Genomic DNA, 57,075 nt, shown 5'->3' with positions numbered 1-57,075 from the left:
TTCCCCGTGCTGACGCCCCTGTCGATCGATCCGGCGCATCCTTTCCCCTTCATTCCCAATCTCGGCTTCACCATGGGGCTGCAGCTGGTCAGCACCGCCGAGCGCGAGCACATGACTGCGCTTCTGCGTCTGCCCGTCGCGCTGGACCGCTTCGTGCGCCTGCCGGATGTGAAGTCGACCATCCGCTACATCACGCTCGAAGACGTGGTGGGCCTGTTCATCGAGCGGCTCTTCCCGGGCTATGAGGTGCGCGGCGCCGGCACCTTCCGCCTGATCCGCGACAGCGATATCGAGCTGGAGGAAGAGGCCGAAGATCTCGTGCGCTTCTTCGAAACCGCATTGAAGCGCCGCCGCCGCGGCTCTGTCATCCGCATCGAGATCGATTCGGAAATGCCGATCGAGCTGCGCCGCTTCGTCATCTCCGAGCTGGCCGTGCCGGAAAACCGCGTGGCCGTTCTGCCGGGCCTGCTGGCGCTGAACACCCTGTCGGAAATCGCCAAGGCCCCGCGCGACGACCTGCGCTTCCCGCCCTACAATGCGCGATTTCCCGAGCGCGTCCGCGAGCATTTCGGCGATTGCTTCGCCGCCATCCGCGAAAAGGACATGGTCGTCCACCACCCCTATGAGAGCTTCGACGTGGTGGTGCAGTTTCTGTACCAGGCTGCCCGCGATCCCGATGTTCTCGCGATCAAGCAGACGCTCTACCGCACGTCGAACGACAGCCCGATCGTCCGCGCGCTGATCGACGCGGCAGAGGCCGGCAAGTCGGTCACCGCGCTGGTGGAGCTCAAGGCCCGCTTCGATGAAGAAGCCAATATCCGCTGGGCCCGCGACCTGGAGCGCGCCGGCGTGCAGGTCGTCTTCGGCTTCATCGAGCTGAAGACCCATGCGAAGATGTCGATGGTGGTGCGCCGCGAGGATGGCCGCCTGCGCACCTATTGCCACCTCGGCACCGGCAATTATCACCCGATCACCGCCAAGATCTACACCGACCTGTCCTTCTTCACCTGCGATCCGGCGATCGGCCATGACATGGCCAACATCTTCAACTTCATCACCGGCTATGGCGAGCCCGAGCCGGACATGAAGATCGGCATCTCGCCCTATACGCTGCGCCCGCGCATCCTCCAGCATATCGAGGAGGAAATCGTCCACGCCCAGGCCGGCCGCCCGGCCGCCGTCTGGATGAAGATGAATTCGCTGGTCGATCCCGACATCATCGACGCGCTCTACCGCGCCAGCCGCGCGGGCGTGGAAGTGGAACTGGTGGTGCGTGGCATCTGCTGCCTGCGCCCGCAGGTGCCCGGCCTGTCCGAGAACATCCGCGTCAAATCGATTGTCGGCCGCTTCCTTGAGCACAGCCGCATCTTCTGCTTCGGCAATGGCCACGGGCTTCCCTCCGAGCATGCGCTGGTCTATATCGGCTCGGCGGATATGATGCCGCGTAATCTGGACCGGCGCGTGGAAACCCTCGTGCCTCTGACCAACCGGACGGTGCACGAACAGGTTCTCTCGCAGATCATGCTGGCCAATCTGATCGATAATCAGCAGAGCTACGAGATCCTTGAGGACGGGACCTCGCGGCGGATCGCGGTGTCGAAGGACTCCGATCCGTTCAATGCGCAGGTTTACTTCATGACCAATCCGAGCCTGTCGGGGCGCGGCGAGGCCCTGAAGTCCAGCGCACCGCGCGTGATCGCCGGCTGGAAGAGCGATCGTAGAAAGTAAATTGAGTCTGCATGGTGGAATCTGAAGCCCAGGGGCGCCTGCCGGGTATTGCCCCTGTCTCCGTTGTCGATATCGGCTCCAACTCGGTTCGACTGGTTGTTTACGAGGGACTGAACCGGAATCCCGCCGTGCTCTTCAACGAGAAGGTCATGTGCGGGCTCGGCAAGGGAATCGACGCGACGGGCCGCATGGACGAAGCAAGCGTGGAGCGCGCCATCGCGGCGCTCCATCGCTTCCGCGCGCTGTCGGTGCAGGCCCGCGCCCGGACCACTTTCGTGCTGGCGACCGCCGCCGCCCGCGATGCCTCCAACGGCCCGGATTTCATCCGCCGGGCAGAGGCGATCCTGCATCACTCCGTGCGGGTGCTGTCAGGCGAGGAAGAGGCCTATTATTCGGCGCTCGGCGTCATCAGCGGCTATCACGATCCTGATGGGATCGTCGGTGATCTCGGGGGCGGCTCGCTGGAACTGGTCGAGGTCAAGGGACCGGCGATCGGCAAGGGTATCACCCTGCCGCTGGGCGGCATCCGCCTGTCGGAACATTCCGGCGGATCGGTGACCAAGGCGCGCAGCTATGCCCGCCGCCACTTCAAGGACGCGGACGTTCTCAAAGTCGGGGAGGGGCGCACCTTCTATGCCGTCGGCGGCACTTGGCGCGCCATTGCCAAGCTGCATATGGAGCTGCGCGGCTACCCGCTGCACATGATGCAGGGCTATGAAATTCCCTTTGCGGAGGCGATGAGCTTCCTGTCGGAGGTGGCCGAGTCCAAGGATTCCAAGGAGCCGGCCTATGCGGCGATCTCCAAGAGCCGCCGCCTTCTGATCCCCTTCGGCGCGGTGACGCTGCAGGAGGCGATTGCGGCGGCCAAGCCCGCCCTCGTCTCCTTCTCCGCGCTCGGCGTGCGCGAGGGCTATCTCTACGCGCTTCTGTCGGAATCGATGCAGAAGGAAGACCCGCTGCTTGCCGCGGCAGAGGAACTGGCGATCCTGCGGGCGCGCTCGCCCGAACATGCCCGCGAGCTTGCGGCCTGGACCGGGCCGGCCATGCAGGCGCTGGGGCTCGACGAGACCGACGAGGAAAGCCGCTATCGCCAGGCTGCCTGCCTGCTGGCCGATATCAGCTGGCGCGCCCATCCGGATTATCGTGGCCTGCAGGCGCTGAATATCATCGCGCATTCGACCTTCAGCGGCATCAGCCATGCCGGCCGTGCCTATATTGCGCTCGCCAACTATTATCGCTTCGAAGGCGTGCGCGACGACGATGCCACCGGGCCGCTGGCCATGATCGCCACGCCGCGCATGATGCAGCGCGCACGGGTGCTCGGCGCCCTCCTGCGCGTTCTCTATCTCTTCTCCGCCTCCATGCCCGGCGTCGTGCGCGAACTGCGCCTCGAACCCTCGGCGAAGGAGGAGGGTGCGGTGGACTGGATCGTGCCCGCCGGCCTGCAGGATTTCGCCGGCGAGCGCCTGGACGGGAGGCTGCAGCAGCTGGCCAAGCTCACCGGCAAGAAGATCACGCTTCAGTTCCAATAGGGCTGTCAGATCCAAAGCAAAAGGCCGATGCGTTTTCCGCATCGGCCTTTTGCCTTGTGGCCGAACCCTCCTTGCGAGGAAGGTCCGGCGTGCCGGCGGCGTCCGGCGCGCCTTACTTGGCGGTCAGGAAATCACCCACGTCGAGCAGCACCATCTCATTGTCGTCGGCCTTGTCGATGAAACGGCCGATGGAGAAGGGCAGGTTGTTGTCGTTGCCGACCACGATGTGGGTCGCATCGACCACATCGACATTCTCGATGGTGACGAAGGGCATGGTGTAGATGCCGTCCTTGGTGCCCTGGCTGGCCTTCTTGTCCGGGTCGGCGATGTTCATCAGGTCGATATAGCCGATCTTGCGCACGGCCTTGCCGGCGTTCTCATCCGTCATCTCGATCTTGTAGACGCGCTTGTGCTTGGCCGGCTTCTCGAAGCAGTCGACCTGCGGCTTGGCCGGATCGGCGCAGGCCTTGTCGGCCGTGCCTTCGCCACCGTCGCGCTCCAGCACCAGGGCCGCGGTGCCGTCGATCATGTTGAAATCGCCGATATTGGTGCCGCCGGCCGAAAGCGGATAGAGCCAGCTGCGGCCGGTCCAGGCCTTGGCCTTGGTGTCGAATTCGGCAATGCGCAGCGCGTTCTGACCGTCCACCTGCTCGAACTTGCCCTCGCCGAGATAGAGTGGGCCTTCGAGAAGCGCGTAGAGCTTGGAGCCGTCCTTCGACATGGCCATGCCCTCGAAGCCGTTGGAGCGGCGCAGGTTGAAGCCGGCCGGCAGCGGCTTGGTCGGGTCGGAGGGCAGGGTCAGCGTCGGATTGTCGGGTGACATCACCGGCTTGCCCTCGATCGTGGTCGGATAGACGGCCTCAAGCTCACCCTTCAGATTGACCTTCATCAGATACGGGCCAAACTCCTCGCCGAGCCAGAAGCCGTCGGCCACCGGCTGGATCGATTCCAGGTCGAAATCGGAACCGGTCAGATAGCGCTTTTCCGCGCCTTCCATGACGATCGGGAAGGGGGCGATCTTGTTGGGGTCGGACAGGAAGATGGTCTCCATCCGGTCGAACTTGCCGCCGGCCCAGTCGAGCTTGACATGATGGAGCATCAGCATGGCGTCGACCGAATTCAGCTTGGTGCCGAAGCCATTGTCCGTCAGCGTCCAGAAGGTGCCGTCGGCCATGGTCTTGATGCCGGACAGGCCCTGAACCGCCTGACCGTCGAACGGCAGAGACAGGCCGGTCGGGTGAACGCCGTCCATGCCCGGAACGGTGCCGATGCCCTGGGCGCGCTTGCGATCCGGCGTCGTGAACTTGCCAGCCGTTTTCAGGGCCTCGGGCGCATCGGCCGGTGCGGGGATGACCGTATTGGCAGGCAGCACCACCTGGGCGGCGAGCTTGGCGGGGAAGGCCTTTTCCTCGGCATGGGCCGCAAGCGGGGCAACGCTCGCGGAAAGGGCGAAAATCAGGGCGGAAAGCAAACGTGCGTTCATGGATGTCACCTGAAACTGGGGAAGGAGCACGCCCCGTTGCTAGGATGGCACCATGACAGAACGGTCATGATCCGTTGACGGAACGATGAAATTCCGCAGAGAGCCGCGCTGGCGAAATGCCGGTTTTTTGTTCGCTTGGCGCGCAGCAGGGAATTCGAGAACCCGCTTTGCGCGATGTCGCCTGCTGCCATCAGGCCGGATCCAGCCGCAATTTTTGCCGCCGCCTCTGGACAGAGGGCGGCGCCCGCGCTCGATATAGGTATTCCCGGGGCGGCCCTGCAGCGCCCCGGCAAGGCCGATTTCCGGGCCGTGACGTAACGACCCGAAAGAGCGGCCAAAGGGAGGAGACGCGGATGAACCACGATCATTACAGCGACGCGCAGCTCGCGCGCATTCTCGGGGACAGCAAGGTGATCGCGCTTGTCGGTGCCTCGCCCAATGCGGCGCGGCCGAGCCATGGTGTCATGGCTTTTCTCCTGTCGCGCGGCTACCGCGTCATTCCCGTCAATCCGGGGCAGGCAGGCAAGACCATCCTCGGCCAGACCGTCGCCGCCCGCCTTGCCGATATTGCCGAGCCGGTGGACATGGTCGATGTCTTCCGCGCGGCCGACCAGCTGGACGGCGTGGTGGAGGAGGCGCTTGCCATGGTGCCGCGTCCGAAGGTGATCTGGGGTCAGCTCTCGGTGCGCGACGATCAGGCCGCGGCCAGGGCGGAGGCGGGCGGCATCGAGGTGGTGATGAACCGCTGCCCGGCCATCGAAATTCCACGTCTCGGGCTTTGAACCCTTCGCCCGACGACGGATGCCGGCCGGGAGAATAATCATCCTCTCGGGCTCGGCCTGCGCGGCGTGCTTTGCGTGCGGCCTGTGGATCGCGGGCAAAAGCCGCTTTGACCGGCGCCTGTCCGCCGGGCCATGATGCCGGGAGAAACAGGCCAAGCAGGAGGAAACATCATGGCAGGCAATCCGGGGTTCAACACGCTGGCCGTCCATGCCGGCGCTCAGCCCGATCCGACCACGGGCGCGCGGGCGACGCCGATCTATCAGACGACCAGCTTCGTCTTCGAGGATACCGATCAGGCCGCCGCGCTCTTCGGCCTGCAGGCCGCCGGCAATATCTATACCCGCATCACCAACCCGACCCAGGCGGTGCTGGAGGAGCGGGTGGCAGCTTTGGAAGGCGGCACGGCCGCGCTTGCCGTGGCGTCGGGCCATGCCGCCCAGTTGCTCGTGTTCCATACGATCCTGCGTCCGGGCGACAATTTCGTTGCCGCCAGAAAGCTTTACGGCGGTTCGATCAACCAGTTCGCCCATTCCTTTAAGTCCTTCGACTGGCAGGTGCGCTGGGCCGATACCGATCACCCGGAGAGCTTCGAGGCCGAGATCGACGACCGCACCCGGGCGATCTTCATCGAGAGTCTCGCCAATCCCGGCGGCACCTTCGTGGATATCGCCGCCATTGCCGAGATCGCCCACCGCCACGGCCTGCCGCTCATCGTCGACAACACCATGGCCACGCCCTATCTCGTGCGCCCGCTGGAGCACGGCGCCGACATCGTCGTGCATTCGCTGACCAAGTTCATGGGCGGCCATGGCAATTCCATGGGCGGAATCCTGGTGGATGGCGGCACCTTCGACTGGGCGGCCTCGGGCAATTATCCGGCACTCAGCGAGCCCCGGCCCGAATATGCCGGCCTCGTGCTGTCGCAGGCCTTCGGCAATGTCTCCTTCGCCATCGCCGCCCGGGTGCTGGGCCTGCGCGATTTCGGCCCGGCGATCTCGCCCTTCAACGCCTTCATGATCCTCACCGGCATCGAGACGCTGCCGCTGCGCATGCAGCGCCATTGCGACAATGCCCGCGAGGTCGCCCGCTGGCTGAAGCAACATCCCAAGGTGGCCTGGGTGCGCTATTCCGGGCTGGAGGACGATGCGAACCATGCGCTGCAGCAGCGTTACGCGCCGCAGGGCGCCGGCGCCGTCTTCACATTCGGGCTCAAGGATGGCTACGACGCCGGCAAGCGCTTCGTCGAAGGGCTGGAAATGCTCTCCCACCTCGCCAATATCGGCGACACCCGGTCGCTGGTCATCCATCCCGCCTCCACCACCCACCGGCAGCTGACGCCGGAGCAGCAGGCGGCGGCGGGCGCCGGCCCGGAAGTGGTGCGCCTGTCGATCGGCATCGAGGATGTCGCCGACATCATCGCCGATCTCCAGCAGGCTTTGGACAAGGCATGAGGCGACGACTGTGAGGAGATTGGCATGAGTATCCCGTCACTCGGCTTCACCTTCGATCCCGGCAGCGTCGCGCCTGATGTCGGCGCGCCGGCGGCCGACCGCATCGTCTCGGGCGACCCGCAATTTCGCACCTGGAACCTGGAGGAGGCCGAAGGCGGCCTCTATGCCGGGATCTGGGAGGCGACGCCGGGCGCCTGGCGGATCGTCTATGAGGAGTGGGAGTATTTCCACATCCTCTCGGGCCATTCCCGCGTGATCTCGGAGGACGGAACCGTCTTCGAGCTGAAGGCTGGCGACAGCATGATCCTGCGCCCCGGGTTCAAGGGGATCTGGGAGGTGATCGAGACCACGCGGAAGGATTATGTGATCCGGATCTGACGACCACCGCTTGCGCGCGAACGGCTTTTTGCTCAGGCTGGGCGCGCGCCTGCAGAACGGACCGAATGCGTGCTTATCGTTCGAGCGGTGGCCGATCCGTCAAGCAGGCAGCTGGCGCTTGCGCAACAGGCGACGGTTGAACAGCCGGATCAACGGCTTTTCGACCAGGAGGTGGACGGCGATGCCGAAAACGATCGATCCGGCGAGGCCCGTTGCCAGGAGGATGATGAACTGGGGCGGCCCCGACAGGGGAAGATGCTGGACCAGCACCACCACGATGCGGATGATCAGAAAATGCGAGAGGTAGATCGCATAGCTCGCATCGCCGATCAGGCGCAGGAGCCGAACCTCGCCCAGGCGCCTGTGGTGTTCTAAGGCGACGAAGCCGAGCGTTAGGCCGATGGCAGGCAACAGATGCAGCATGCTTCCCGAAAGCCAGTCGATGGCCAGCACGGCCGGTGCGCTGATGAAGAGCAGCAGAGCTGCAGCCTTAGGCAGCCGTCCAAGGCGCTCGCCATAGGCGATGAGCAGACCGGCGCCGAACAGCAAAATCAACGGATTGGTATAGGTCAGCGCAAGCGGGGAATGAAGGGGCGACAGGAGAGCGCCGAGCGCGACCAGTAGCACCAGAAGCACGAGCAGAATGCCGAGCCGGTAGGCGCCGAAGGCGGCCGTCACCGCAAACAGCGCGTAAAAGAACATCTCGTAATTCAGGCTCCATCCGGGAATAAGATAGGGCAGGACCTGATCTGTGAGCAGCGGATGAAAATGCGGGATGAACAGGAAGCTCTTCACGATCGTCTCGAGCGATGCCGCCTGATAGGCCACGCCATGCGACACCGCATCGATGGCGATGTAGCCGGCAGTCGCCAGCCAGTAGAGCGGCACCACACGGATGATCCTTCGCCGGACGAATTCACCCACCGGCTCCTGCCGCGCAGCGGTATAGATGACGAAACCACTGATGACGAAGAAGATTTCGACGCCATAGGCGCCGAAGGAAAAATTCTCGAACGGATTATAAAGCCACGGCTTGGGGTCGCGCAGATGGTGGAACACGACCATGAGGGCTGCGATCGCGCGCAGATACTGTATCGACAGATAACGAGGCTTGGCCGTCATCAGCGCATCGCTCCCTGAATGCGAACTTCAAAAAAAGCAGCCGTCGACGAGGCATATGTCGCAAGCCGGAAAAAGCATCAGATTGGACTATTCGGCGATCGGTATGCTTGTCAATTCTAATGTTGCACTGCACATTCTTTGTCGAAAGCTAACCGGCCGCCATTTTCGTGCTGTGGAGGGCGGTTTCAAGGGGGCTTGCTTCGAATGAGGCGCGACCGCTGAGAATGCTGCGGCCGCCTCGGCACTCTCACCAGACCAGCTCGACACGCTCCAGCCCATGGAAATGGAAGCTGTCCTTGACCTCCGGCATGGCCTTCAGACGCAGGTTGGGCAGGTGCTGGAACAGGATCGGCAGGGAAATCTTTAGCTCCAGCCGGGCGAGCGGCGCGCCGATGCAGAAATGGATGCCGGCGCCGAAAGAAAGGTTCGCGCCCTCGTCGCGGGTCGGACGGAAGGCCATGGGGTCGGTGAAGCGGGTCGGATCGACATTGGCCGCACCGAGCAGGAGGCCGATGCGCTCGCCGCGCTTGATCGTGATGCCGCCGTCCAGCGTGACGTCCTCGAGCGCGATGCGCTGGAACAGATGCAAGGGAGCGGCACGGCGCAGACATTCCTCCACCGTCAGCGTGGTCGCCCTGTCATCGGCGAAGAGCGCCGCGGGGTCGGCGCCCTGCGACAGGATCAGCGCGACCGCATTGCCGATCTGGTGCACCGTCGCCTCATGCCCGGCATTGAGCAGCAGCGCAGCGGTGGAGATCAGTTCCTCCTCGCTCAGCGTCTGGCCGTCGCGATCGGCGGTGATCATCTGGGTCAGCAGGTCGTCGGCCGGGTTCTTGCGCTTCCAGTCGATGATGTCGGCCAGATAGGCGCCGAAGTCGGCGGAGGCCTGGTTGGCGTCGTCTTCCGTCTCGCGCGTCGGCCGCGCCATATACATGCGCACCATCCGGTGCGACCAGTCGAGCAGCCTGGGCGCTGCCTCCTGCGGCACGCCGAGCATTTCCGCGATGATGGTGACGGGGATCACTTCGGCATAGGACGTCAGCAGTTCCGTCTCGCCTTTGTCGGCGAAACCGTCGATCAGCGCGTGCGAGAGCGCCGTGATGCGCGGCGTCAGCCTGTCGATCTGGCGCGAGACGAAGGCGCGGTTGACCAGCGTCCTCAGCCGCGTATGTGCCGGCGGCTCCAGTTCCAGGAGCGAGAAGGATTCGATCCGGTCGAAATCGGCCAGATGCGGCTGCGGCTCGGGCAGGCCCAGCTCCTGTCGGCTGGCCACATGCAGGATCTGCCGGCCGAAGCGCCGGTCGCGCAGCAGCGCGTTGACATCGGCATAGGACGCGAAGAACCACTTGCCTTCCTCCTCCCAGAAGAAGCGCGGCGCCTGCGCATGCAGCGCCGCATAGCTTGCCCAGGGGTCGGTGAAGAAGCGGGGATCATGCAGATCGAGCGAAACGGACGGGTGGTCGGCGGCAAGGCGGAAGGGCGGATCGAATGGCATGTGCGCAGGCGCTTTCTCGGCGTGCAGAGATGGAGGCGGAAGGTGGAGAGGCGCAGACGACAGGCAGCCGCTTCCTGAGCAACACCGCCTTGCCTCGCCGCCCGGATGGTCTATCTCTTTGCTGCGTGAATGGAAAGCCGCCGAGCCCGCCGATGCCCTCCGAGCCGAAGACCTCGTCCCTCAAGCGGACGCCGCCCAAGACCCTTCGCCAGGGCCTGATCCAGGCCATCCGCGCGCGGCGTGTCCCGCTGGCCGGGCGGGAGGCCGTGGAAGCCAAGGGCGATCTGGTGATCGCTTCCTACAACATTCACAAATGCGTGGGCGTGGACAAGCGCTTCGATCCCGGCCGCATCATCGACGTGATCTGCGAGCTGGACGCCGATATCATCGCTCTGCAGGAAGCGGACCAGCGCTTCGGCGAGCGGGCCGGCCTGCTCGACATGGAGCGTCTGCGGCGCGACTGCCATCTCGTTCCGGTGCCGATCGCTGCCTTCTCGCCCAAGGGCCACGGCTGGCACGGCAATGTGCTGCTCTTTCGTGAGGGGGTGGTGGGGCGCGTGGAGCAGCTGAAGCTGCCGGGCGTGGAGCCGCGCGGCGCGCTGATGGTCGATCTCGACCTGAAACTCGGCCCCTTGCGCATCATCGCCGCGCATTTCGGCCTGCTACGCCACTCGCGCGGGCAGCAGGCGCGGGCGATCCTGGCGGCGCTCTCGGCGGGGGACGCGCGGCCGACGCTGCTGATCGGCGATCTCAACGAATGGCGGATCGGTTCCAGTTCGGCGCTCAGCATGCTGGACCCGGTCTTCGACCATTCGATCTCGGTGGTGCCAAGCTTTCCGTCGCGCTTTCCGCTGCTGGCGCTCGATCGCGTGATGGGCAGCCCGCATACGCTCGTCACCCATGTCGAGGCGCATCACTCGCCGCTCTCGCGCATCGCCTCCGATCATCTGCCGTTGAAAGCCCATATCGATCTCGCCGCCGCGCTGCACTCGCTCGGCATATCGCCTCTGCCGCAGGTCGGGCCGATTGACGCGGCGGCGCCCGAGGCGGACGCGGCGGAAGAGCGGCAAGAGGCGCGCGGCGGGCAGGCTCCGCAGGCGGGGTCGCGGTGAGGCAGACAGGGGCGCGGCGATGCTGACGATCCTGCTGGTGCTTGGCGGCGCCCTGCTCGCCCTCGTGGCCCTTTCCTCAATCTATGCCTGGGGACGGTTCGGCCGGCGTCCGCAGGGCGCGCCCGCCCGAGCTCTGCCACCGCTTGACGGGCAGACGGAGATCGACCGCCGGGCGGCGCCGATGCGCGCGGCGCATGCCGGGCAGAACGGCGTGGCACTGCTGTCCGACAATATCGACGCCTTCGCTGCCCGCGCGCTCTCGGCCCGGCGCGCCGGGCGCAGCCTCGATCTGCAATATTACTACTGGCGCAAGGATCTCACCGGCCGCCTTCTCGCGGCGGAGGTGCTGGCGGCGGCCGATCGCGGCGTGAAGGTGCGCCTGCTGCTCGACGACATCAATGCCGGCCTGCACGATGCCTTCTGCCTGTCGCTCGATGCGCATGAGAATATCGAGGTGCGGCTGTTCAATCCCAGCCGCGCCCGCACCGACCGGCTGAAGCGCGGCCTGGAAATGATGGCGCGTCCGCTGAGCGCCACCCGACGCATGCACAACAAGGCCTGGATCGCTGACGGGCGCATCGCCATCGCCGGCGGCCGTAACATCGGCGACGCCTATTTCGATGCGGCCGAGCAGTCCAATTTCCGCGATCTCGACATGTGGATGCTGGGCGAGATCGCCGGCCAGGCCTCCGAGATCTTTGACGCCTATTGGAACAGCCCGATGGTGCTGCCGATCGGCGCGCTGCGCACCCCGCGGCGCCACTATCTCCCGCGGCTGCGCCGCAAGCTCGCCCGAATTGCCAATGGCAGCGCGGCCCGGCCCTATCTCGACCATCTCGACCGGCTGGCGGGGGAGGAGGGGCTGTTTCACGGCACCGGTCCGCTGCGCTGGACCGGAGAGCTGCGCATGGTCGCCGATCCCCCGGAAAAGGCGCATATGGGCCGGCGGCAGAACTGGCTGATGGAAGTGCTGATGCCCGTGATCCATGACACTGAGCGGCATCTGCGCATTATCTCGCCCTATTTCATTCCCGGCGCGAACGGGGTGAAGGCGCTTGGCGCGCTCACAGAGCGCGGGGCCGAGGTGGCGGTGCTGACCAATTCGCTGGCCGCCACAGACGTCGCCGCCGTGCATGGCGCCTATGCCAACTATCGACGTCGACTGCTGTCCATCGGGGTGCGGCTCTACGAGCTGAAGGCGGAGCGCGAGCCGAGCGAGACCGCGCGCCTCTCGCTGTTCGGCTCCCGGTCCGCCAGCCTGCACACCAAGGCCTTCACCATAGACGGGCGCACCGGCTTCGTCGGCTCGATGAATTTCGACCCGCGCTCGGCCTCGCTCAACACGGAAATGGGCGTGCTGATCACCTGTCCGGCGCTGATCGCCGATATCGACGCCATCTTCACCGAGGAGACGGCGCCCGCCAACAGCTTCCGCCTGAGCCTTGAGGGGCGTCGGCTTGTGTGGAGCGACGAGCGCGCCCACCATGCCCGCCGGCTCAGGCGAGAGCCGGAAGCGGGCTTCTGGCGCTGGCTCACCGCGACGGTCATCGGCGTGCTGCCGGTCGAATCACAGCTTTGACCGTCGGCGCGGGGACAGGTGGCGCTCCGGTCAAGGGTGGTTAAGGTTATAAGACGGTGGCGTCTTGAAGTGGGCCTATGAGGCCCTTTATGTAGAAGAGGAGACACATTCATGATTCCCGGCGCGTGAACCGGTCGCGCGCATCATTGACAAGGCTAGACATGAGAAATCCCGTTGATACCGCAATGGCCCTGGTGCCGATGGTCGTCGAGCAGACCAACCGCGGCGAACGCTCCTACGACATCTATTCCCGCCTCCTGAAAGAGCGGATCATCTTCCTGACTGGACCGGTGGAAGATCATATGTCGACGCTGGTCTGCGCCCAGCTCCTGTTCCTGGAAGCGGAAAATCCGAAGAAGGAAATCGCGCTCTACATCAATTCGCCCGGCGGCGTCGTCACGGCCGGCATGGCGATCTACGACACCATGCAGTTCATCAAGCCGGCGGTCTCCACGCTGTGCATCGGCCAGGCAGCCTCCATGGGCTCGCTGCTTCTGGCGGCCGGCCACAAGGACATGCGCTTTGCCCTGCCGAGCGCCCGCATCATGGTCCACCAGCCTTCCGGCGGCTTCCAGGGCCAGGCGTCCGACATCGAGCGCCACGCACGCGACATCATCAAGATGAAGCGCCGGCTCAATGACGTTTACGTGAAGCACTGCGGCCGGACCTATGAAGAGGTTGAACAGACGCTCGATCGCGACCACTTCATGACGGCAGACGAAGCACAGGCCTGGGGGCTTGTGGATAAGGTCATCACATCGCGCGAAGCGATGGAAGCGGCGCCGCCGGCGGCCTGATTGCGATGCTTTGTTCGCGGATAGATGCAATTGTGACACAATTGTAAGCCTCAAAGGGCTTTATCCGCGAGCCAAAGCGGCTAATATCCGCCGTTAATGCTATGTTGAATGTCTGTTCCTAGCATTCGGTTTCGGTGGGAGAATCGTTGCCGCCGGACTCGGACCTCGCGTTTGATGCCGGTTCGTACTCCCGAGGCCCTGTTCGCTGATGCCCGGCATTGCGGGCGTCAGTCTTCGGAGCGGTTTGAGTGGTCCGCGGCGCCTCCTTGAGGGCGTCGGGCGTGCTGGAAGGAATTTGAAATGAGCAAGGTCAGCGGCAGCAACGGCGGCGACTCCAAGAATACTCTTTATTGTTCGTTCTGCGGCAAGAGCCAGCATGAAGTGCGCAAGCTCATTGCCGGGCCGACGGTGTTCATCTGCGACGAATGCGTCGAGCTTTGCATGGACATCATCCGCGAGGAGAACAAGACCTCGATGGTGAAATCCCGCGATGGTGTTCCCACGCCGCAGGAGATCATCAAGGTCCTTGACGAATATGTCATCGGCCAGCAGCAGGCCAAGCGCATCCTGTCGGTTGCGGTGCATAACCATTACAAGCGTCTCGCCCATGCCTCCAAGGGCTCCGACGTCGAACTGGCGAAGTCGAACATCATGCTGGTTGGCCCGACCGGCTGCGGCAAGACCTATCTTGCCCAGACGCTCGCCCGCATCATCGACGTTCCCTTCACCATGGCCGACGCGACGACGCTGACCGAGGCCGGCTATGTCGGTGAGGACGTCGAGAATATCATCCTGAAGCTCCTGCAGGCCGCTGACTACAATGTCGAGCGGGCCCAGCGCGGCATCGTCTATATCGACGAGGTCGACAAGATCTCGCGCAAGTCCGACAACCCCTCGATCACCAGGGACGTTTCGGGCGAGGGCGTGCAGCAGGCGCTGCTGAAGATCATGGAAGGCACGGTCGCTTCCGTTCCGCCGCAGGGCGGGCGCAAGCATCCGCAGCAGGAATTCCTGCAGGTTGACACGACCAACATCCTGTTTATCTGCGGCGGCGCCTTTGCCGGCCTCGACAAGATCATCTCCGCCCGTGGCGAAAAGACCTCGATCGGCTTCGGTGCTGCCGTGCGCGCGCCGGAAGATCGCCGCGTCGGCGAAGTCCTGCGCGAGCTGGAGCCGGAAGATCTGGTGAAGTTCGGCCTGATCCCGGAATTCATCGGCCGTCTGCCGGTTCTGGCGACGTTGGAAGACCTGGACGAGGAAGCGCTGATCCAGATCCTGTCCGAGCCGAAGAACGCGCTGATCAAGCAGTATCAGCGCCTGTTCGAGATGGAAGATGTCGAACTGACCTTCCATGAGGACGCCCTGCGCGAGATTGCCCGCAAGGCGATCGTGCGCAAGACCGGCGCCCGCGGCCTGCGCTCGATCATGGAGAAGATCCTGCTCGACACCATGTTCGAGCTGCCGACGCTGGAAGGCGTTCGCGAGGTGGTCATCTCCGACGAAGTCGTCAAGGGCTCTGCCCGCCCGCTCTATATCTATTCGGAGCGGACCGACGAAAAGGCGAATGTTTCGGCCTGATCCTGATATCGCGATCCCGTCGAAAGGCCCGCCCTCGTGCGGGCCTTTTCATTTGGTACGCTGGCAGAAACGAATCGGCGATCGATGCATCTGCCAACTCTGCGATGTCTGCGGCGCCGGATGGCGTGCCCGTGCCGCTCACCGGCGTGCCCCGACCGCCTCTAGACTGCGTCAAGGCAGCGCCCCTAAAATGAATGGTTGCGCAAACGCTTGGGCAGCGCGATGATGTCGCGACCCCTGATGTTATGCGTCTGCGCGGCGGTCTTTGGCGGAACGATTCGACCGAGCGCGCCGGACTGGCAAGCCTGAGGCACGTTCGCTGCCGTCTAATCGGGGCTTGGATCAAAGCCTTGATCGCCAGATGGCGAGGACTGGCGAAGAGCGGGCCCGAGGGTTGAAAGCCAGCTCTCGAAACGCCATTTCTGCTGAGAAAGTCGAGAACCCGGCGCACCTTGAATGCGCTGCGGCAATGGCCCGGAAACGGGTCGGAAAGGAACTGAAATGACGAAAAAGACGTCTCCGGCGACCGATAGCGCGACATACCCGGTGTTGCCGCTGCGCGATATCGTGGTCTTTCCGCATATGATCGTTCCGCTCTTTGTCGGACGCGAGAAGTCGATCCGCGCGCTGGAAGAGGTCATGGGCACGGACAAGCAGATCATGCTCGCCACCCAGATCAATGCCAGTGACGACGATCCGGAACCCTCGGCCATCTATCAGGTCGGCACGATCGCCAATGTCCTGCAACTGCTCAAGCTGCCCGATGGGACGGTGAAGGTGCTGGTCGAAGGCCGCGCCCGCGCCGAGATCGATGGCTATACGCGTCGCGAGGAATTCTACGAGGCGCTGGCCCATGCCCTGGAAGAGCCGGCCGAGGATCCGGTGGAGATCGAAGCGCTCAGCCGCTCGGTCGTCTCCGAATTCGAGAGCTATGTGAAGCTCAACAAGAAGATCTCGCCCGAGGTGGTCGGCGCCGCGAGCCAGATCGAGGACTATTCCAAGCTCGCTGACACGGTCGCGTCCCATCTGTCGATCAAGATCGTCGAAAAGCAGGAAATGCTGGAGACGACCAGCGTCAAGCTGCGCCTTGAAAAGGCGCTCGGCTTCATGGAAGGTGAGATCTCCGTCCTCCAGGTTGAGAAGCGCATCCGCTCGCGCGTCAAGCGCCAGATGGAGAAGACCCAGCGCGAATATTACCTGAACGAGCAGATGAAGGCGATCCAGAAGGAGCTCGGCGACGGCGAGGAAGGCCGCGACGAGATGGCCGAGCTGGAAGATCGCATCAACAAGGCCAAGCTGTCCAAGGAGGCCCGTGAAAAGGCCGAGGGCGAGCTGAAGAAGCTGCGTCAGATGAGCCCGATGTCGGCAGAAGCCACCGTCGTGCGGAATTATCTCGACTGGCTGACCGGCATTCCCTGGGGCAAGAAGTCCAAGGTCAAGACCGATCTCAACAATGCCGAGAAGGTTCTGGACGAGGATCATTTCGGCCTCGACAAGGTCAAGGAACGGATCGTCGAATATCTCGCCGTGCAGGCACGCTCGGCCAAGATCAAGGGTCCGATCCTGTGCCTCGTTGGCCCTCCGGGTGTCGGCAAGACCTCGCTCGCCCGCTCGATCGCCAAGGCCACGGGACGTGAATATGTCCGCATGGCGCTGGGCGGCGTGCGTGACGAGGCCGAGATCCGCGGCCACCGCCGGACCTATATCGGCTCGATGCCCGGCAAGGTCATCCAGTCGATGAAGAAGGCCAAGCGCTCCAATCCGCTCTTCCTGCTCGATGAGATCGACAAGATGGGCCAGGATTTCCGCGGCGATCCGTCTTCCGCTCTGCTTGAGGTGCTGGATCCGGAACAGAACGCCACCTTCATGGACCACTATCTGGAGGTCGAGTACGATCTGTCGAACGTGATGTTCATCACGACGGCGAACACGCTCAACATCCCGGCTCCGCTGATGGACCGCATGGAAGTGATCCGCATCGCAGGCTATACCGAAGAGGAAAAGCTGGAGATCGCCCGACGGCACCTTCTGCCCAAGGCGGTGGCGGACCATGCGCTGCAGGCGAAGGAGTTCGCGGTGACCGACGACGCCCTGCGCGCCGTGATCCAGACCTATACCCGTGAAGCCGGTGTGCGCTCCTTCGAGCGCGAGCTGATGAAGCTCGCCCGCAAGGCCGTCACCGAGATCCTCAAGGGCAAGGCCGAGCGGGTCGAGGTGACGGGCGCCAATATTGCCGACTATCTCGGTGTGCCGCGCTATCGCCATGGCGAGGCCGAGCGCACCGATCAGGTCGGCGTTGTCACGGGTCTGGCCTGGACGGAAGTGGGCGGCGAGCTGCTGACCATCGAAGGCGTGATGATGCCCGGCAAGGGCCGCATGACGGTGACGGGCAATCTGAAGGACGTGATGAAGGAATCGATCTCGGCGGCGGCGTCCTACGTCCGCTCCCGCGCCATCGATTTCGGCATCGAGCCGCCGATGTTCGAGAAGAACGACATCCACGTGCACGTTCCCGAAGGCGCGACCCCGAAGGACGGCCCCTCGGCCGGCGTTGCCATGGCCACCGCCATCGTCTCGATCATGACCGGCATTCCAGTCAACAAGGATGTGGCGATGACCGGCGAGATCACGCTGCGCGGCCGTGTCCTGCCGATCGGCGGCCTGAAGGAAAAGCTCCTGGCGGCCCTGCGCGGCGGGATCAAGAAGGTGCTGATCCCGGAAGAGAACGCCAAGGACCTGGCCGACATTCCGGACAATGTGAAGAACAGCCTGGAAATCGTGCCCGTCTCGATGATCGGCGAGGTGCTGCAGCATGCACTGACGCGCCAGCCGGAAGCCATCGAATGGGATGCGGCCAAGCAGGCGGCCTCGATGAAGCCGGTTGCCGAGGTGGACGAGGCGTCGTCGAGCTTCGCGCACTGATAGAGATCAGGCGGGGCTCTCCCGCCTGATCTCACGGCTTTTTTTGTGAAAGACCGGCCAAAGGCCGGTCTTTTTCACGTTTATGGGCCGCAAACCCTTGCATTCCCGGGCATTCGGAGTGAATGGGTTGCCAAGACGGACGGTTTGCCGATGCGCGCCGCCCGCCTTCGTGACGGTGTCCGGCGTCGTGTCAGCGCCGGGGTCCGCCAAAGGGCGATTGCCCGTGACTGGTGCAGCGGCTGACCGATCTCTTTTAGGATTCGGTCATTTTCGCCGCGCGATCAAAATCGTTTCGAACCGAGTGAAAGGGTGGAAACATGAATAAGAACGAGCTCGTGTCTGCTGTTGCCGACAAGGCCGGCATTTCCAAGAATGATGCAGCGTCGGCGGTCGATGCCCTGTTCGACGTGATCCAGACCGAGCTGAAGAATGGCGGCGACATTCGCCTCGTCGGTTTTGGCAACTTCACCGTTAGCCGCCGCGAAGCCTCCAAGGGCCGCAATCCCTCGACCGGCGCCGAAGTGGACATTCCCGCGCGCAACGTGCCGAAGTTCACGGCCGGCAAGGGCCTGAAGGACGCCGTCAACTAAGACGTTCCATTTGGCCACCGTCCGGCCAAGGCCATCGCGAACTGCGCCGAGTGCGCCTTGTTGCGAGAGGGTCGGTCGGCAGACGGCTGAGACGCGAAGTGAAAGGTCCGGTCTTGCTCCGGACCTTTTTTCGTTTTCGCCCATGGAGGCAGATAACATGGACGCCGATGCCGTGGCGCCCGTCTCGGAGATGGGAATTCGACCGAGCGAAGGGCATGTCCCTGCAAGGCAACGCGATCAGTGCCGCGGAGAAAGGGGCAGGGCGCTCCAGCCCCGCCATCGTCACTCAGCGGCGCTGCTGACCTCTTCCTTGCGCTTGGCGCGCATGTCCTCGGCCTTTTCGACCAGCTTGGCGACGATATCGTGCAGCTGGTCGAGCTCGCTGTCGTCGAGCGTGGCGAAGAGTTCGCCGATCATCTGCTTGCGCGGTCCCTCCGCAGCTTCGAGCGCCTGTCGCCCCATTTCGGTGATGGTGACGATCTTGGCGCGCCGGTCGTCCGGGTCCGGCTGGCGCACGACGAGCTTGTCGCGCTCCAGCCCGTCAATCGCCTCGGTGACGGTGCGCGGGGCGAATTTCAGCGCGTCGGCAATATCGGTCGAACGACAGGGGCCGAGCTTGCAGAGGTAGAAGAGAAACTTGCTGCGGGCCAGCGAGACGCCTTCCTCGGTCATCGACTCGTTGAGAAGCCGATGGACGCGGTGGTAGAGCTCAAACAGCTTGTCGGAAACGTCGAACGCCTTTTTCATATCTTCTCATTGTACACGCAGCTGCCCCTGTCAAATAGCGCCTTATGCGACAACGGCCATTCCCTTTCGCCAAACTGCCTGAAGTTTGACAGAGCAGCCGGAAAACGCTCTAACCGGCGCTTTCGATCCGTCGGTTTGCGTGAGATGAACAAGCGATCGCGGCAGGCCGCCCGTGCCCGGACGCATCGGACGGAAAGCCGCCCACAATCCGATGCTCCGGGTCCTTGTTTGTGCATCGGATGTCTCCGAAGACCGGGGTCCACTTTTCGGTCCGATGCCTAGCAGAACAAGCCCCGCAAGGGAAATGCCGCCATGCCCTTTCGCTTCGTCCATACCGCCGATCTCCATCTCGATTCCCCCCTGTCGAGCCTGGCGCTCAAAAATCCGGATCTGTCCGAACTCGTGCGCGGCGCCACCCGCGCCGCGCTGGCGGCCATCGTCGATCTCTGCCTGGCCGAGCGGGTGGATGCGCTGCTGATCGCCGGTGACCTCTATGACGGCGCACAGACCTCGATGAACACGGCGCTCTATCTGGCAGCCGAGCTTCGCCGGCTCGAAGCGGGCAATGTCCGCGTCTTCATTATCCGCGGCAATCATGACTCCGCCTCGACCATCAAGCGCGAGCTGAGCTTGCCCGACAATGTCTATCTCTTCAGCGGCAAGGTGCGGCCGATGCTGGCGGGTGCGCTCGGCAATGGCCGGCCGGTCTATGTGCATGGCGTCGGCTTCGACAATCCGCATGCGCCCGAGAGCCTGCTGCCGGGTTTCCATCCGCCGATGGCGGACGCGATCAATATCGGCATGCTGCACACCAGCCTTGCCGGCGCGCCGGGGCATGACGCCTATGCGCCCTGCACGCTTGGCGAGCTGATCGCCCACGGCTTCGATTATTGGGCGCTCGGCCATGTGCATCAGCGCCAGGTGCACAGCGAGAAGCCGCTGATCGTCATGCCAGGAATGCCGCAGGGGCGCGACATCAACGAGGCCGGCGCAAAGTCTGTGACGCTGGTCAGCATCGGCGAGGACGGCGCACTTGCCCATGAGGCGCGGGTGATCGGCACGGCTGCTTTCGAGCGCATCGCGGTCGATCTCTCCGCTGTCGAGAGCTGGTCCGGCGCGCTGCAGGCCATCGGCCGCGCGCTCGATGCCGGGCGGCGGCTGCATGGGGCGGGGCAGATCATTGCCCGGCTGGTGCTGACGGGCGCCACGCCGCTCGCCGCGCGTCTGCGCCGCGATCCCGAGCTCATCCTGGCGGAAGCCGCCAATCTCGCCGCCAGCCGGGCCGGCCTGTGGATCGAGGCCATCGACGTCGCCTGCGTGCCGCCGGCGGCAGCCAGCATCAATGCCGCCGATCCGGTGGACGAGCTGGGCCGGCTGCTGCGCGAGGATGTGCTGACCGCGCCGGGCTTCCGCCGCGAGGTGGAGGTTCTGTTCGAGGAGTTCCTCGGCCAGCTGCCGCGCGAGCTGCGCGAACGCTTCGTGCGCGACGAGGAGGCCGCGGCCGTGCTGACGGCCATGCTGGCGCAGGAGGGCGCCGAAGACGTGCTGGCGGCTTTGTCCGGCACGCGCGCGGGAGAGCCTGCCTGATGCGCCTCAACCGTCTCGATCTCGTCCGCTACGGCAAGTTCACCGACCGCCGCCTGGATTTCGGCCCGCGCGGGGAAGGCGCCGACCTGCACATCGTCTACGGTCCGAACGAAGCCGGCAAGTCGACGCTGTTCAACGGTTTCCTCGATCTGCTGTTCGGCATCGAGGCCCGCAGCGCCTATGGCTTCCTCCATCCTTACGCCGCCATGCGCGTCGGCGGCGTCGTGGAGGCGGGCGGCAGCGCGCAGGAGGTGTTCCGCGTCAAGCGTGCGCAGAACACGCTGATCGATGCGGCCGACCGGTCTCTGCCAGACGGTCTCTTTGCCGCCGCGCTTGGCGGGATCGACCGGGCCGGTTACCGCATGATGTTCTCGCTCGATGACGACACCATCGAGCAGGGGGGCGAGGCGATCCTGAAGAGCGAGGGCGAGCTTGGCACGCTGCTGTTTGCCGCAAGCGCCGGCCTGCCGGACACGGCGGCGGCGCTGGAGGCATTGAAGGGCGAGGCCGAGGCCTTCTACAAGCCCCAGGGGCGAAAGCATCAGCTCGGCGAGCTCAAGGATGTGCTGGAGCGGCTGAAGCAGGAGAGGACCGCGCTGGATGTCACCGCACGCGCCTTCAAGGAGCTGCGGCGCGATCGGGATCTGGCGACCGAGACGCATGAGCAGGCGCTTTCGGCCCGCGCCGGCCTTCAGGCCGCGCTCGACCAGTGCCGCGCCGCCATCGACGCCCTGCCAATCCTCGCGCGGCTGCGTGCCGGCCGGGCGGAGCTGGAGGCCTATGGCGACCTGCCGGAGCCGCCGAGCGCCTGGTTTGCCGCCCTGCCGGGGCTGATGCGCGAGGAGGCGGCGCTTTCGTCCCGACAGGTGCAGGCCGAGGCCGCGCGCGCGCGGCTGGATGGCGCGCTGGAAGGGCTCGCCCGCGATCCGCAGGCCCTGGCGCTGGCTCCCGCGCTGTCCGCCCTGCTGCAGGACAATCTCGAGGCGCGCGAACGCGCCGCGATCCAGGATCTGCCGGTGCGCCAGGCGGAACGCCAGCGGCTGATGGCGGAGCTTGCCATGCAGCGCGCCCGTCTGGGCATCGACGACAGCATTCCCCTGACCAAGCTGATCCTGCCGGCCGGCGAGGCCGCCCATCTGCATGCGCTGGTCGTCCAGCACGGCAAACTGACAGAGCGAGCGAGCACTGCCGCGCGCGAGCTGCAGGCGGCCGAGCAGGCTTCCGCGCGGCTGAAGCGGCAGGAACCGGCGGAGGCTGCCGCCCTGCCGCCCCGCGAAATTGCCCCCCCGTCGCCGGATGCCGTCGAAGCCCTGAAGCAGGCGCTTGCTGCTGCGCGTGGCAGCGATGCCGGCCTGCGCCGGCAGGAGGCGGAGCGGCGCAGGGAGCAGGCGGCAGTCGAACTGACAGAAAGGCTGGCCCTTCTCTCGCCCTTTACCGGCGATGCCGATGCCCTGGCGGGGCTGCAGGTTCCCACCAACGAGGAAATTTCCGCCTGGCGCCTTGGGCTTGCCAGCCTCGAGGAGGAGCGTCTGCGCCAGCAGTCCCGGCTCGGCGAGATCGAGACGGAGCTTGCGGCAGATGCCGCCCGGGCTGAGGCGCTGGCGGGCCGTGGCGGGCTTGTCGACGATGCCGCCGCCGCGGCCCTGCGCGCGGCGCGTGAGGCAGCCTGGCAGAGACATGCAAGCGCCCTCGACAGCGAAACCGCACAGAGCTTCCGCGTAGCCCTCATGGCTGATGACGAGGCGGGCGCGAGCCGGCTTGCCCAGGCGTCCGACCTGTCGCGCCTGCGCGATCTGGCCGAGGCGCGGGCAGACCGGCTGGCGCGCCGCGCGGCCCTTGGCGAGCGGCTGGCGGCGATCGCCGAAGACAAGGCTCGGATTCTGGCGGAGGTGGGTTCCGCCTGCGCGACCTGCGCGCTGGAGCCCGCGCTGACACCGGCGCGGCTGGAGGCCTGGCTATCGCGCCGAAGCGAGGCGCTTGCCGCGCGGGCGGCGCTGCAGCTTGCCGAACGGGATCTCGACCGGGCGGCCGGCGACGAGGCCGGACTGCGGGCCGATCTCGCGCAGGGGCTGCTGCCCTGGGAAAGCGCCAGCGGCCCCGGGACGGAGCGGCTGGACGGGCTTGTGCGACGGGCAGAGCGCCTGCTGGCTGAGCTTCAGGAAGCGGCGCATGCCCAGAAGGCCGGCCGCGAGGCGGCCGCCCGGGCGGCCGAGCTGCTGGAAAGCCGGCGGGCGGATGATGCGGCCGTACGGCAGGAGCTTGAAGACTGGGCGCAGGCATGGCAGCGGGCGCTGGCCAAGGCGGCCGTGCTCGACTGGTTGCAGGCGACATCGGGCGGCGCCGGCGATGTGCCCGTGCCGCCCCCCGCCATGGTTCTGCCGCTGATCACGATCCTGCAGGAGGTGGAGGCGCTCGTGATTCGCCTGGCCGATCTGGATCATCGCATCGCCGCCATGGAGGCCGACAGGGCGGCCTTCCGCGCCCGCTTGGCTGACCTGCAGCCTATGGCCGCCGATGCGCCGCCTCTGCCGGTTCTGGAGGCGCTGCGCCGGCGCGTGCAGGCCGCGCAAGAGGCCGAGCGTATCGCCGAGCGCCTTGCGCAGGAGGAGCAGCGGCTCGAGGAGGACGAGGCGCGTCTGGCCGAGGATCTCGGGCGGCACGAGGCCCTGAAACGCGAGATGCTGGCGCTGTTCCAGGCCGACAGCCTCAATGAGGTAGCCGCCGGCCTGGATGCGGTGAAGGCGCGTGCGCAGCTGCGCCAGCGGCTGGCCGATGCCGAGGACGATCTCTGCCGCCGGCTGCAGGCCGACCGGATCGAGACGGCAGAGGCCCAGATCGACGCGCTCGACCGGCATGCTCTGGCGGAGGAGCGCGCGGCGCTGGAGGCGCGGCTGGCTGAGGCCGAGGCGCAGGCGGGCGAGGCGCTGGTGGCACGCCGCGCGGCGGAAAAGGCGCTGGCGGCGGTGGCTGGAAGCGATGCTGCCGCGCATCTGGAAGAGCAGCGCCGCACGGTGCTGGCCGAGATCGAAACCAGGGCGATCCGCTATCTGCGCCTGCGTGCCGGCATTCTGGCGGGTGAAGAGGCGCTGCGGCTCTATCGCGAGCGCCACCGCAGCGCCATGCTGGCCCGCGCTTCCGAGGCCTTCTCCGTCATCAGCGGCGGGGATTATGAGGGGCTCGGCAGCGAGCGGGTGAAGGGGCGCGAGGTGCTCTATGCCCGGCCAGCCGGCGGCGGCACGAAATTCGCCGAGGATCTCTCCAAGGGCACGCGCTTCCAGCTCTATCTGGCGCTGCGCATCGCCGGCTATCACGAGACGGCAGGCTTCCGCGAGCCCTTGCCTTTCATCGCCGACGACATCATGGAAACCTTCGACGACCGGCGCGCGGGCCACGCCTTCCGGCTGATGGGCGATATGGCGCGCAAGGGGCAGGTGATCTATCTGACCCACCACGAGCATCTCTGCGATATCGCCCGCTCCGTCTGCCCGGAGGTGCGGCTGCATCGGCTTTGAGGCATCGGCGGAAACAGGGGGCGGCGCGGATCCTGTGGGACGGGAGCTATTCGCGCTGCCGCGCATGGAGTGCACGCCGCGGGCATCTGGTCTGCGCGAGCGTCAGTCCTTCGCGCGGCGTTCGCGGTTTTCCGTCACCAGAGCCTCGAGCAGAGCCCGGTCGAACAGGCCGGCATCGAAGACATGGAGGGTTCGGCTGAGCTGCGCGCCGTCGTCGCGGCACTCTGTCATCAGCGCGTCGAAGCTGGACGTGTCAGCCCTGTTCTTCTCGTCGCTTTCTCTGCGTGGCATGGCTTCCCCCTTCAATATCGTGCCGGACGCGCGCTCGCGGGAGCGACCGCCGCATCGTGCTGTCGATGTCATGCTGTCTGTGCGCATCGGGCCGCCGGATCCGGCGGCGTCATGGCCGTGCAAGGTTTCCGCGCCCGGCTTTCACGCCCGTCATGGGCCCCGCGCATTCGCCCGTGCCGCCGGCTCCCCTTGCCGTCACAGCACGACCGCCCGATCCAGCATACGGATTCGCGCGAACGTCTAGGAGCCTACGCTGGGCACGGTCTCAAGCCAAACCAATATTCCGTGACTGCGCATGCACCGGCCGAATTGCAGGATTCTCCCGGCATGCCGGCGCTTGCCGCCGCGCAAAAGCGGCGACGCGCCGTTCTAAAAGCCTTGCACGTACCAGCGGCTTCGCAGCGGAACAAAGGGCAGGCACCATCGTTAGCAACACAACATCCCTCAAGCCCTGGCGATCCCGCGCACAGGACCTGTCGAGGGCTTTTGAACATCGCACCGGAGAGCCGGAGCCGTTCGGGGGGATCCGAACGGAGAGGCTATGGCATTGCATACCCTATGAGGTGCAGCGCGATGGTCCCGATCAACCGCTTTCGACAACGCATGGAGTTTCATCTGATGACATCCCCCGCAGCCGCCACCTCTGTTCTTGCCTCCTCCGCCCGTGCGCAAGGATGCGAGGAGGCTATTCGTCCCGCCTTCACGCGTCTGGCCGAGGCGGGCGATCTGGATCTCGCAGCCGCGGTGGGACCGGACCTCCCGGCGCAGTTAGAGCCGCTGATTGCAACGGCGGAAGCCGAAGGCTGGGAACGGGACGAGGTTGAACAGGCTGTGCGCTCCCTGGCGCAGCAGCGCCTCGGCGCACAAGGCGCGGCGATCGACTGACCGAGGCGGACCGTCAGCTCCGCTCCAACGTAAAAATCCCGGGCTGATGTGGAAATGGAGAGAGCAATGTTCAAATCCCTGGTCACCGAAGTTCTCGGGGTCGGCGCTGAGCCGGTCGAAAGCGGCGCGAGCCTGCGTGACTTCGAATGGAAATATCGGGTCCTCGTCATTGTTCAGGACAAGACCGGGATCGAGGCCGCCGCTCAGGCCGACAGCTTCATGGCGCAAGCCGATGCTTTGCGCGAGCGCGATCTGGTGCTGATATCCGTAGCAGAGACGTCGGCGCGTGTGCTTTTCGGCCCCACGGAGGCGCTTACCACAACGCATCTTGATGCAGGTGCTCTGCTGAGCGATCTCGATGCCGCGCCGGGCAGTTTCCATATTGCTCTGATCGGCAAGGACGGAACGGTGAAGTTGACGTCCGACCGTCCGGTCGATCCTTCCTCCATCTTCTCCCGCATCGATCAGATGCCCATGCGCAAGGACGAGATGCGCCACTGAGGCAGGTCAGGCTTGATCGCAAGGAACTGCCCGACAACGCAGCGCCCAGGCTTCTGCCCTCGCAGCTGCGGGGAAGGCCTGATCTGAACAACGCCAAAAGATGAGAACAACGAGCAACAAGGAGCCCGCATGACGGTTACCATCGCGCAGATTCCCGGTGAACCGGTGCCGGCAACACCGCCCACCACGCCGCCAGTCGTTCCCCCGACTCCGCCGATCAACGAACCGGAGCCGGATCGCTTGCCAGACGAGGCGCCAAACCCCAATCCAGACGAAAACGACAAAAAGCCGCTGCAAGTCTAGCAATGGCTGCACAATACATACAAGGGGGAAGAAGAATGGTGGGCGATGAGAGACTCGAACTCCCGACATCCTCGGTGTAAACGAGGCGCTCTACCAACTGAGCTAATCGCCCGCCGCGTTGGTAGGGGTGATCTATTCGGTCCCCGCGAAAACCGCAAGAGCCTTCTTGCGGTTTTTTATCATTTTTTTGACGGCCCTTTGCCAATCCTTTATAAAACAACAGGTTAGGCGAGCGGTCGTAGCCGCTCCTTTCTGTTGATCCGCGTTTTGGCCGAAATTGCACCATTGCTTGTCCGCAAATTGGCCGTCACGGAGGCCTGCACGTGCACCCGTGCGCGAGTTGCATGTGCCGCGTATCGGCGGGGTCGCACGAAAGGCCTTTGGCGGGGGCAGGGGAGGGCGGCCATTGTGGAAAATCAAGCCGTCACGATTTTGTCTTCAAAGTCGCTTGACACTCCCAAGGGAACGCCTTAGACAGCCGCTCATCGGACGCGGCGTTGCTGCCCCGGTCGGGAAATTCGAGGTAACTGCCTGTTTTTCTTGTTATGCGCGGGTGTAGCTCAGTCGGTTAGAGTGCCGGCCTGTCACGCCGGAGGTCGCGGGTTCGAGCCCCGTCACTCGCGCCATTACTCTTCAGGTCTTCGGATCTGATCGGCCCCAAGGCCAGGACATAGATACGCGGGTGTAGCTCAGTCGGTTAGAGTGCCGGCCTGTCACGCCGGAGGTCGCGGGTTCGAGCCCCGTCACTCGCGCCATGTCCCTCTTTTCTCTCTTTCAGAAAAATCGTGTTCACTCGGAAAGCACTGTTCGGTGCGTCAATATGACGCACGCAGGTTTGCGCGTGGGTGGCGCTTGCTCAGGGTGGTTGGCGGTGCGTCGGCCGCTATGAGTCTGCCGGGTTTAAGCCTCGCGCGCCGCGACTGTGCGCCAGCGAACAGGCGCATTTTCGCCCTTGAAGACCGCTCCCGCATTCATGATCTTTTCACCATCGTCGTCGCTATTTTCGGCCGCCGGCCGGAGGATGCCGGACGACACGCATTCCTGCCTATTGATCGGCGTGAAAACCGGTCGCGAGGCTTGCGCAGGGGCAGCGGCTGCGGTAACCACGGGGCGTTGCAACATCATTTTTTCGGCCTTGCGGCTTTCTGAGGAAACGGCGTCCACCCGGCGCCTCCCCCGCGGGCAGGGACACACGGACAATGACAGACCTTCTTGGCTCCTATATCCCGATTGCCATCTTCATTGGCATATCGCTGGTGATCGGTCTCTCGCTGCTGATCGCGCCTTTCGCCGTGGCGTTCAAAGCACCTGACTCGGAAAAGCTTTCCGCCTATGAGTGCGGCTTCAACGCGTTCGACGATGCCCGCATGAAGTTCGACATCCGCTTTTATCTGGTGTCGATCCTCTTCATCATCTTCGACCTCGAAGTCGCCTTCCTGTTTCCCTGGGCCGTGGCCTTCAAGGGCATGGGCTGGTTTGGTTTCTGGTCGATGATGGTTTTCCTCGGGGTCCTCACCGTGGGCTTCATCTATGAATGGAAGAAGGGAGCGCTCGAATGGGAGTAGCAACCGGCAACACGCTCGTCGCGCCGCAGCCGAAGGGGATCATCGATCCCAACACCGGCAAGCCTGTCGGCAGCGATGACGCTTTCTTTGGCGAGATCAACAACGAACTCGCCGACAAGGGTTTTCTCGTCACCTCCACCGACGAGCTGATCAACTGGGCCCGCACGGGCTCGCTGATGTGGATGACCTTCGGTCTCGCCTGCTGCGCGGTCGAGATGATGCAGCTCTCCATGCCGCGCTATGATGTGGAGCGCTTCGGTTTCGCTCCGCGCGCCTCGCCGCGCCAGTCCGATGTCATGATCGTTGCCGGCACGCTGACCAACAAAATGGCGCCGGCTCTGCGCAAGGTCTATGACCAGATGCCGGAGCCGCGTTACGTCATTTCCATGGGCTCCTGCGCCAATGGCGGCGGTTACTATCACTATTCCTACTCGGTGGTGCGCGGCTGCGACCGCGTCGTGCCGGTAGACATTTATGTCCCGGGCTGTCCTCCCACGGCAGAAGCGCTGCTCTATGGCGTGCTTCTGCTGCAGAAGAAGATCCGCCGCACGGGCACGATCGAGCGCTAAGGGGCTGGAACAATGATCGAGGCTTTGAACGATCTGGCCGGCACGATCCGCGAGGCGCTCGGCGAGCGTGTCCTTTCGGCAGGCATCGCTTTCGGCGATCTGACCGTGGTGACGACGCGCGACGCCGTCATTTCCGTGCTGACCTTCCTGCGGGACGATCCGCGCTGCCGCTTCGTCAATCTGATCGATGTCTGCGGCGTTGACTGGCCGCAGCGCGCCGAGCGGTTCGACGTGGTCTACCACCTGCTCTCGCCGACGAAGAACCTGCGCATCCGCGTCAAGGTCGCCACCGGCGAGGACCAGCCGGTTCCCTCGTCGACGGCGGTTTATCCTGGTGCCGACTGGTTCGAGCGCGAGGCCTATGACCTCTACGGCATCCTGTTCACCGGTCATCCCGATCTGCGCCGCATCCTCACGGATTACGGCTTCGAGGGCTATCCGCTGCGCAAGGACTTCCCGATGACGGGCTATGTCGAAGTGCGCTACGACGACGAAGCCAAGCGCGTGGTCTATGAGCCCGTGGTCCTGCGTCAGGAATTCCGCAATTTCGACTTCCTCTCTCCCTGGGAAGGCACGGATTACGTGCTGCCCGGCGACGAAAAGGCCAAGGCCAACTGATGGGCGAAGCGGGCGACAGGCTGGAGCGCTTCGGCGAATGTCTGTGCGGCGCGGTGCGGTTCACGCTCCGGGCCGATGCGGACATGCATGCCTGTCATTGCGGTCTCTGTCGCCGCTGGGCCGGCGGGGCGTTCATGGCTCTTTCCTGCAGCGAGCCGGTTTTCGCCGATTCCGCCGCGCTCAAGGCCTATGGCTCGTCGGACTGGGCCGAGCGGCTTTTCTGCGGCGCCTGCGGCACGAGCCTGTTCTGGCGCCTGCGCGATGGGAGCCACTGGGCGGTCTCCGCCCATGCGCTCGACGATCAAGAGGATGTGCGCTTCCAGGCGCAGCTCTTCACAGACGAAAAGCCTGACTTCTACGCCTTCGCCAACAACACGACGATGATGACCGGAGCCGACGTTTTCGCGGCCTTTTCCGGCGATCAGCAGCCCGAACACCGGGACGGTTCAAGATGAACGAACACAATATCCGCAATTTCAACATCAACTTCGGCCCGCAGCATCCGGCCGCCCACGGCGTTCTGCGCCTGGTGCTGGAGCTCGACGGCGAAATCGTCGAGCGTGTCGATCCGCATATCGGCCTGCTGCATCGCGGCACCGAGAAGCTGATCGAGGCCAAGACCTATCTTCAGGCCGTGCCCTATTTCGACCGGCTCGACTATGTCGCGCCGATGAACCAGGAACATGCCTTCGCGCTCGCCGTCGAGCGCCTGACCGGAACCGAGGTTCCGATCCGCGGCCAGCTGATCCGGGTTCTCTATTCCGAGATTGGCCGTATCCTGTCGCACCTGCTGAACGTGACGACCCAGGCCATGGACGTCGGCGCGCTGACGCCGCCGCTCTGGGGCTTCGAGGAGCGCGAAAAGCTGATGGTGTTCTATGAGCGTGCCTCGGGCGCGCGCATGCATGCCGCCTATTTCCGTCCCGGCGGCGTGCATCAGGATCTGCCGCACCAGCTGGTCGAGGATATCGGCAACTGGCTGGACCCGTTCCTGAAGACGCTCGACGACATCGACACGCTGCTCACCGGCAACCGCATCTTCAAGCAGCGCAACGTCGATATCGGCGTGGTCTCACTGGACGATTGCTGGGCCTGGGGCTTTTCCGGCGTGATGGTGCGCGGCTCGGGCGCGGCCTGGGACCTGCGCAAGTCGCAGCCCTATGAATGCTATGGCGATCTCGACTTCGACATTCCGATCGGCAAGAACGGCGACTGCTACGACCGCTACCTGATCCGCATGATCGAAATGCGCGAATCGGTGAAGATCATGCGCCAGTGCGTGAACCGCCTGCTGGGCGATGCCAAGACCGGACCGGTCTCCTCGCTCGACGGCAAGATGGTTCCGCCCAAGCGTGGCGAGATGAAGCGCTCGATGGAAGCGCTGATCCATCACTTCAAGCTTTACACCGAGGGCTACCACGTGCCGGAAGGTGACGTGTACGCCGCCGTCGAAGCGCCCAAGGGCGAGTTCGGCGTCTATCTGGTCTCGGACGGGACCAACAAGCCCTATCGCTGCAAGATCCGCGCGCCGGGCTATGCGCATCTCCAGGCGATGGATTACATCTGTCGGGGTCACCAGCTCGCCGACGTCTCGGCGATCCTGGGCTCGCTGGATATCGTCTTCGGCGAGGTCGATCGCTGATGCGCCCGCGTGCCGTTGCCGCGCGCCGCTTCGTTCTGCAGGCGCTTGACCGGCTGCTCGCCGAGGCTGCGGAAGGCAGCCAGAATACCGACGCGGCCGCGGGCCGCGCCAGCAACACCGCCGGCACCATCGCGCTCATGAGCGGCGCCATGGCCGGATCGAGAAACTGATGAAGGTGCGGGAAGAATGTCTGTTCGTCGACTAGCCGAGGAAAGCCTCCAGCCGCAGGGCTTCTCCTTCAATGCGGACAATGCCGCCTGGGCCCAAGCCACCATCCGCAAATATCCGGAGGGGCGGCAGCAGTCCGCGGTGATCCCGCTTCTGATGCGCGCGCAGGAACAGGATGGCTGGGTCACCAAGGCCGCCATCGAGCATGTCGCCGACATGCTGGAGATGCCCTATATCCGCGTGCTCGAAGTGGCGACCTTCTACACCCAGTTCCAGCTCAAGCCGATCGGCACCCGCGCCCATGTGCAGGTCTGCGGCACGACGCCCTGCATGCTGCGCGGCTCGGAAGCGCTGATCGATCTGTGTCGGCACCGCATTCATCATGATCCGCTCACGCCCAATGCTGCCGGAACCCTGTCCTGGGAAGAGGTGGAGTGTCAGGGCGCCTGCGTCAATGCCCCGATGGTAATGATCTTCAAGGACTCCTACGAGGATCTGACGGTCGAGCGTCTCGAGGAGATCATCGATCGTTTCGAGGCAGGTGAGGGCGCCTCCGTGCCGACCGGCCCGCAGATCGACCGTGTGTTCTCCGCGCCCGAGGGCGGCCTGACGACGCTGACGAATGAATCCGTCGCCGCCGGCGCCACGCCTTCGAACGGCAGCGCGGCGCCCGGCGCGAGCGTGCCGCCCGCCAATGCCGGCCGGCCGACCACCGATACCCCGGAAACCGATCCGAAGCTGAAGACGCCCGCGACCGACAGCGAAGGCGCCAAGGCAAGCGCTGATGTCTCCGGCGACAATGCCGACAAGGCCAAGGAATAAGCCCATGCTGCAGGATCAGGATCGCATCTTCACGAACCTCTACGGCCTTCACGACAAGTCGCTGAAGGGCGCGATGAGCCGCGGCCACTGGGACGGCACCAAGCAGATCCTGGAAAAGGGTCGCGACTGGATCATCAACGAGATGAAGGCGTCCGGCCTGCGCGGCCGTGGCGGCGCCGGCTTCCCGACCGGCCTGAAATGGTCCTTCATGCCGAAGGAAAGCGATGGCCGTCCGCATTACCTCGTGGTCAATGCCGACGAATCCGAGCCCGGCACCTGCAAGGACCGCGACATCATGCGCCACGATCCGCACACGCTGATCGAGGGTTGCGTCATCGCCAGCTTCGCCATGGGCGCGCATGCCGCCTATATCTATGTGCGCGGCGAATATATGCGCGAGCGCGAGGCGCTGCAGCGCGCGATCGACGAATGCTATGATGCCGGCCTGCTCGGCCGGAACAACAAGCTCGGCTGGGACATGGACGTCTTCGTTCATCACGGCGCCGGCGCCTATATCTGCGGCGAGGAAACCGCGCTGCTCGAAAGCCTCGAAGGCAAGAAGGGCCAGCCGCGCCTGAAGCCGCCGTTCCCGGCCAATATGGGCCTCTATGGCTGCCCGACGACGGTCAACAATGTCGAGTCGATCGCGGTGGCGCCGACCATTCTGCGCCGTGGCGCCGGCTGGTTCTCCTCGATCGGCCGCCCGAACAATGTCGGCACCAAGCTGTTCATGGTCTCCGGCCACGTCAACCGGCCCTGCACGGTCGAGGATGCCATGGGCATTCCGTTCCGCGAACTGATCGAGCGTCATTGCGGCGGCATTCGCGGCGGCTGGGACAATCTGCTCGCCGTCATCCCCGGCGGCTCGTCCTGCCCGGTCGTCAAGGCCGAGCACATCATCGACGCGCCGATGGACTTCGACGGCATGCGGGACGTCAAGTCGTCCTTCGGCACTGCGGCCGTCATCGTGATGGACAAGTCGACCGATATCATCAAGGCGATCTGGCGGCTTGCGGCCTTCTACAAGCATGAGAGCTGCGGCCAGTGCACGCCGTGCCGCGAAGGCACCGGCTGGATGATGCGCGTCATGGAGCGTATGGTTCAGGGCCGGGCGCAGAAGCGCGAAATCGACATGCTGTTCGACGTGACGAAGCAGGTGGAAGGCCACACGATCTGCGCGCTCGGCGACGCTGCCGCCTGGCCGATCCAGGGCCTGATCCGCAACTTCCGTCCCGAGATGGAAAAGCGCATCGACGAATTCACCCGCAACGCCACCCCGCACGGGGCGGTGATGCAAGCCGCGGAGTAAGCAGGATGACGAAGCCTGGCGAGGACAAGGACAAGCAAGCCAATGGGGCCGGCGCTGACTTTGCCCCTGGCCAGACGTCGAAACCGGCCGACATCGGCAAAGACATCTCGGCGCTGAGCGACTGGCTGAACAAGATGCCGATGATGCAGCACCCGGTGGCGGCGTTTGCGGCCGCCACGGCGGTGGGCTTTGGGGTCACCAGCCAGCTCGCCGGCATCATGCTCGGCGCGATGCAGGGGATGTCCGATGCGGCCAGGAAGACCGCGGCGGACCGCGAGACGCCTGCCGAGCCGGACGTGGCATCAGATAAGGACGAGGCCCAGGCCGCGGCGCCTGCCGTCGTCGCTGAGCCTGCTGAGGCGCCTGTCGTGCCGGAAGCAATCGTGCCGGAAGCGGTGGCGGAGCCCGAAGCCGCGCTCGCGGACGTGGCGGCGTTGACAGAAGAGCCTGCAAGCAAGGCGCTGGTGGCGCCGTTGCCGGAGGCGCGATTGCCCGAGGAGCCTGAGGCCGAAGCGAAAGCCGAGCCCAAGGGTGCTCCGGCTGCGAAGAAGCCCAAAGCGCGGGCAACGGCCTCCAAGCCAGCCGCGCCGCGCCGGCGGGCTGACAAGACGGCCGATGATCTGAAGAAGATCTCGGGCATCGGGCCGAAGCTGGAACAGGTGCTGAACGGGCTGGGCGTGACCCGCTATGCCGAGATCGCCGCCTGGAGCGAGGATGATGTGAAGCGGGTGGATGCCGAGCTTGGTGTCTCCGGCCGTATCGAGCGGGATGGCTGGGTCGAACAGGCCCGGGAACTGATGAAGAATTAAGGATTTGCCGCGCTTTAGTTGAGGCAGGGCAAGGGGTGGGTTCACAAGCGCGAAAGCCGGTGAACGAAGCACAGGATCGAATACGAAAATGGCCAAGCTGAAAGTCGACGGAAAAGAGATCGAGGTTCCGGATCACTTCACGCTGCTTCAGGCATGCGAGGAGGCCGGCGCCGAAGTCCCGCGCTTCTGTTTCCATGAGCGGCTGTCGGTGGCCGGCAATTGCCGCATGTGTCTGATCGAGGTCAAGGGCGGCCCGCCGAAGCCGGCGGCCTCCTGCGCCATGGGCGTGCGCGACCTGCGTCCCGGCCCCAACGGCGAAGCCCCCGAGGTCTTCACCACCACGCCGATGGTCAAGAAGGCCCGCGAGGGCGTGATGGAATTCCTGCTGATCAACCATCCGCTGGACTGCCCGATCTGCGACCAGGGCGGCGAATGCGACTTGCAGGACCAGGCCATGGCCTTCGGCGTCGACTCCACCCGCTACAATGAGAACAAGCGCGCGGTCGAAGACAAATATATCGGCCCGCTGGTCAAGACGGTGATGAACCGCTGCATTCACTGCACGCGCTGCGTCCGCTTCACCACCGAAGTGGCCGGCATTGCCGAGCTCGGCCTGATCGGCCGCGGCGAGGATGCCGAGATCACCACCTATCTCGAGCAGGCCATGACCTCCGAGCTCCAGGGCAATGTCGTCGATCTCTGCCCGGTCGGCGCTCTGACCTCGAAGCCCTATGCCTTCCATGCTCGTCCCTGGGAACTCGGCAAGACCGAATCGATCGACGTGATGGACGCGCTTGGCTCGGCCATCCGCGTCGACACGCGCGGCCGCGAAGTGATGCGCGTGATGCCGCGCGTCAACGAAGAGATCAACGAGGAGTGGATCTCCGACAAGACCCGCTTCATCTGGGATGGTCTGAAGACCCAGCGTCTCGACCGCCCCTATGTCAAGAAGGACGGCCGGCTGCAGCCCGCCACCTGGGGCGAGGCCTTTGGCGCTATCAAGACCGCCGTTGCGGCCACGCAGGGCGGAAAGATCGGCGCGATCGCCGGCGATCTCGCCTCCGTCGAGGAAATCTACGCGCTGAAGCTGCTGGTCAATGCGCTCGGCAGCAGCGATGTCGATTGCCGCCAGGACGGCGCCGCGCTCGACCCGTCGCTGGGCCGCGCCAGCTACCTGTTCAACCCAACCATTCAGGGTATCGAACAGGCGGATGCCGCATTGATCATCGGCGCCAATCCGCGCTTCGAGGCGGCGGTGCTTAATGCCCGGCTGCGCAAGCGCTTCCGCCAGGGCAATTTCCCGATCGGTCTGATCGGCGAGGCCGCGGAACTGCGCTATGAATACGCCTATCTCGGCGCCGGCACCGACACGCTGGCCGATCTGGTCGCCGGCAATGGCAGCTTCCTCGATGTGCTGAAGAACGCGAAGCGGCCGATGATCATCGTCGGCCAGGGCGCGCTGGCAGGGGAGGGCGGCTTCGCCGTTCTGGCCCAGGCCGCCAAGCTTGCCGCCGCCGTCGGCGCGGTCTCGGCCGAGTGGAACGGCTTTGCCGTTCTCCATACCGCTGCCGCCCGCGTCGGCGCGCTGGATCTCGGCTTCGTACCCGGCGATGCGCGCCGCACGGCGGCCGATATCGCGGCTTCCGCCCAGGTTCTGTTCCTGCTCGGCGCCGACGAGGTGGATCTGTCGAACAAGGCCGGCTTCACCGTCTATATCGGTTCGCATGGCGACAATGGCGCGCATGGCGCCGATGTGATCCTGCCCGGCGCTGCCTATACCGAGAAGTCGGGTACCTGGGTCAACACCGAGGGCCGCGTGCAGATGGGCAACCGCGCGGGCTTCGCGCCGGGCGACGCCCGCGAAGACTGGGCGATCCTGCGCGCGCTCTCCGACGTGCTCGGCAAGCGGCTGCCCTTCGACTCGCTCGCCGAACTGCGCCGTAAGCTCTATGCCGACCACCCGCATTTTGCCGAGGTCGATGCGATCGCTCCGGGCGCACCGGGCGAAATCGACGCGCTTGCACAAAAAGCCGGTGCGATGGCGAAATCGGTGTTTGCGTCGCCGGTGAAAGACTTCTATTTGACGAACCCGATCGCGCGTGCGTCGGCCGTCATGGCCGAATGTTCGGCCCTGGCGCGAAACAATTTCAAGGCCGCGGCGGAATAAGCGCGGGGGAATAGGACCATGGACGGCTTTTTCTCGACCTATGTATGGCCTGCGGCCATCATGATCGGCCAGACGCTTCTGCTTCTGGTCGCACTCCTCATCTTCATCGCCTATATCCTGCTCGCCGACCGCAAGATCTGGGCCGCGGTTCAGCTGCGGCGTGGACCTAACGTGGTGGGCCCGTTCGGCCTTTTCCAGTCCTTCGCCGATCTTTTGAAGTTCGTCGTCAAGGAGCCGGTGATTCCGGCGGGTGCGAACAAGGTGCTGTTCCTGCTGGCCCCGCTCGTCACCGTGACGCTGGCACTGGCGGCCTGGGCCGTCGTGCCGCTCAACGAGAACTGGGTGATCGCCAACATCAATGTCGGCATCCTCTATGTGCTCGCGATCTCCTCGCTGGAGGTCTATGGCATCATCATGGGCGGCTGGGCGTCGAACTCGAAATATCCCTTCCTCTCGGCGCTGCGCTCGGCGGCACAAATGGTGTCCTACGAAGTCTCGATCGGCTTCGTCATTGTCACCGTTCTGCTCTGCGTCGGCTCGCTGAACCTGACGGATATCGTCAATTCGCAGCGCGACGGCCTTGGCACGATGATGGGCCTGCCCGGTTCCTTCCTCGACTGGTACTGGCTGCCGCTGTTCCCGATGTTCGTGGTGTTCTTCATCTCGGCACTGGCCGAGACGAACCGCCCGCCCTTCGACCTGGTCGAAGCGGAATCGGAACTCGTCGCCGGCTTCATGGTCGAGTACGGCTCCACCCCGTATATGATGTTCATGCTGGGCGAATATGCGGCGATCTGCCTGATGTGCGCGCTGACGACCATCCTGTTCCTCGGTGGCTGGCTTCCGCCCGTGGATGTCTGGTTCCTGAACTGGGTTCCGGGGATCATCTGGTTCGTGCTGAAGTCGACCATGGTCTTCTTCATGTTCGCCATGGTGAAGGCTTTCGTGCCGCGATACCGCTACGACCAGCTGATGCGGCTGGGCTGGAAGGTCTTCCTTCCGCTGTCGCTCGTCATGGTTTTCCTTGTCGCCGTTACGCTGAAGCTCGGTGGGTGGGCCTGATGGCCCGCTCCCCTCTCGTGGCGCATCTTGCCGGTCCCGGGCGGACCGGCTGCTTTGGAGGTTGATGATGGCCGGTCTTTCCCAAGCCGCCAGTTCCCTGTTTCTCAAAGAGTTCGTCGGCGCGTTCTTCCTGTCGATGCGCTATTTCTTCAAGCCGAAGGCGACGGTGAACTATCCCTATGAAAAGGGGCCGGTCAGCCCGCGCTTCCGCGGCGAGCATGCCTTGCGGCGTTATCCCAACGGGGAAGAGCGCTGCATCGCCTGCAAGCTGTGCGAGGCGATCTGTCCGGCGCAGGCAATCACGATCGAGGCAGGGCCGCGCCGCAATGACGGCACCCGGCGCACTGTCCGCTATGACATCGATATGGTGAAGTGCATCTATTGCGGCTTCTGTCAGGAGGCCTGCCCTGTCGACGCCATCGTGGAAGGTCCGAACTTCGAGTTCTCGACCGAAACCCGCGAAGAGCTCTATTACGATAAGGCCCGGCTTCTGGACAATGGTGACCGGTGGGAGCGCGAAATCGCGCGCAACATCGGCATGGATGCGCCCTATCGCTGAAGGCGGTTGCGGCCGCCGGCACGGGCGGCCTCACCTTGGCACGCAGACCGGAGCATCCCGCTCCGGTGGCGCCGCGGGATTGCCGACGGGCTTCTGCCGCCGGCCCGATCCCGGGCGAAGTTGAACGTTTTTGCAGCAGGCGCTGGCGCGCTCCGGATCGGAGCGCGGAGACTTGCTGCGGGGGAAGACGAAAAGGCACCGGTCATGGGTCTGCAGACTCTATTCTTCTATCTATTCGCCTTCATCGCCGTGGCGTCGGCGTTCATGGTGGTCTCGGCGCGGAACCCGGTCTATTCGGTTCTGTTCCTCATTCTCACCTTCTTCAACGCCGCGGGCCTGTTCCTGCTGACGGGCGCCGAGTTCCTGGCGATGATCCTGCTCGTCGTCTATATCGGCGCGGTCGCGGTGCTCTTCCTCTTCGTGGTGATGATGCTCGACGTCGACTTCGCCCAGATGCGGGCGGGTTTCCTCGAATATGCACCGGTCGGCGCTCTGGTGGGGTTGATCCTCGCTGCGGAACTGATCATCGTGGTCGCCGGCAGCGTCTTCTCGCCGACGATTGCGAAGAACGTTCCCATGCCGATCCCGGCGGTGACGCAGCGCACCAACACGGCCGCCCTCGGCGACGTGATCTACACCCATTACATCTACTTCTTCCAGATTGCCGGGCTCGTGCTCCTCGTCGCCATGATCGGCGCGATCGTGCTGACGCTCCGCCATCGCCAGCACATCAAGCGCCAGAATATCTCCCAGCAGGTGGGCCGCACGCCCGAAACCGCCGTCCAGGTGGTCAAGGTGCGGCCCGGCCAGGGCGTGTGACGCGCGAGCCCCGAGGACAGGTACAGCCATGGAAATCGGCATCTCCCACTATCTCACCGTCAGCGCCATTCTGTTCACGCTTGGCATTTTCGGCATCTTCCTGAACCGCAAGAACATCATCGTCATCCTGATGTCGGTCGAACTGATCCTGCTTGCGGTCAACATCAACATGGTGGCCTTCTCCGCCTTTCTCAATGACCTCACGGGTCAGGTCTTCGCGCTGTTCATCCTGACGGTCGCGGCGGCGGAAGCGGCGATCGGCCTGGCAATTCTCGTCGTCTTCTACCGCAACCGCGGCTCGATCGCGGTCGAAGACGTCAACATGATGAAGGGCTGATATTGGCCATGGAAACGATTATCAAAGCCATTGTGTTCCTGCCGCTGATCGGCTTCCTGACGGCCGGCCTGTTCGGCCGGACGATCGGCGCCAAGGCCTCGGAATATGTCACGACCGGTCTGATGATCCTCGTGGCGATCTTCTCCTGGATCACCTTCTTCCACATCGCGCTCGGCGAGACGGAACTGCTGCGCGTGCACGTCATGCGCTGGATCGAGACCGGCGGCTTCGACACCGAATGGTCGTTCCGCGTCGATACGCTGACGGCGGTGATGTTCGTGGTGGTCAACACCGTGTCCTGCCTCGTGCATGTCTATTCGATCGGCTACATGCACCATGATCCGCATCGGCCGCGCTTCTTCGCCTATCTCTCGCTCTTCACCTTCGCCATGCTGATGCTGGTGACGTCGGACAATCTGCTGCAGATGTTCTTCGGCTGGGAAGGCGTGGGTCTGGCGTCCTACCTGCTGATCGGCTTCTGGTTCCAGAAGCCGTCCGCCAGCGCCGCCGCCATGAAGGCCTTCATCGTCAACCGCGTCGGCGACTTCGGGTTCATTCTCGGCATCTTCGGCGTCTTCGTCCTGTTCGGCTCGGTCAATTTCGAGACGATCTTCGCCGCCGCCAAGACCTATCTTCCGGCGGAAGGCGCTGCCGCCTCGGTGGAGCCCGTCATCCATCTCTTCGGCATGAGCCTTGATCGCGCCCATGCGGTGACCGCGATCTGCCTCCTCCTGTTCCTCGGCGCGATGGGCAAGTCGGCGCAGTTCCTGCTGCACACCTGGCTGCCGGACGCCATGGAAGGCCCGACCCCGGTCTCGGCCCTCATCCATGCCGCCACCATGGTCACCGCCGGTGTCTTCCTCGTCGCCCGCATGTCGCCTCTGTTCGAGCTGAGCACGGATGCCCGCACCGTCGTGGTGCTGGTCGGCGCGATCACCGCCTTCTTCGCGGCAACCGTCGGCCTGGTTCAGAACGACATCAAGCGTGTCATTGCCTATTCGACCTGCTCGCAGCTCGGCTACATGTTCGTCGCGCTCGGCGTTGGCGCCTATGGCGCGGCCGTCTTCCACCTCTTCACCCACGCCTTCTTCAAGGCGCTCCTGTTCCTCTGCGCCGGCTCGGTCATCCACGCCGTCGATGGCGAGCAGGACATGCGGCACATGGGTGGGCTGCGCAAACATATTCCGATCACCTACTGGACGATGTTCATCGGCACGATCGCACTCACCGGCGTCGGCATTCCCGGCACGATGATCGGCACCGCCGGCTTCTTCTCCAAGGACGTGATCATCGAGTCGGCCTATGCCTCGCACAATGTGCTGTCGGGCTTTGCCTACACCATGCTGGTGGTCGCCGCCGCCTTCACGAGCTTCTATTCCTGGCGCCTGGCCTTCATGACCTTCCACGGCAAGCCCCGTGCCTCGCACGAGGTTATGCATCACGTGCATGAGAGCCCGATGGTCATGCTGGTGCCGCTGTTCATTCTCTCGATAGGTGCCCTGCTGGCCGGCGCGCTGTTCGAGGGCCATTTCTTTGGCCACGAATATGCGGAGTTCTGGCAGGGCGCGCTGTTCACGCTGCCGGAAAACGAGCTCTTGGAAGAGTTCCACCATGTGCCTGCACTGGTGAAGTGGAGCCCCTTCATCGCCATGGTGCTCGGCCTGTTCACGGCCTGGTACATGTACATCTACTCGCCGGAGACCCCGAAATCGCTGGCGCGCCAGCATCGCGGCCTCTACGAATTCCTGCTGAACAAGTGGTATTTCGACGAGCTCTATGACCGGATCTTCGTTCGTCCGGCCAAGTGGATCGGTACCTTCCTGTGGAAGGAAGGCGATGGCCGCGTCATCGACGGCTTCGGGCCGAACGGTGTCGCCGCCCGCGTCCTCGACGTGACGGATCGCGTCGTGCGCCTGCAGACCGGCTATCTCTACCACTATGCCTTCGTGATGCTGATCGGCGTCGCGGCCCTCGTTACCTGGATGATGCTCGGGAGCTCCCTGTGATGACCGACTGGCCTATTCTCTCGACGGTCACCTTCCTACCGCTCGCGGGCGTTGCGCTTCTGCTGCTGACGAATGATGCGAGCCCCGCCGGCCGGCGCAATGTGCTGAACATTTCGCTGGCGACCACGGTGGTCACCTTCCTGATCTCGCTCTTCGTCTGGATCGGTTTCGACAATGCCAATCCGGGCTTCCAGATGGTGGAAAAGCACGCCTGGCTCGGCACCGGCATTTCCTACCACCTCGGCGTCGACGGCATTTCCATGCTGTTCGTCATCCTCACCACCTTCCTCATGCCCTTCTGCGTGCTGGCGAGCTGGGAGTCGGTGGAGAAGCGTATCAAGTCCTACATGATCGCCTTCCTGCTTCTGGAAGTGGTCATGGTCGGCGTGTTCGTCTCGCTCGACATCGTCCTGTTCTATGTCTTCTTCGAAGCGACGCTGATCCCGATGTTCGTGATCATCGGCGTGTGGGGCGGCAAGGATCGCGTCTATGCGAGCTACAAGTTCTTCCTCTACACGCTGCTTGGCTCGGTGCTGATGATGCTCGCCATCATGGCGATGTACTGGCAGGCCGGCACGACCGACATGACCGAGCTCCTGAAGTTCGGCTTCCCCGCCGGCATGCAGACCTGGTTGTGGCTCGCCTGCTTCGCCGCCTTCGCAGTGAAGATGCCGATGTGGCCCGTCCACACCTGGCTTCCGGATGCCCACGTTCAGGCCCCGACGGCAGGTTCCGTCATCCTGGCCGGCGTGATGCTGAAGCTCGGCGGCTATGGCATGGTGCGCATTTCGCTCGGTATGCTGCCGCTTGCCTCGGCGCATTTCGCGCCGCTGGTCTTCACGCTGTCCGTCGTCGCCATCATCTACACCTCGCTGGTGGCGATGATGCAGCAGGACATCAAGAAGTTGATCGCCTATTCCTCGGTGGCGCATATGGGCTATGTCACCATGGGCATCTTCGCGGCCAATATGCAGGGCATCCAGGGCGCGCTGTTCCAGATGCTGTCGCACGGCATCGTCTCCTCGGCGCTGTTCCTCTGCGTCGGTGTGGTCTATGACCGCCTGCACACCCGCGAGATCTCGGCCTATGGCGGTCTCGTCAACAACATGCCGAAATATGCCGTGGCCTTCATGGTCTTCACCATGGCCAATGTCGGCCTGCCCGGCACCTCCGGCTTCGTCGGCGAAGCGACCACCCTGCTCGGCGCCTTCCGCGCCAACACCTGGGTGGCCCTGTTTGCCGCCACCGGTGTGATCCTCTCGGCGGCCTATGCGCTGTGGCTCTACCGCCGCGTCATCTGGGGCGCGCTGGACAAGGACAGCCTCAAGTCGCTTCTCGATCTCTCGACCCGCGAAAAGGTCATCCTTTATCCGCTGGTCGTGCTCACCATCTTCTACGGTGTCTATCCCGCGCCCGTGTTCGACGCGACGGCCGCCTCCGTGGAACAACTGGTCAATACCTATAATGCTGCGCTCTCCGCAGCGCCGACTGTCGCTGCGGCGACGGTGAACTGACGACGGGGCAGGGACCGAAATGACTGTTGAAGCACTTTACGCCAGCCTCGGCCTGTCGATGCCCGAGCTGATCCTGGCCATCGGGGCGCTCGCGCTCCTGATGGTTGGCGTCTTCCTTGGGGAGAAGGCCACGGGTCTCGTCAACTGGCTGGCCATCGGCGTCATCGCCCTGGCCGGCATCGTCCTGGTGTCGATGAGCGGTTCGGGTGTCGCCTATGGCGGCGCCTTCCTTGCCGATCCCTTCGCGCGCTTCATGAAGGTGCTGACGCTGCTCGGCTCGGCCATCGCGCTGTTCATGACGGTGGGCCAGGCCAAACTCTACAACATGAACCGGTTCGAATATCCGGTTCTGATCCTGCTTGCCACGCTCGGCATGATGCTGATGGTTTCGGCGAACAACATGATGTCGCTCTACATGGCGCTGGAACTGCAGTCGCTGGCGGCCTACGTGGTGGCGGCGATGAACCGCGACGATGTGCGCTCGACCGAAGCCGGCCTGAAGTACTTCGTGCTTGGCGCACTGTCTTCGGGCATGCTGCTCTATGGTATCTCGCTGGTCTATGGCTTTACCGGCCAGACGGGCTTCCCCGAGATCGCGGCCTTCCTTTCGGCCGGCGGCCGTTCGCTCGGCGTGATCTTCGGCCTGGTGTTCATCCTCGCCGGCGTTGCCTTCAAGATCTCGGCCGTGCCCTTCCATATGTGGACGCCGGATGTCTATCAGGGCGCGCCGACACCGGTCACGACCTTCCTGGCCAGCGCCCCGAAGGTTGCCGCGATCGCCATGATCGTGCGCGTTGTCATCATCGCCTTCCAGCCGGTTACCCCGGACTGGCAGCAGGTCATCGTCTTCATCTCGATCGCCTCGATGCTGCTCGGCTCGTTTGCCGCCATCGGCCAGAAGAACATCAAGCGGCTGATGGCCTATTCCTCGATCGGCCATATGGGTTATGCCCTGGTCGGTCTGGCGGCCGGCTCGCTGCAGGGCATTCAGGGCGTCATTCTCTATATGACGATCTACATGATCATGACGCTCGGCGCCTTCGCCTGCATCCTGGCCATGCGTCGGCCGGATGGCGAGCATGTCGAGAACGTCAGCGATCTGGCCGGCCTCTCGCAGACCAATCCCTTCATGGCGGTGATCCTCACCGCGCTGATGTTCTCGCTCGCCGGCATTCCGCCACTGGCCGGCTTCTTCGCCAAGTACTTCGTGTTTCTGGCGGCCATCGAGGCAAAGCTCTATGCGCTCGCCATCATCGGCGTGCTGGCTTCGGTCGTCGGTGCCTATTACTACCTGCGCGTCGTCAAGCTGATGTGGTTCGATGATGCCAAGGGCAGCTTCGCCCGGCCGGAAATGGCGCTGCGGCTGGTCTACAGCCTCTCGGGCCTTTTCCTGATCGGCTATGTGCTGATTGGCGGGCCGCTTGGTGCGGCGGCAGAAGCGGCTGCGCGGACGTTCTTTTGACGCGGGCTGATCACGATTTGAGGATGGCGGAGCTGGACCGGTTCCGCCATCATGCGTTTGAGGAAGTCTCCTCGACCAATGCGACGGCGCTCGCCGCTGCCCGCGACGGCGAGGAAGGTGGCCTGTGGATCACTGCGCGCCGGCAGACGGCGGGCCGCGGCCGCCGCGGCCGAAGCTGGAGCTCTGCCGAGGGCAATCTCTATTCGTCGCTGATGTTGATCGATCCCGGGCCGATCGCGCTTTTGCACAGCCTGCCGCTGGTGGCAGCCGTGGCCGCACAACAGGCGGTGTCGGCAGCGCTGCCCTATGGGGTCGAAGCCCGGGTCAAATGGCCGAACGACATTCTGATCGAAGGCCGCAAGGCCGTCGGCATCCTGCTGGAGAGCGAGGGTCTGCCCGACGGGCGCCGCGCTGTGGTGATCGGCATCGGCATCAACGTCGCCGAGGCACCCGACCACGGGCTCTATCCGATCACCTCGATCCGCGAAATGGGCGGCACGCTTTCCGCCGACGAAGTCTTCGCCCATCTGTTTCGCGCCATGGCCGAGGGGCTGGCCTTGTGGGATGAGGGGCGCGGCCTGGCACGGATCGTGGCGGCCTGGCGCCAGCGGGCGGCGGGAATCGGTGGGCGAATCACCGTCAATTTGCCGAATGGTTCGCTTTCCGGCGTATTTGAGGATATCGATGAAGCGGGTCAGCTCATATTGCGGGACGAAGGCGGCCAGCGGCGGCTGATTTCCGTGGGCGATGTGTTCTTCGGCTGAGGCCGGAGCCGCGCGCGACGGCCGCTCCGCGGTGTCGCTTTGTCGCGATCGGTTCTCGGGCGGGTCGCGGTGTGAGATGATGACGATGGGCTCCGACCCTAGCGGCTTTGCCGCCGGTCGCGGGGCCGCATGACATTCTGTTCGGCAGGATCGTTGAGGCGCGTCGCGCCGGACGATGCGCCAAGAAAGGCTTTTGAGTTTACAATGACCAAACAGGATGAACTGGTCTTCCTGCCGCTCGGCGGCGTCGGCGAGATCGGCATGAACCTCGCCCTCTATGGCTTCGGTCCAGCCGCCAAGCGCGAATGGCTGATGGTCGATTGCGGCGTGACCTTCCCGGGGCCGGATCTGCCCGGCGTCGATCTCGTGCTGCCGGATATCCGCTTCCTGGCGGAAGAACGCAAGACGCTGAAGGCAATCATCATCACCCATGCGCATGAAGACCATTACGGCGCGCTGAACGATCTCTGGCCGGGCCTCAACGTTCCTGTCTATGCCTCGCCGTTTACGGCGGGCATGCTGGAGGCCAAGCGCCAGTTCGAGCGCAGCCGCACGGAAATCCCGGTGACGATCTTCAAGCAGGGCGATCGCATCCGCGCCGGCTCCTTCGAGATCGAGGCGATCGGCGTCAACCATTCGATCCCCGAGCCGATGGCGCTGGCCATCCGCACGCCGCTCGGCACCGTGCTGCATACGGGCGACTGGAAGATCGACCTGCAGCCATCGCTGGGGCCGCTGACCGACGAGGCGCGGCTGCGCGCGCTCGGCGACGAGGGCGTGCTGGCGATGATGTGCGATTCCACCAATGCGATGCGCGACGGCGCGTCGCCGACGGAGGAAGAGGTCGGCGCCAGCCTGACCAAGCTGATCGAGGCGGCCGAGGGGCGCGTGGCCATTACCACCTTCTCCTCGAATGTTGGCCGCATCCGCTCGATCGCCCGCGCCGCCGAGGCGGCCGGCCGCGAAGTTCTGCTGATGGGCTCCTCGATGAAGCGCGTGGTCAATGTCGCCCGCGATATCGGCCTGATGGAGGGGATCAGCGATTTCATCGATGAAGAGGATTTCGGCTATATTCCGCGCGACAAGGTCGTGGTGATCCTGACGGGCAGCCAGGGCGAGTCGCGCGCGGCGCTCGCCAAGCTCTCGCGCGATGAGATGCGCAACGTCGCTTTCTCGGCCGGCGATACGGTCGTCTTTTCCTCGCGCACGATCCCGGGCAATGAAAAGGCCATCAACGACATCAAGAACGGCCTGATCGAGCAGGGCATTCACGTCCTGACCGATTCGGATGCGCTGGTGCACGTCTCAGGCCATCCGCGCCGCGGCGAGTTGCGGCAGATGTATGAATGGGTCCGGCCGAAGATCCTCGTGCCGGTGCATGGCGAGGCGGCGCATCTGACGGCCCATGCCGAGCTTGCGCGCCAGTCGGGCATCGCCGAGGTTCCCCGGCTGCGCAATGGCGAGATCCTGCGCCTGGCGCCCGGCGCGCCCGTTATCGTCGGCGAAGCGCCGCACGGGCGCATCTTCAAGGACGGTTCGCTCATCGGCGATTTCGAAGAGATGGGCATCGGCGCCCGCCGCAAACTCTCCTTCGCCGGCCATGTTGCCGTCAATCTGATGCTCGACGGCCGGCTGGATATTGCCATCGATCCCGTCGTCGTGCCGATCGGCCTGCCGGAATATGACGACGAAGGCGAGGACATGGAGGAGACGCTCTATGATGCCGTCGTCGGCGCGGTGGAGAGCATCCCCAAGGTCCGCCGCAAGGATCTGGCCCTGGTGCAGGAATCCGTGCGCCGGGCCGTGCGCGGAACGGTGAACGACATCTGGGGCAAGAAGCCGGTCGTGACGGTGTTCGTCAACAAGGTCGGCTGAACGGCAGGCGAGGGGTCTTCGCGCTGATGTGCCATAACCCCGGACGTGACAGGAGACGACGCGAAGCGCTCATCCTGTCACATCCCGACCGTGGGGATTCTGCGGCAAATCCTGTGGCAAGTCGCGACACAGTAATTTTCCGCCGCCGCCCGCCGCTTTTGATGTGGGAGTGTAGCCTTCCGCTGAACGTTCCGCAGAGGGAAAACCACTCACCGCCTCGCGTCGAGGCCTGACCTGCGCGTCCATTTTTTCAAAGCGGCTACGGGTGGAAATGGAAGGTCGGGTCCTGCCCGACCATTCCGGCCTGGAGGCGTCCGCCTTGGATGGCTGGGTAGTCCTAACTGTGTCGCAGAGCGCGCAAGAGACGCCACGCAGCGCGAATGTCAGATGCGTCGTGTGCTGTGACATCGCACGCAGTCCGATGCTCCAGATCGCGGCTCTCGTATCGGATTTTCCCGAAAACCGGCTCCCCCGTTTCGGTCTGATGCTTTAGAACAGCGCGTCCTCCAGGAAATCGTCGTCGCTCTGCGCGGCCGGCGCCTCTGCTGCGGCCTCCAGCGTGCTGCCGGGGAGGATGGCGATATGGATCTGCCGTTCCTGCACCATGGTGTAAATGGCGAAGATCTTGCTGCCGACGATCTCCGCCACGGGCGGCAGCTGGTCGGGAACACCCTGCTGTTCCATCACCTTCCGGGCGATGTCGGCTGAGTCGGCCAGGACCGCGCCAAGCTGGCTTTCAAAGTCGAGCGACTTGACGGCGGCCATGATGCGGCCGAACACGGCGCCGCCCTGCTCGGTGACGTCCCGAAGGCCGGCATCCATGGATTGCGAGGCTGCCTTGATCGCTTCGAGTGCCTCGCGCAGCGGCAGAACCACGTCATGGGCCCGACCGTCCTCATGGGTGACGAGCAGGCTGCCCGCCACCGCCTTGACCGCCTGCATGCCGGCCATCAACGCATTGGCCGGGTCTTCCAGGCGCCCTGCAAAGGTCCGCAACTCGCCGCTGACCACGTTGACGGCGCGGCCGGCATCGCCGAGGCGCGAGCAGCGCAGGTTGGAATTGAGCGCCATATAGTGAATGTCGGTCTTGATACCGCGCACGACATCAATGCCGCTCAGGAGGGCCTGCACCGATTCGCTGACACGTGCGACGAGCTTATCCGATTCGCTTCCCCGCGCCTGGATATCGACGGCCAGCGTCGAGGCATGGCCGATATCGCGCTCCATGGCCTTGAGCACGTTCTTGTCGGCATTGGCGCTGAAGGAGCCGAGCCTTTCGCGCTGGGAGAGCATCTGCGTCGCATCCTGGGCGAAGCTGGCGATGATCGAGGAAATGCTGGCGCTCTTCTCGCGGAAATCCTCGAGCATCTGGTCGATCTGCGCCACGGCCAGCGCGAAGACCGCGCGTTCGATATCCCAGCGCTCCTCGGGCGTCAGCGATCGTCCGTCGGTCGAGGCGGTAAACTCTTCCGTAATCTTGAAGGAGTCCCGGACATGCTCGATGCGCTGGCGCGTGATGTCGCCGATCTGCAGGGCCGAAAGCACCGAGGCGATCTTGCTCTGGACCTGATTGGCGGTGTGGCGGACATCGTCGGCGATCGCCGACATTTCCTTGCGCTCCTGCGCCAGGAGAAGGGCGCTGCGGTCCAGGCTGGCAATGATGGCGGGAATGGTCGCCTGGAAATCGCTCAGAACGCCATCGGCAAAGTTCTTGGCCTTGCCCAGTTCGCCGTTCATCGCGCCGAGCTGCTGGGCGAAACTGTCGATTTCGCGCGCGCCGGACTGGATGCGCTCGCGGATCTCGTCGGCGAAACCGGCAAATTCATCGATGCCGGCGCCGGTGATCTTCACCGAGATGGCGAAAGTGCGCAGATAACGGAAGGTCTCGCGCATGTCCTCCACCTGAAGGACTGTCTGGGCGCACAGTTGGGCGATATCGTCAAAAGCCTTCTGGCGCGCCGCCGCCGTTTCCGGCAGGGACGCCAGATCGGCCACGGACTTGCGCAGGTCGGCGATCGTGTCCTTGATCGCGTCGCCGCCGAGCGAGCTGGTGAACTGGTCCAGCGCGCTGACGAGCGCGCCGACGATCTCCATCACCGAAACCAGCGTCTCGCCAGCCTTGAGGAAGCACTGCTCGATCCGCGCATGGGATGCGGACAGCTTTTCAAGAAGCGTCACACGCGGACCGTAAGATCCAAGTTCATTTCTGCGTGCGGCTGCAAACACGATGACACTCCGTCGTTAACGGATGCATCCTAGGGGATATTCAAAAACCACCGGTAAACGAAAGCGCATTCAATCATTGGAGCGACAAGAAGAGTTAGCGGGCCGCTGAGAACTTCCGATAAATTGTTTGCAGTTCCTGTCGTATCGCCTGCCGGGCAACGAGGTGTGACACGCGTTTACCGCAGCTGCACGACCTTGCCATCCTCGATCGTGACACAGCGGTCCATCAGCCCGGCGAGGTCGTGATTGTGCGTGGCGATCATGGCGGCGAGGCCCGATTGCTTGACCAGCGCCTTCAGCGCCTCGAAGACATAGCCGGCCGTTTCGGGATCGAGATTGCCGGTGGGTTCGTCGGCGAGCAGGACGAAGGGGGCATTGGCCACGGCCCGGGCGATCGCCACGCGCTGCTGTTCGCCCCCCGAAAGTTCGGAGGGGCGGTGATCGGCCCGGTGGCCGATGCGCATATAGTCGAGCAAGGCTGCCGCGCGCTCGCGCGCCTCGGCCTTGGACAGGCCGCCGATCAGCTGCGGCATCATGATGTTCTCGATGGCCGAGAACTCCGGCAGAAGATGGTGGAACTGGTAGACGAAGCCGATCTCATGGCGGCGGATGCGGGTGCGCTCCTCATCGCCGAGCTTACCGCAGGAGCGGCCATTGATCAGCACGTCGCCGCCATCCGGCCGTTCCAGAAGGCCGGCCAGATGCAGGAGCGTCGATTTGCCGGTGCCCGACGGCGCGACCAGCGCCACGGTCTGCCCGGCATTCAGCCGGAAATCGGCGCCCTTCAGGATCGAAAGGGCCTTGTCCCCCTGGCTGTAATGGCGTTCGACGGCCGAAAGTTCGAGTACCACGCGCGCGGCCATGCTTCTTATCACCTTATTCGTAACGCAGCGCCTGGACCGGATCGAGCCGCGAGGCACGCCAGGCCGGGAAGATGGTCGCCAGGAAGGACAGGCCGATGGCCATGGCGACGACGGAAATCGTTTCGCCCGGGTTCATCTCCGCCGGCAGCTGGCTGAGGAAATAGAGTTCCGGATTGAACAGCGTCGTGCCCGAAACCCAGGAGAAGAACTGCCGGATCGATTCGATGTTCAGACAGACGACGATGCCGAGCGCCACGCCGGCCAGCGTGCCGACAATGCCGATGGCCGCACCCGTCATGAAGAAGATCCGCATGACCGAGCCCGAGGAGGCGCCCATGGTGCGCAGAATCGCGATGTCGCTGCCCTTGTCCTTCACCAGCATGATCAGGCCGGAGACGATGTTGAGCGCCGCCACCAGCACGATCAATGTCAGGATCATGAACATGACATTGCGCTCGACCTGAAGCGCGGAGAAGAAGGTCTTGTTGCGGTCACGCCAGTCGGTGATCAGCACCGGCCGCCCGGCCGCGTCCTCCACCGCCTTGCGCAGGCTGTCGACCATGTCCGGCTTTTCGACGAAGATCTCGATCGACTGGGCGATGCCCTCGGCGTTGAAGTAGAGCTGCGCTTCCGACAGCGGCATGAAGATGATCGACGCGTCATATTCCGACATGCCGATCTCGAAAATGGCCGAGACGGTGTAGGACTTCACCCGGGGATTGACGCCCATCGGCGTGACATCGCCCTCCGGCGCCACGAGCGTGATGGTGCCGCCGGCCTGCAGGCCGAGCTGGTCGGCCATGCGCGAGCCGATGGCGACGCCCGTGCCATTGGCGAAGGCCGTCAGATCGCCCGAGCGGATATGGCCCGAGACCGCCGACATCTTGCCGAAATCCTCCGGCCGCACCCCACGCACCAGGGCTCCGGTGCCGGCGCCGCCCGTGCCGGAGGCGAGCGTCTGCCCCTCGATCATCGGGATCGCCATGGTGACACCCTTGATGGCGGAGAACTTCGCCGCGAGATCGGCGTAATTGTCGAGCGGGCCATCGAGCGGCTGAACGATCATATGGCCGTTAATGCCGAGAATGCGCGAGATCAGCTCGGTGCGGAAGCCGTTCATCACGGCCATGACGATGATCAGCGTGGCCACGCCCAGCGTGATGCCGATGAAGGAAAAGCCGGCAATGACCGAGATGAAGGCTTCCCGCCGACGCGAGCGCAGGTAGCGCCAGGCCACCATGCGCTCGAACGCGGAGAAGGGGCGGCCCGCGGGCCGCTTGGCAGCCGCTTCGGCCGCGGTGTCTGCTGGGACAGCCGTCATCATTTTCCTCGTTTATCGTACCGCGCCGAGCTTGGCGATCGCCGCGTCGATCGGCAGCGTCTCGCGCTCGCCGGTGCGGCGGTTCTTCAGCTCGACCTCGCCGGCGGCCACGCCGCGCGGGCCAACGATGACCTGCCACGGCACACCGATCAGGTCCGCGGTGGCGAATTTCGCGCCGGCGCGGTCGTCGGTATCGTCATAGAGCATGTCGAGGCCGGCCGTGCCGAGCTCGCCATAGATCTTGAGGCTGGCGGCTTCGCAGGCCGCATCGCCCGCCTTCATATTGATGACGACGGCATCGAAGGGCGCGACCGATTGCGGCCAGATGATGCCGTTCTCGTCATGCGAAGCCTCAATGATCGCCGGCACAAGGCGGGTCGGGCCAATGCCGTAGGAGCCCATATGCACCAGATGCTCCTTGCCGTCGGGGCCGAGCACCTTGGCGCCCATCGGCTCGGAATATTTCGTGCCGAAATAGAAGATATGGCCGACCTCGATGCCGCGCGCGGACACGCGATCGCCCTCGCCAATTGCGTCATAGGCGGCTTCGTCATGCATTTCCGAGGTGGCCGCATAGCGCGAGGTCCACTTTTCGAACACGCCCTGCAGCGCCGCTGCGTCGTCGAAATCGGTGTCGATGCCGGGGATGTCGAAATCGATGAAATCCTTGTGGCAGAACACTTCCGACTCGCCCGTATCGGCCAAGATGATGAACTCATGGCTGTGATTGCCGCCGATCGGGCCGGTATCGGCCCGCATCGGGATGGCGCGCATGCCCAGTCGGTCGAAGGTGCGCAGATAGGCCACGAACATCTTGTTATAGGCGTGCAGCGCGCCTTCGCGCGTCAGGTCGAAGGAATAGGCGTCCTTCATCAGGAATTCGCGCGAGCGCATGGTGCCGAAACGCGGGCGCACCTCGTCGCGGAACTTCAGCTGGATGTGATAGAGATTGAGCGGCAGGTCCTTGTAGGACTTGACCGACGAGCGGAAGATGTCGGTGATCATCTCTTCGTTCGTCGGGCCGTAGAGCATCGGCCGCTCCTGGCGGTCCTTGATGCGCAGCATCTCCTTGCCATAATCGTCGTAGCGGCCGCTTTCCTGCCAGAGCTCGGCCGACTGCAGGGTCGGCATCAGGAGCTCGATGGCGCCGGAGCGGTTCTGCTCCTCGCGGATGATGGCATTGACCTTGTCGAGAACGCGCTTGCCCAGCGGCAGCCAGGAATAGATGCCGGCCGATTGCTGGCGGATCATGCCGGCGCGCAGCATCAGCCGATGCGACACGATTTCCGCTTCCTTCGGATTTTCTTTGAGAATCGGCATGAAGTAGCGGGACAGGCGCATGAACAGGGTTCCAGGTTCGTTGACCGCGGGCCCCGGCGCAAGAAAGCGGACCGGAGCGCCGACCAGGCGGGTTTGCACGTGATCGAATGCCAGCCTCTTTGGCGGCAAGGCAAGCGCGTTCATAAACGGTTCGCGCGGGGAAGAAAACCCGCTAGCACCGCCTGTTCTTCCGGCGCGGTGCCAAAGCCTAGGCGCTGCGCGACAGGTGGAACGAAAACCGTCGAACCTGCTTGAAACGGCGAAATTGCGGCATTTCGCACCTGACGAAGGATTTTGCGCGGCTGTCGCAATTTTGCAAAAAACCGCGTGACAGAGCTTAATCTTTGAGCTAATTTCAGCTCACAAAAGAGGCAGGGAGAACAATTTCTTGCCGACACTCGCGGAAAAGTCTTGGGAGGATCAGATCTTAGGCGCGGTCGCTCGCAGCCGCCGGTAACGGAAACGGATCACGCGAAACTTAAAAAACAAGGCTTCAGGCCTTGTTTTTTTTTGACCTTAATCAGGCCTTTCCGCAGTGATTGGTCATGGCTGCCCTGGCGCATCGGGCTGAAAACCATATGCAAGTCCGATGCTCTAGATTTTTGTTTTTGCATCGGATTTTTCCGAAAACCGGTTCCCACTTTTCGGTCCGATGCTTTAGTCCTTTGTTTTCACATCGGATTCCACCGAAAACTGGTTGCCCGTTTTCGGTCTGGTGCTCTGCCAGGTGAGCGTCCATGCGGGCGCGCGCTTGCCGGCCAAGGCAGGCTGTCTCGGTGGGCTGTATCAGTAAAAGGTTGGAGCGAAACGCGGGATCGAATCAATGCCGATGCCGTAGACATCCGAGAGGATGGTGAAGCCGAGCTGGATCAGGGCCGCCAGCAGCGTCGTCGCGCCGAAGACCTTCCAGGCGCTGAAGCGGGCCGGCGCGCTTTCGGTGCTGCCACGCACCACGTCCTGCTCCTCGGCCTGCGTGCGCAGGCCCACCGGCAGAACGACGAACAGAGTCAGCCACCAGATGACGAAATAGATCGCGATCACTGAAAATATCGGCATGAGCCTCCCCGCCATGTTCCGCCCTGCGCTGACACCAAATGTCGATGAGAGGGACCTATAAGTCCCTCTCATCGACATTTGGTGTGAGGCAGACGATGCGGTTTTACCGCATGGATCGTCACAGGGGAATCGGCATTCTGCCCGGGCGGGGCAGGCGAAAGGTCGCGGAGCTGCGCGACAGGCCGGAGAGCATCGGACTTCGGATGCGGTTCAGGCAGCGCTGGCGGCGCGGGTGCGCGATGTCAGCGGCACCAGGCGCTCGACTTCGTCGGCAAAGCTCTCGGCGTTCTGGATCGCCTTTGCCAGGTTGCTGACCCGTTCCGGCTGCATCTGATGCAGGAAAACCCCGTATTCGAACATGTCGCGGAAGGCTGCGCGCTCGATGATCGGGGTCTGCAGCAGGTTGACCGAACGCTCGGCCAGCAGCGCCTTGACGGCGAGCAAAGCGCGCGTCGTCACCATGGGGTTGACGCGGGAAAGCACGACGGAATGCGCAATGGTGATGTTGGCCTTCCGATCCAGATAGCTCAGAAGCTCGATCACCTGGGCGCCGCCCTGCGCGTCCATGGAGCTGCCCTGGATCGGGATCATCACATGGTCGGACATGCCGAGCGCCGTGGCGAGCAAGGGGGACTGTGCGCCGGGCAGGTCGACGATGATATAGTCGCAGCTCGTCTGATATTGCTGGATGGTCCGCTGCAGCGAGGCGAGCGAAACGAAGGTCGCGACCGTGAGATTGTCATGCGGTTGCGCCGCCTCGAACCAGCGCGAGATCCATCTTTGCGGATCGGTGTCCACGATGCAGATCCGATAGCCGCGGCGAACGAATTCAGTGGCCAGCAGCAGCACCGCCGTGGTCTTTCCGGCGCCGCCCTTGGTGTTGGCGAAGGTGATCGTGGGCATGCCGGCCTCCAGTCTCGATCAGCAAGTCAATCATGCTCGCTTGCAAGCGCACCCGATGTCATGGTGCTGCACCAATTCTCGACCTTCATGGTTACGCGAGGCTTAACAGTCGAATCCGGGCTGGTTCCAGACGGACGGTGGTGGCAGGCACCAAAAGAGCAGAGGCCTGTCGGGCGGGGCCGAGGAGGGCAGGGGCGAGGGGACGGATCCGGGTGGATCTGGCACGACAAAGCCCGGCCGTTCCCAGCCGGGCTTTGTCGTCTGCGGACGCTCTGGTTTCGCCGATGGCGTGGGACTGCGCTGAACCGCCGGCCGCGCTTCGTTCGTGCTCTGACGAGCGCCCCGTGCCCGCGTCACCGGCGCCGGTGGTCCTCCGCCAGGATTTCGCTGGCCAGCAGCGGCAGGCCCAGGATCTTGTCGACGCCGCCGCGGGCGATCGCTTCCTTCGGCATGCCGAAGACCACGGAGGTCGCTTCGTCCTGCGCCACGGTATAAGCGCCGGCCTGCTTCATCTCCAGCATGCCGCGCGCGCCGTCGTCGCCCATGCCGGTCATGATCACGGCCATGGCATTCGAGCCGGCGGCACGCGCCGCCGAGCGGAACAGCACATCGACCGACGGCCGGTGGCGCGAGACCAAGGGCCCCTCGCGCACCGAGACGTGATAGCGCGCGCCCTGGCGCTCCAGCAGCATATGCCGGTCGCCGGGTGCGATCAGCACATGGCCGCGCAGAACCGGGTCGCCATCCTGCGCTTCCTTGACCTCGACTTCGCACAGGCCATTCAACCGCTTGGCGAAGGCAGCCGTGAATTTTTCCGGCATGTGCTGGACAATGACGATCCCCGGCGAATTGGCCGGGAGCCGCTCCAGGAGCTCGCGCAGTGCCTCGGTTCCGCCGGTGGAGGCGCCGATGCAGCAGACCATTTCGGTGGTCTTGGCCATGGCCCTGCCGGCGGGCGGCGGCGGCAGCATCACGTCGGCGGTGAGCTTTTGCGCCGGGCCCGACGCCGAAGCCGATGCGCCGGAGGCCCGAGCGCTGGCCACGCGGCGGCTGCCGATGCGCGCCTGCGAGGCGCCCTTGACCACCTCGCAGATGCGCTGCGCCTGTTCGGCGAGATGGTCGGCCGCGCCGATCTTTGGCTTCAGGATCACGTCGACGGCACCGGCTTCCAGTGCCTGCATCAACGTTTCCGTGCCCTCCTCTGTCAGGGACGAGCACATGACGACCGGGATCGGCCGCTGCGACATCAGCTTGCGCAGAAAGGTGATGCCATCCATGCGCGGCATTTCCACATCCAGCGTGATGACGTCAGGAACTTCGTCCTGAATGCGCTTTGCCGCGATGAAGGGATCCGCCGCCGCGCCGATCACCTCGATCGCCGGATCGGACTGCAGCACGGAGGTGAGCGTCTGCCGGACGCTTGCGGAATCGTCGATGATCAGAACGCGAATTTTGCCGCCCAAGCCTGTTACTCCCGGATGAAGATGGTGTTGGCGATCTGGCGCACCGGCAAGGTCATGCCCGCGATCGTCTCGGAATGACCGATGAAGAGATAGCCGCCCGGCTGCAGGCATTCGCACAGCTGGGTCAGCACATGCAGCTGCGTCTTCTTGTCGAAGTAGATCAGCACGTTGCGGCAGAAGATCACATGCATCGGCTCGCCGACGCGATAGCTCGCATCCATGAGGTTGAGCCGCATGAAGCCGACGCGCGCGCGCAGCGCGGGCGTGATGCGCACCTCGTCCCGCTCCGGATCGATCGCGCTCATCACATAGCGCTTGCGCAGCTCCTGCGGCACCGGCACCATCATGTCGCTGGTGTAGATGCCCTTGCGCGCCCGCTGCAGAACATCGGTGGAGAGGTCCGAGGCGAGGATCCCGTAGTCCATCCCCCGCTGCTTCTGCCTGTAGTCCTCCAGCACCATGGCAAGCGTATAGGGCTCGGCGCCGATAGAGCAGGCCGAACTCCACACACGCAGCTTGCCCACACCGCGTTGCGTGAATTCCGGCAGCACCCTTTCGGTCAGAAAGTCGAAATGGTTCGGTTCCCGGAAGAAGTCCGTCTTGTTCGTCGTCACGACATCGATCAGATGCACGGTCTCGCTTTCGAGCCCGTCATATTTGAACAGATAGTCGCAATAGGCATCGAAGTTGGGGTAGCCGGTTGCCCGCAATCGGCGGCGCAGCCGGCCTTCCAGCATGGTGGCCTTGGAGGGCGGCATCTTGATGCCGCTATAGGAGAAGATGAAATCCGCCAACCGCTTGAAATTTTTCTCGCTCAGGCGGTCGTCGGGCGAAATGCGAACGGCTGCGTTGCTCAATTCTATACGCTTTCTTACGCAACGGCTCTGGACGGCTGCGCCACGGCCGAGAGTGCCGGAGCGCTGTCGGAAAACAGCCGGGACAGATCGATGATGATCACGAAATCATTCGTGCGCCGGACGACGCCGCGGATGTAGTCGGAGTTCCAGGCGGCGCCGATATCGGGCGCCGTTTCCACCGCATCATGGCGGAAGGGCACGACCTCGAACACCTTGTCGGCCACCAGCCCGAGCGCCAGCATCTTGTCGGCGAGCGGAATGTCGAGCACGAGGATGCGGGTGTGGGCGGTGCGCACGGTCTTGTCCATGCCCAGGCGCACCCGCAGATCGATGATCGGGACACCTTGCCCGCGCACATCGCGCAGGCCGAGGAGATGGGCCGGACCATGCGGAATGCGCGAGGGATCCTCGTAATCGAGGATTTCACGAACCACGTCGACCGGAACGGCGAAGATCTCATCGCCGAGGCTGAACGTCACGAACTGGGATTCATTGGTTACAGTTGCCATGATCACGCCGTCTCCTTGAATTCATAATCTTCGTCGTCCGGCCCACCCATATCGAGCGCGAAGCCTTTGACGCGGGCCTGCTGGGCAGCCACCGTCTGGCGGCCGGCGGCAGGG

At 64.2% G+C, this 57,075-nt stretch carries 50 protein-coding genes and 3 tRNA genes (1 of these 53 only partly in view); 37 read left to right on the top strand and 16 right to left on the bottom strand.

What is annotated here, in order from left to right; all coding sequences use genetic code 11:
- A protein-coding gene (locus BJF92_RS08700) for an RNA degradosome polyphosphate kinase (RefSeq protein ID WP_075634371.1) crosses the window boundary here: on the top strand, positions 1-1,728 show its 3' portion. The gene continues 477 nt to the left of window position 1, outside the view; 1,728 of the gene's 2,205 nt are visible here — the last part of the coding sequence; its start codon lies off the left edge, out of view; its stop codon occupies positions 1,726-1,728.
- 11 nt (positions 1,729-1,739) lie between these two features.
- Positions 1,740-3,260 (top strand): exopolyphosphatase, encoded by a 1,521-nt coding sequence (gene ppx / locus BJF92_RS08695; RefSeq protein WP_075634370.1) that lies wholly within the window; start codon positions 1,740-1,742, stop codon positions 3,258-3,260.
- A 112-nt stretch (positions 3,261-3,372) separates the two neighbouring features.
- Here ppx and BJF92_RS08690 read toward each other — a convergent pair whose 3' ends face one another.
- Positions 3,373-4,743 carry an esterase-like activity of phytase family protein gene (locus BJF92_RS08690; protein ID WP_075634369.1) on the bottom strand — a complete coding sequence of 457 codons (1,371 nt, stop codon included), beginning with the start codon at positions 4,741-4,743 and terminating at the stop codon, positions 3,373-3,375.
- A gap of 353 nt (positions 4,744-5,096) precedes the next feature.
- On the opposite strand from BJF92_RS08690, the gene BJF92_RS08685 reads away from it, so the two are divergent.
- The 3 genes from BJF92_RS08685 (at position 5,097) to BJF92_RS08675 (ending at position 7,355) form a co-directional block, all read left to right on the top strand.
- The gene (locus tag BJF92_RS08685) at positions 5,097-5,525 is read left to right on the top strand and encodes a CoA-binding protein (RefSeq protein WP_075634368.1); all 429 of its coding nucleotides are present in this window, start codon (positions 5,097-5,099) and stop codon (positions 5,523-5,525) included.
- Between the two features lie 171 nt (positions 5,526-5,696).
- The gene (locus BJF92_RS08680; protein WP_075634367.1) at positions 5,697-6,977 is read left to right on the top strand and encodes an O-acetylhomoserine aminocarboxypropyltransferase; all 1,281 of its coding nucleotides are present in this window, start codon (positions 5,697-5,699) and stop codon (positions 6,975-6,977) included.
- 24 nt (positions 6,978-7,001) lie between these two features.
- The gene (locus BJF92_RS08675) at positions 7,002-7,355 is read left to right on the top strand and encodes a cupin domain-containing protein (protein WP_075634366.1); all 354 of its coding nucleotides are present in this window, start codon (positions 7,002-7,004) and stop codon (positions 7,353-7,355) included.
- A 99-nt stretch (positions 7,356-7,454) separates the two neighbouring features.
- On the opposite strand, the gene BJF92_RS08670 is transcribed toward BJF92_RS08675, so the two are convergent.
- Complete coding sequence (locus tag BJF92_RS08670; RefSeq protein ID WP_075634365.1) at positions 7,455-8,477, bottom strand: acyltransferase family protein; 1,023 nt, start codon at positions 8,475-8,477, stop codon at positions 7,455-7,457.
- A 247-nt stretch (positions 8,478-8,724) separates the two neighbouring features.
- Complete coding sequence (locus BJF92_RS08665; protein ID WP_075634364.1) at positions 8,725-9,972, bottom strand: cytochrome P450; 1,248 nt, start codon at positions 9,970-9,972, stop codon at positions 8,725-8,727.
- A gap of 152 nt (positions 9,973-10,124) precedes the next feature.
- Between BJF92_RS08665 and BJF92_RS08660 the strand changes: the two genes are divergently transcribed.
- The 6 genes from BJF92_RS08660 (at position 10,125) to hupB (ending at position 18,550) form a co-directional block, all read left to right on the top strand.
- Complete coding sequence (locus BJF92_RS08660; protein WP_075634363.1) at positions 10,125-11,084, top strand: endonuclease/exonuclease/phosphatase family protein; 960 nt, start codon at positions 10,125-10,127, stop codon at positions 11,082-11,084.
- Between the two features lie 19 nt (positions 11,085-11,103).
- Positions 11,104-12,663, top strand: a complete 1,560-nt coding sequence (locus BJF92_RS08655) for a phospholipase D family protein (protein ID WP_075634362.1) — start codon at positions 11,104-11,106, stop codon at positions 12,661-12,663.
- 161 nt (positions 12,664-12,824) lie between these two features.
- Positions 12,825-13,460: an ATP-dependent Clp endopeptidase proteolytic subunit ClpP gene (gene clpP / locus BJF92_RS08650; RefSeq protein WP_075634361.1), complete on the top strand. Its 636-nt coding sequence runs from the start codon at positions 12,825-12,827 to the stop codon at positions 13,458-13,460.
- 300 nt (positions 13,461-13,760) lie between these two features.
- Positions 13,761-15,038 carry an ATP-dependent Clp protease ATP-binding subunit ClpX gene (clpX, locus tag BJF92_RS08645; RefSeq protein ID WP_075628927.1) on the top strand — a complete coding sequence of 426 codons (1,278 nt, stop codon included), beginning with the start codon at positions 13,761-13,763 and terminating at the stop codon, positions 15,036-15,038.
- 501 nt (positions 15,039-15,539) lie between these two features.
- Positions 15,540-17,960: an endopeptidase La gene (lon, locus tag BJF92_RS08640; protein ID WP_075634360.1), complete on the top strand. Its 2,421-nt coding sequence runs from the start codon at positions 15,540-15,542 to the stop codon at positions 17,958-17,960.
- Between the two features lie 317 nt (positions 17,961-18,277).
- Positions 18,278-18,550, top strand: coding sequence for a DNA-binding protein HupB (gene hupB / locus BJF92_RS08635; RefSeq protein ID WP_075634359.1), 273 nt, complete (start codon positions 18,278-18,280; stop codon positions 18,548-18,550).
- 282 nt (positions 18,551-18,832) lie between these two features.
- Here hupB and BJF92_RS08630 read toward each other — a convergent pair whose 3' ends face one another.
- Positions 18,833-19,297 carry a MarR family winged helix-turn-helix transcriptional regulator gene (locus tag BJF92_RS08630; protein ID WP_075634358.1) on the bottom strand — a complete coding sequence of 155 codons (465 nt, stop codon included), beginning with the start codon at positions 19,295-19,297 and terminating at the stop codon, positions 18,833-18,835.
- Positions 19,298-19,609: 312 nt separating this feature from the next.
- Between BJF92_RS08630 and BJF92_RS08625 the strand changes: the two genes are divergently transcribed.
- Complete coding sequence (locus BJF92_RS08625; protein ID WP_075634357.1) at positions 19,610-20,884, top strand: metallophosphoesterase family protein; 1,275 nt, start codon at positions 19,610-19,612, stop codon at positions 20,882-20,884.
- Positions 20,884-24,396 carry an ATP-binding protein gene (locus tag BJF92_RS26250; RefSeq protein WP_075634356.1) on the top strand — a complete coding sequence of 1,171 codons (3,513 nt, stop codon included), beginning with the start codon at positions 20,884-20,886 and terminating at the stop codon, positions 24,394-24,396. Before BJF92_RS08625 ends, BJF92_RS26250 begins: the two co-directional genes overlap by 1 nt.
- A gap of 102 nt (positions 24,397-24,498) precedes the next feature.
- Here the strand turns inward: BJF92_RS26250 and BJF92_RS08615 are convergent, their stop codons facing one another.
- A complete protein-coding gene (locus tag BJF92_RS08615; protein ID WP_075634355.1) occupies positions 24,499-24,687 on the bottom strand; it encodes a hypothetical protein in 189 nt (62 codons plus the stop codon).
- Positions 24,688-25,260: 573 nt separating this feature from the next.
- On the opposite strand from BJF92_RS08615, the gene BJF92_RS08610 reads away from it, so the two are divergent.
- From BJF92_RS08610 to BJF92_RS25740, 3 genes are all read left to right on the top strand, one after another.
- On the top strand, positions 25,261-25,572 hold the full coding sequence (locus BJF92_RS08610; protein WP_143523977.1) for a hypothetical protein: 312 nt from the start codon (positions 25,261-25,263) through the stop codon (positions 25,570-25,572).
- Between the two features lie 66 nt (positions 25,573-25,638).
- Positions 25,639-26,073, top strand: coding sequence for a DUF4174 domain-containing protein (locus BJF92_RS08605; protein ID WP_075634353.1), 435 nt, complete (start codon positions 25,639-25,641; stop codon positions 26,071-26,073).
- 129 nt (positions 26,074-26,202) lie between these two features.
- Positions 26,203-26,376 carry a hypothetical protein gene (locus tag BJF92_RS25740; RefSeq protein ID WP_198931538.1) on the top strand — a complete coding sequence of 58 codons (174 nt, stop codon included), beginning with the start codon at positions 26,203-26,205 and terminating at the stop codon, positions 26,374-26,376.
- Positions 26,377-26,412: 36 nt separating this feature from the next.
- Here BJF92_RS25740 and BJF92_RS08600 read toward each other — a convergent pair.
- A tRNA-Val gene (locus BJF92_RS08600) sits at positions 26,413-26,488 on the bottom strand.
- Positions 26,489-26,925: 437 nt separating this feature from the next.
- On the opposite strand from BJF92_RS08600, the gene BJF92_RS08595 reads away from it, so the two are divergent.
- Together BJF92_RS08595 and BJF92_RS08590 are read left to right on the top strand one after the other, a co-directional pair.
- Positions 26,926-27,002 (top strand) — tRNA-Asp (locus tag BJF92_RS08595).
- Positions 27,003-27,054: 52 nt separating this feature from the next.
- Positions 27,055-27,131: transfer RNA gene (locus BJF92_RS08590), tRNA-Asp, on the top strand.
- Positions 27,132-27,276: 145 nt separating this feature from the next.
- On the opposite strand, the gene BJF92_RS08585 is transcribed toward BJF92_RS08590, so the two are convergent.
- Complete coding sequence (locus BJF92_RS08585; RefSeq protein ID WP_075634352.1) at positions 27,277-27,540, bottom strand: hypothetical protein; 264 nt, start codon at positions 27,538-27,540, stop codon at positions 27,277-27,279.
- A 35-nt stretch (positions 27,541-27,575) separates the two neighbouring features.
- On the opposite strand from BJF92_RS08585, the gene BJF92_RS08580 reads away from it, so the two are divergent.
- The 19 genes from BJF92_RS08580 (at position 27,576) to BJF92_RS08495 (ending at position 46,443) form a co-directional block, all read left to right on the top strand.
- Positions 27,576-27,941 carry an NADH-quinone oxidoreductase subunit A gene (locus BJF92_RS08580; RefSeq protein WP_075634351.1) on the top strand — a complete coding sequence of 122 codons (366 nt, stop codon included), beginning with the start codon at positions 27,576-27,578 and terminating at the stop codon, positions 27,939-27,941.
- On the top strand, positions 27,932-28,510 hold the full coding sequence (locus BJF92_RS08575) for a NuoB/complex I 20 kDa subunit family protein (protein ID WP_075634350.1): 579 nt from the start codon (positions 27,932-27,934) through the stop codon (positions 28,508-28,510). The genes BJF92_RS08580 and BJF92_RS08575 overlap by 10 nt, the downstream gene beginning before the upstream one ends.
- A gap of 12 nt (positions 28,511-28,522) precedes the next feature.
- Positions 28,523-29,128, top strand: coding sequence for an NADH-quinone oxidoreductase subunit C (locus tag BJF92_RS08570; protein ID WP_075634349.1), 606 nt, complete (start codon positions 28,523-28,525; stop codon positions 29,126-29,128).
- Positions 29,128-29,583, top strand: a complete 456-nt coding sequence (locus BJF92_RS08565; protein ID WP_075634348.1) for a GFA family protein — start codon at positions 29,128-29,130, stop codon at positions 29,581-29,583. Before BJF92_RS08570 ends, BJF92_RS08565 begins: the two co-directional genes overlap by 1 nt.
- Positions 29,580-30,770: an NADH-quinone oxidoreductase subunit D gene (locus BJF92_RS08560; protein WP_075634347.1), complete on the top strand. Its 1,191-nt coding sequence runs from the start codon at positions 29,580-29,582 to the stop codon at positions 30,768-30,770. The genes BJF92_RS08565 and BJF92_RS08560 overlap by 4 nt, the downstream gene beginning before the upstream one ends.
- The gene (locus tag BJF92_RS25530; protein WP_158032212.1) at positions 30,770-30,940 is read left to right on the top strand and encodes a hypothetical protein; all 171 of its coding nucleotides are present in this window, start codon (positions 30,770-30,772) and stop codon (positions 30,938-30,940) included. Before BJF92_RS08560 ends, BJF92_RS25530 begins: the two co-directional genes overlap by 1 nt.
- Positions 30,941-30,956: 16 nt before the next feature.
- Positions 30,957-31,760, top strand: coding sequence for an NADH-quinone oxidoreductase subunit NuoE (nuoE, locus tag BJF92_RS08555; RefSeq protein WP_075634346.1), 804 nt, complete (start codon positions 30,957-30,959; stop codon positions 31,758-31,760).
- Between the two features lie 4 nt (positions 31,761-31,764).
- On the top strand, positions 31,765-33,069 hold the full coding sequence (nuoF, locus tag BJF92_RS08550) for an NADH-quinone oxidoreductase subunit NuoF (RefSeq protein WP_075634345.1): 1,305 nt from the start codon (positions 31,765-31,767) through the stop codon (positions 33,067-33,069).
- A gap of 5 nt (positions 33,070-33,074) precedes the next feature.
- A complete protein-coding gene (locus BJF92_RS08545) occupies positions 33,075-33,878 on the top strand; it encodes a hypothetical protein (RefSeq protein WP_075634344.1) in 804 nt (267 codons plus the stop codon).
- Positions 33,879-33,966: 88 nt separating this feature from the next.
- A complete protein-coding gene (gene nuoG, locus BJF92_RS08540) occupies positions 33,967-36,045 on the top strand; it encodes an NADH-quinone oxidoreductase subunit NuoG (protein ID WP_075634343.1) in 2,079 nt (692 codons plus the stop codon).
- 18 nt (positions 36,046-36,063) lie between these two features.
- Positions 36,064-37,107, top strand: a complete 1,044-nt coding sequence (gene nuoH / locus BJF92_RS08535) for an NADH-quinone oxidoreductase subunit NuoH (RefSeq protein ID WP_075634342.1) — start codon at positions 36,064-36,066, stop codon at positions 37,105-37,107.
- 67 nt (positions 37,108-37,174) lie between these two features.
- A complete protein-coding gene (gene nuoI / locus BJF92_RS08530; protein ID WP_075634478.1) occupies positions 37,175-37,666 on the top strand; it encodes an NADH-quinone oxidoreductase subunit NuoI in 492 nt (163 codons plus the stop codon).
- A gap of 204 nt (positions 37,667-37,870) precedes the next feature.
- The gene (locus tag BJF92_RS08525) at positions 37,871-38,485 is read left to right on the top strand and encodes an NADH-quinone oxidoreductase subunit J (RefSeq protein ID WP_075634341.1); all 615 of its coding nucleotides are present in this window, start codon (positions 37,871-37,873) and stop codon (positions 38,483-38,485) included.
- Between the two features lie 28 nt (positions 38,486-38,513).
- Positions 38,514-38,822, top strand: coding sequence for an NADH-quinone oxidoreductase subunit NuoK (nuoK, locus tag BJF92_RS08520; RefSeq protein WP_075634340.1), 309 nt, complete (start codon positions 38,514-38,516; stop codon positions 38,820-38,822).
- 8 nt (positions 38,823-38,830) lie between these two features.
- Positions 38,831-40,828: an NADH-quinone oxidoreductase subunit L gene (nuoL, locus tag BJF92_RS08515; RefSeq protein ID WP_075634477.1), complete on the top strand. Its 1,998-nt coding sequence runs from the start codon at positions 38,831-38,833 to the stop codon at positions 40,826-40,828.
- Entirely contained in the window at positions 40,828-42,342 is a 1,515-nt protein-coding gene (locus BJF92_RS08510; protein ID WP_075634339.1) for an NADH-quinone oxidoreductase subunit M, read from the top strand. Before nuoL ends, BJF92_RS08510 begins: the two co-directional genes overlap by 1 nt.
- Before the next feature lie 19 nt (positions 42,343-42,361).
- A complete protein-coding gene (gene nuoN, locus BJF92_RS08505) occupies positions 42,362-43,804 on the top strand; it encodes an NADH-quinone oxidoreductase subunit NuoN (protein ID WP_075634338.1) in 1,443 nt (480 codons plus the stop codon).
- Between the two features lie 23 nt (positions 43,805-43,827).
- Entirely contained in the window at positions 43,828-44,568 is a 741-nt protein-coding gene (locus tag BJF92_RS08500) for a biotin--[acetyl-CoA-carboxylase] ligase (protein ID WP_075634337.1), read from the top strand.
- A gap of 204 nt (positions 44,569-44,772) precedes the next feature.
- Positions 44,773-46,443: a ribonuclease J gene (locus BJF92_RS08495; RefSeq protein ID WP_075634336.1), complete on the top strand. Its 1,671-nt coding sequence runs from the start codon at positions 44,773-44,775 to the stop codon at positions 46,441-46,443.
- Positions 46,444-46,932: 489 nt separating this feature from the next.
- On the opposite strand, the gene BJF92_RS08485 is transcribed toward BJF92_RS08495, so the two are convergent.
- The 9 genes from BJF92_RS08485 to BJF92_RS08445 form a co-directional block, all read right to left on the bottom strand.
- A complete protein-coding gene (locus BJF92_RS08485) occupies positions 46,933-48,621 on the bottom strand; it encodes a hypothetical protein (RefSeq protein WP_078057935.1) in 1,689 nt (562 codons plus the stop codon).
- Positions 48,622-48,845: 224 nt separating this feature from the next.
- On the bottom strand, positions 48,846-49,532 hold the full coding sequence (locus BJF92_RS08480; protein WP_075634333.1) for an ABC transporter ATP-binding protein: 687 nt from the start codon (positions 49,530-49,532) through the stop codon (positions 48,846-48,848).
- Positions 49,533-49,545: 13 nt separating this feature from the next.
- A complete protein-coding gene (locus BJF92_RS08475; protein ID WP_075634476.1) occupies positions 49,546-50,853 on the bottom strand; it encodes a lipoprotein-releasing ABC transporter permease subunit in 1,308 nt (435 codons plus the stop codon).
- A 12-nt stretch (positions 50,854-50,865) separates the two neighbouring features.
- Positions 50,866-52,194 carry a proline--tRNA ligase gene (gene proS / locus BJF92_RS08470; protein WP_075634475.1) on the bottom strand — a complete coding sequence of 443 codons (1,329 nt, stop codon included), beginning with the start codon at positions 52,192-52,194 and terminating at the stop codon, positions 50,866-50,868.
- Positions 52,195-52,959: 765 nt separating this feature from the next.
- Complete coding sequence (locus BJF92_RS08465) at positions 52,960-53,229, bottom strand: DUF1467 family protein (RefSeq protein WP_075634332.1); 270 nt, start codon at positions 53,227-53,229, stop codon at positions 52,960-52,962.
- 210 nt (positions 53,230-53,439) lie between these two features.
- Positions 53,440-54,132: a ParA family protein gene (locus BJF92_RS08460; RefSeq protein WP_075634331.1), complete on the bottom strand. Its 693-nt coding sequence runs from the start codon at positions 54,130-54,132 to the stop codon at positions 53,440-53,442.
- Between the two features lie 353 nt (positions 54,133-54,485).
- Entirely contained in the window at positions 54,486-55,595 is a 1,110-nt protein-coding gene (locus BJF92_RS08455; RefSeq protein ID WP_075634330.1) for a protein-glutamate methylesterase/protein-glutamine glutaminase, read from the bottom strand.
- A 5-nt stretch (positions 55,596-55,600) separates the two neighbouring features.
- Positions 55,601-56,452: a CheR family methyltransferase gene (locus tag BJF92_RS08450; protein WP_075634329.1), complete on the bottom strand. Its 852-nt coding sequence runs from the start codon at positions 56,450-56,452 to the stop codon at positions 55,601-55,603.
- A 14-nt stretch (positions 56,453-56,466) separates the two neighbouring features.
- Positions 56,467-56,961, bottom strand: coding sequence for a chemotaxis protein CheW (locus BJF92_RS08445; RefSeq protein ID WP_075634328.1), 495 nt, complete (start codon positions 56,959-56,961; stop codon positions 56,467-56,469).
- Positions 56,962-57,075 lie beyond the last annotated feature (114 nt).

It is taken from the genome of Xaviernesmea rhizosphaerae (genome assembly GCF_001938945.1).
Classification (GTDB): Bacteria; Pseudomonadota; Alphaproteobacteria; order Rhizobiales; family Rhizobiaceae; genus Xaviernesmea; species Xaviernesmea rhizosphaerae.
The sequence above is the reverse complement of the archived record's forward strand: the minus strand, read 5'-3'. Positions and strand labels throughout refer to the sequence as shown.

Bases quoted from the DNA above. Each gene is read 5' to 3' on its own strand.
- BJF92_RS08655 (WP_075634362.1), top strand. From the start codon at position 11,104: ATGCTGACGATCCTGCTGGTGCTTGGCGGCGCCCTGCTCGCCCTCGTG.
- BJF92_RS08575 (WP_075634350.1), top strand. From the start codon at position 27,932: ATGGGAGTAGCAACCGGCAACACGCTCGTCGCGCCGCAGCCGAAGGGG.
- BJF92_RS08625 (WP_075634357.1), top strand. From the start codon at position 19,610: ATGCCCTTTCGCTTCGTCCATACCGCCGATCTCCATCTCGATTCCCCC.
- BJF92_RS08580 (WP_075634351.1), top strand. From the start codon at position 27,576: ATGACAGACCTTCTTGGCTCCTATATCCCGATTGCCATCTTCATTGGC.
- nuoF (WP_075634345.1), top strand. From the start codon at position 31,765: ATGCTGCAGGATCAGGATCGCATCTTCACGAACCTCTACGGCCTTCAC.
- BJF92_RS08500 (WP_075634337.1), top strand. From the start codon at position 43,828: ATGGCGGAGCTGGACCGGTTCCGCCATCATGCGTTTGAGGAAGTCTCC.
- BJF92_RS08660 (WP_075634363.1), top strand. From the start codon at position 10,125: ATGCCCTCCGAGCCGAAGACCTCGTCCCTCAAGCGGACGCCGCCCAAG.
- BJF92_RS08570 (WP_075634349.1), top strand. From the start codon at position 28,523: ATGATCGAGGCTTTGAACGATCTGGCCGGCACGATCCGCGAGGCGCTC.
- BJF92_RS25740 (WP_198931538.1), top strand. From the start codon at position 26,203: ATGACGGTTACCATCGCGCAGATTCCCGGTGAACCGGTGCCGGCAACA.
- BJF92_RS08445 (WP_075634328.1), bottom strand. From the start codon at position 56,961: ATGGCAACTGTAACCAATGAATCCCAGTTCGTGACGTTCAGCCTCGGC.
- BJF92_RS08690 (WP_075634369.1), bottom strand. From the start codon at position 4,743: ATGAACGCACGTTTGCTTTCCGCCCTGATTTTCGCCCTTTCCGCGAGC.
- BJF92_RS08480 (WP_075634333.1), bottom strand. From the start codon at position 49,532: ATGGCCGCGCGCGTGGTACTCGAACTTTCGGCCGTCGAACGCCATTAC.
- BJF92_RS08670 (WP_075634365.1), bottom strand. From the start codon at position 8,477: ATGACGGCCAAGCCTCGTTATCTGTCGATACAGTATCTGCGCGCGATC.
- BJF92_RS08465 (WP_075634332.1), bottom strand. From the start codon at position 53,229: ATGCCGATATTTTCAGTGATCGCGATCTATTTCGTCATCTGGTGGCTG.
- BJF92_RS08665 (WP_075634364.1), bottom strand. From the start codon at position 9,972: ATGCCATTCGATCCGCCCTTCCGCCTTGCCGCCGACCACCCGTCCGTT.
- BJF92_RS08565 (WP_075634348.1), top strand. From the start codon at position 29,128: ATGGGCGAAGCGGGCGACAGGCTGGAGCGCTTCGGCGAATGTCTGTGC.
- BJF92_RS08545 (WP_075634344.1), top strand. From the start codon at position 33,075: ATGACGAAGCCTGGCGAGGACAAGGACAAGCAAGCCAATGGGGCCGGC.
- nuoH (WP_075634342.1), top strand. From the start codon at position 36,064: ATGGACGGCTTTTTCTCGACCTATGTATGGCCTGCGGCCATCATGATC.
- BJF92_RS08680 (WP_075634367.1), top strand. From the start codon at position 5,697: ATGGCAGGCAATCCGGGGTTCAACACGCTGGCCGTCCATGCCGGCGCT.
- BJF92_RS08510 (WP_075634339.1), top strand. From the start codon at position 40,828: ATGACCGACTGGCCTATTCTCTCGACGGTCACCTTCCTACCGCTCGCG.
- BJF92_RS08495 (WP_075634336.1), top strand. From the start codon at position 44,773: ATGACCAAACAGGATGAACTGGTCTTCCTGCCGCTCGGCGGCGTCGGC.
- proS (WP_075634475.1), bottom strand. From the start codon at position 52,194: ATGCGCCTGTCCCGCTACTTCATGCCGATTCTCAAAGAAAATCCGAAG.
- BJF92_RS08630 (WP_075634358.1), bottom strand. From the start codon at position 19,297: ATGAAAAAGGCGTTCGACGTTTCCGACAAGCTGTTTGAGCTCTACCAC.
- nuoE (WP_075634346.1), top strand. From the start codon at position 30,957: ATGTCTGTTCGTCGACTAGCCGAGGAAAGCCTCCAGCCGCAGGGCTTC.
- BJF92_RS08475 (WP_075634476.1), bottom strand. From the start codon at position 50,853: ATGACGGCTGTCCCAGCAGACACCGCGGCCGAAGCGGCTGCCAAGCGG.
- BJF92_RS08525 (WP_075634341.1), top strand. From the start codon at position 37,871: ATGGGTCTGCAGACTCTATTCTTCTATCTATTCGCCTTCATCGCCGTG.
- nuoN (WP_075634338.1), top strand. From the start codon at position 42,362: ATGACTGTTGAAGCACTTTACGCCAGCCTCGGCCTGTCGATGCCCGAG.
- BJF92_RS08685 (WP_075634368.1), top strand. From the start codon at position 5,097: ATGAACCACGATCATTACAGCGACGCGCAGCTCGCGCGCATTCTCGGG.
- BJF92_RS08605 (WP_075634353.1), top strand. From the start codon at position 25,639: ATGTTCAAATCCCTGGTCACCGAAGTTCTCGGGGTCGGCGCTGAGCCG.
- nuoI (WP_075634478.1), top strand. From the start codon at position 37,175: ATGGCCGGTCTTTCCCAAGCCGCCAGTTCCCTGTTTCTCAAAGAGTTC.
- ppx (WP_075634370.1), top strand. From the start codon at position 1,740: ATGGTGGAATCTGAAGCCCAGGGGCGCCTGCCGGGTATTGCCCCTGTC.
- nuoL (WP_075634477.1), top strand. From the start codon at position 38,831: ATGGAAACGATTATCAAAGCCATTGTGTTCCTGCCGCTGATCGGCTTC.
- hupB (WP_075634359.1), top strand. From the start codon at position 18,278: ATGAATAAGAACGAGCTCGTGTCTGCTGTTGCCGACAAGGCCGGCATT.
- BJF92_RS26250 (WP_075634356.1), top strand. From the start codon at position 20,884: ATGCGCCTCAACCGTCTCGATCTCGTCCGCTACGGCAAGTTCACCGAC.
- BJF92_RS08560 (WP_075634347.1), top strand. From the start codon at position 29,580: ATGAACGAACACAATATCCGCAATTTCAACATCAACTTCGGCCCGCAG.
- BJF92_RS08675 (WP_075634366.1), top strand. From the start codon at position 7,002: ATGAGTATCCCGTCACTCGGCTTCACCTTCGATCCCGGCAGCGTCGCG.
- BJF92_RS08610 (WP_143523977.1), top strand. From the start codon at position 25,261: ATGGTCCCGATCAACCGCTTTCGACAACGCATGGAGTTTCATCTGATG.
- clpX (WP_075628927.1), top strand. From the start codon at position 13,761: ATGAGCAAGGTCAGCGGCAGCAACGGCGGCGACTCCAAGAATACTCTT.
- BJF92_RS08460 (WP_075634331.1), bottom strand. From the start codon at position 54,132: ATGCCCACGATCACCTTCGCCAACACCAAGGGCGGCGCCGGAAAGACC.
- clpP (WP_075634361.1), top strand. From the start codon at position 12,825: ATGAGAAATCCCGTTGATACCGCAATGGCCCTGGTGCCGATGGTCGTC.
- BJF92_RS08615 (WP_075634355.1), bottom strand. From the start codon at position 24,687: ATGCCACGCAGAGAAAGCGACGAGAAGAACAGGGCTGACACGTCCAGC.
- nuoG (WP_075634343.1), top strand. From the start codon at position 33,967: ATGGCCAAGCTGAAAGTCGACGGAAAAGAGATCGAGGTTCCGGATCAC.
- lon (WP_075634360.1), top strand. From the start codon at position 15,540: ATGACGAAAAAGACGTCTCCGGCGACCGATAGCGCGACATACCCGGTG.
- nuoK (WP_075634340.1), top strand. From the start codon at position 38,514: ATGGAAATCGGCATCTCCCACTATCTCACCGTCAGCGCCATTCTGTTC.
- BJF92_RS25530 (WP_158032212.1), top strand. From the start codon at position 30,770: ATGCGCCCGCGTGCCGTTGCCGCGCGCCGCTTCGTTCTGCAGGCGCTT.